Genomic DNA, 57671 nt, shown 5'->3' on the forward strand with positions numbered 1-57671 from the left:
CCCCATGTGAGAGTAGGTCATCGTCAGGTTTTATTCCAAAAGCCCTGATCGCTAACGCGGTCAGGGCTTTTTTCGTTGGGCGCATGCCTGTGCCACATTTCCATCACTATCCACAGTACTCTGTGCGATCCTGGATAACCTCAAAGCAACACAAAAGTTACCCACAAAACAACGGTACTAGAGCCGTCCTTTTACACCCCGCTAACGATTTCCCGGCACACTTCTAGCGACGCTTTTTTAATCGCTTTCCCAAACCCAGCAACCACGCCCGCCACAGACAATATCCCGGACTTATCCCCAGCTCTGTCCAGTGTTTCTGTGAGTAAGCCGCCTGTGGATAACGGTGGAAAAGCTCGGAAAATCAGTCTCTCGTACTAGTTACAAGTGGCCAAATGAAAAAATCCGAAGCGGGAAAGAAATTTTTATCCACTCGGTTTTAGAGTCTTGGCGTCGAACTTTATTGAGTCATTTTCGTCCACTTTAGTGAGGTGCAGTGATTACACGTTTAACTGCAAATACCCCAGTGTTATCCACAAGGCTATCCATAGCTTCTGTGGGTAAATCTGATAAATCCATCAGGAGCATTGTTCGCGTCCTACTTCTGGATTACAGCGCGAATTCAGTCTCCAGCTCGGCGAGGGCCAATTCAGAATCCATACTGATCCATAAAATCGATAAGTAATATCTAAATATCCCGTTTTCCCAATACTTGTGGCGGAGCTAAAATTCATCCATCAAAAAGGTTAGGAATAAGCGGTTTTATTGATATGTCGAACTTGAATAAGGAAACAGTGCTGGAAGTGCACCATTGGAATGAGACCCTGTTCAGCTTCAAGACCAGTCGCGACCCTGGCTTCCGCTTTGAGAATGGCCATTTCACCATGATTGGACTGCAACAGGACAATGGTCGCCCGCTATTGCGTGCGTACTCGATTGCCAGCGCCAATTACGAAGATGAACTGGAATTTTTCAGTATCAAAGTGCCGGATGGCCCTCTGACCTCACAACTTCAGAAAATTAAACCGGGCGACGAAATTTACGTCAGCCGCAAGCCGACGGGTACTTTGGTGGCGGATCACCTGCTGCCAGGAAAGCGCCTGTGGCTGCTGTCTACGGGCACAGGCCTCGCTCCATTTATGAGTATTATCAAGGATCCCGCCGTCTACGAACGTTTTGATCAGGTGATCCTCACGCACGGCGTGCGGTATAAGTCTGAGCTGGCTTATCAGGACTACATCGAAAAGGAGCTGCCAGAGCACGAATATTTCGGAGAAATGGTTCGCGAAGGGCTGCGCTATTACCCAACGGTAACCCGCGAGGCCTATCGCAATAATGGTCGTCTCACGGACTTGATGCTTTCCGGCAAGATCTTCAAGGATCTGGAGCTCCCCCAGCCAAACGTCGAGGAAGACCGGTTTATGTTGTGTGGCTCACCGGCGATGTTGAAAGATCTCACCAAGATTCTGGACGAGTGGGGCTTCAAGGAAACTCGCGCAGGTGTGCCCCGCGAATACGTCATCGAGCGGGCCTTCGTAGAAAAGTGAACGAAAGGTGCCTCAAGCGGCACTGCGCGCCTTCACTGCGTGCAGTGCCAATGGCTTGAAGAGGGAATAGCGGAGTCGGTACTTTGAAGATGTCTGTGCAAGGGATTGCGCAAGGATAGTGACGGATTCACGCGTTTTTGAAGTGTCGACCCCAGTATTCAATTAGTTCAATCAAGCTCCCCCCGAACTTCCCGCTATCGCCTATCGATTTGGGAAGATCCATCTGTATCCCGCCCGCTCACTCTCGAATTAAAGGCTTGGCTCCGTGCAGGTTACGTTCGGGCGTGTAGTGTCGGTTTCCGCCATATATGGATTTCGAGTGCGTATTTCTTCTGGCCACGGCGACACCCAAGGCCCCGATAATTCGTGCGATATATTTCGCCCCCGTCTTTCCATGGCCGCAACCGAGGCCGGATACCCGACCTTATATTGACTCCGTAGTAGGGGAGGCTGCCGCAATCAGTAAGAGTGACTGAATGTTCACTCTCAGTTTCGCAACTCCCCGGGTCTTGACATTAGTTTCACGTGCAACTAAATTCGTTGCACCTGAAACTAATAGTCCGACACCGCCGCGCGAGCGCGGCGCAACGAGAGAGATAACGGAGGACCACATGGCCGATTTATTTGAAAACCCGATGGGTCTGGATGGCTTTGAATTCGTAGAGTTCACTGCACCGGAGAAGGGTATTCTGGAGACTGTATTCGAGGCCATGGGCTTCACCAAGGTAGCCCGTCATCGCACCAAAGACGTTGAGCTGTGGCGTCAGGGTGACATCAACTTCATTACCAACTACGAGCCGGGCAGCCACGCCGACTACTACGCCCGCGAGCACGGCCCCTCCGCCTGTGGCCTGGCATTCCGCGTGAAAGACGCCACCCTGGCATACAACGAAGCGATCAAGAAGGGCGCGCAACCGGTAGAAGTCAAAACCGGCCCGATGGAACTGCGCCTGCCGGCGATCAAGGGCATTGGCGGCGCCACCCTGTACCTGATTGACCGTTACAAAGAAGGTGAAACCATCTACGACATCGACTTCCACTGGCTGGAAGGCGTCGACAAACACCCGGAAGGTTGCGGTTTCCATACCCTGGATCACCTGACCCACAACGTGTATCGCGGCCGCATGGACTACTGGGCCAAGTACTACGAAGACCTGTTCAATTTCCGCGAGATCCGCTACTTCGACATCAAGGGCGAGTACACCGGCCTGCTGTCCAAGGCGATGACCGCACCGGATGGCAAGATCCGTATCCCGCTGAACGAAGAGGCCGCCGGTGGCGGTGGCCAGATCGAAGAGTTCCTGATGAAGTACAACGGCGAGGGTATCCAGCACATCGCGTTTGCCTGTGACGACCTCGTTGCCTGCTGGGATCGCCTGAAAGCGCAGGGCATGCAGTTCATGACCCCGCCGCCCGAAACCTATTATGAAATGCTGGAAGAGCGCCTGCCGGGCCACGGCGAGCCTACCGCTGAGCTGAAGTCCCGCGGCATCCTGCTGGATGGCACCACCGAAGGCGGCCAGCCGCGCCTGCTGCTGCAGATTTTCTCTGCCAACATGCTGGGACCGGTGTTCTTCGAGTTCATCCAGCGCAAGCAAGACGAAGGCTTCGGTGAAGGCAACTTCAAGGCCCTGTTCGAGTCCATCGAGCGCGACCAGCTGCAGCGCGGTGTGATTGGCGGCAAAGGCAAAGAAGACGCGGCCTGATCGGCAGCACTCTGGAGGCCTGCAATGGCAATTCAACGTATTCACCACGTGGCCTATCGCTGCCGCGACGCCAAGGAGACCGTGGAGTTTTACCGCGACCTCCTCGGCATGGAGTTCCAGCTCGCCATCGCCGAAGACAAGGTGCCCTCTACCGGGGCACCGGATCCCTACATGCATGTATTTCTCGATGCAGGGCAGGGCAACGTACTGGCGTTTTTCGAGCTGCCCAACTCTCCGGATATGGGCCGTGATGAAAACACCCCGCAGTGGGTGCAGCACATAGCGCTGGAAGTGGAGAGCATGGACGAGCTGCTGGCGATGAAGCAGAAGCTTGAAGATGCAGGAATTGATGTGCTCGGCCCAACCGACCACACCATTTTCAAATCCATCTACTTCTTCGATCCCAATGGGCACCGCATCGAGCTGGCCGCGAACACGGCAAAGCCGGGCATGCACAAGGAACTCAAGCGAGTGGCCGAAGACATGCTGGAAGAGTGGGCGCGCACCAAGAAGGCACCGCGCCACGCGGCGTGGATGCACGGCGACCAAGAATTCAAACCCTTGGATCCCTGAGTCCTCAGCGGATCCTGAATTGAGTAAGAGGAAGGCACAGTGAAGTTAGCCAGCCTGAAATCCGGCCGCGATGGCCATCTTGTGGTGGTCAGCGATGACCTCACGCGCATGGCATCTGCGGCTGAAATCGCACCGACGCTGCAGAATGCATTGGACAACTGGGCGGAAAAGTCCGCCCAGCTGGAAGACCTGCACGCAAAACTCAACAGCGGTGAAATCGCGGGCGAAGCCTTCGATCAGACCCAATGTCACTCGCCGCTGCCGCGCGCCTACCACTGGGCGGACGGCAGTGCTTACGTCAACCATGTCGAGCTGGTGCGCAAGGCACGCAACGCGGAAATGCCGGAGAGCTTCTGGACCGATCCGCTGATGTACCAGGGTGGCTCTGACACCTTCCTGGCGCCCCGCGAGCCGGTAAAAATGCCCCAGAGCGAAGGCTTCGGGATCGACTTTGAAGCGGAAATCGCGGTAATTACCGACGACGTCCCCATGGGTGTTTCCGCCGAAGATGCGCTGCAGTACATCCGCCTGGTAATGCTGGTGAATGACGTTTCCTTGCGCGGCCTGATCCCGAACGAGCTGGCCAAGGGCTTCGGCTTCTACCAGTCCAAGCCGTCCAGCGCCTTCTCCCCGGTGTGCGTTACCCCGGAACAGCTGGGCGAGCACTGGCAGGCGGGCAAGCTGCACCTGCCGCTGGTATCCGAGTTGAATGGTGAGAAATTCGGTGAGCCGAATGCGGGCATCGACATGACCTTCCACTTCGGTCAGCTGATTGCCCACGCGGCCAAAACCCGCCCGCTGGGTGCCGGCACCATCATCGGTTCCGGAACCGTGTCCAACAAGCTCGACGGTGGCCCCGGCAAGCCGGTGGCGGAAGGTGGCGTTGGTTACAGTTGTATTGCCGAGATCCGCATGATCGAGACCATCCAGGACGGCAAGCCGAGCACGGCGTTCATGCAGTTTGGTGACAAGATTGCGATCGAGATGCTGGACGGCAATGGTCAGTCCATCTTCGGGCGCATCGAGCAGACTGTGGAACAGGCGTAATACCCGCTTCCACTGCCAGTAAAAAGGCCACCCATCGGGTGGCCTTTTTCATTTCAGCCTGCGCATGGATAGCAGCGGCATCGCCTGGCGTATCCTGGTGAGTTTGTCGCCTTCAAGTTCGGCGGTAATGACACCTTCCCCTTCGCCAGCTTCCGCAAGCACTTCCCCCCAGGGATCGATGATGGCGGAATGGCCCCAGGTACGCCTCTTGTCTGAGTGCTGCCCGCCCTGGTTTGCCGCTATAACATAGCAGCCATTCTCAATTGCGCGTGCCCGCAGCAGCGTCATCCAGTGCGCCTGCCCGGTGGTGTGGGTAAAGGCTGCGGGTACCATCAGTATCTCCGCGCCGTCTTGGGCCAGCTGCCGGTAGAGTTCCGGGAAACGCAGGTCAAAGCATATGCTGAGCCCGAGTTCTGCCCAGGGGGTCGCTGCAGTGAGCGGTTGCTCGCCGGGCTCGATACTCGCGGACTCCCGGTAGCGACCGGCCGCATCGGCGACGTCCACATCGAACAGGTGGATCTTGTCGTAGCGCGCTTGCAGGGAGCCGCGCTCATCGTACAGCAGGAACGCTGAGCGGCTGCGGCGATCCGACACCGCGGTACCGTCAGGCCTGTCCAGCAGTGGCACCGCGCCGGCAGCAAGCCAGATGCCCAGTTCTGCGGTCCAGGTCATCAGCGCGTGCTGGATCGGCTGTCGATCAGGTAGCGCTGTTGCATCGCCCGCAAAGGTCTCGGCCGCTGAATAGCTGCCGCGATCCGACAGGTGGGCAAAGTTTTCCGGCAGTAACACCAGCTGGGCACCGCTTTCGGCGGCTTGCCGTAACAGGCGGTGTGCGCTCGCCAGATTCTCGGTGACACTGTCACCGCTGACCATCTGTACCGCAGCAACGCAAATATTTTCCACCGGCATCCCCTTTTTTATTCCCCGGAATGTATTGCACAAGTAATGCCATTTGCCGGGGCCACAAGTCAATGCATGTGGTGCGACGGAGGGGTAATTAAATGCTTGTCCGAGTACAAAAAAAGCCGCCCTGTATGCGGCGGCCTTCTGCAAACCAGGGTGAGGCAAATTATTTTTTGCCGGTTCCCAACTGATAGACAAACTTCAGCCAGTAGTAGTCACCCTCAGTGGTGTTCTTGGTGTCGAGCTGCGGCAGCCAGCGAAATTCCACCACGATATTGTCTTTGCCCATTGGCAACAGGTAACCGATGGCCGGACCGATACCGGCGGTCTTGGTCTGGAAAGGCCCAACCAACCGACCCTGATTTTTGTCATCGCTGATCTGGTTACCCAAAAAGGCACTCACCCCAACCGTCATGAATCCACTACCGGCCTTTATCATCTGTTGCAGGCTGGCATCGAAATGCAACATGCGCCCGCTGCGATAGTCGGTATCGTCGTTCTCATCGTTGATGGTCAGCCCGCCGAAGAAGGTGGCGTTGAAACCGCTCTCCAAATTGGCATAAGAAATACCGAACGTCGGATCGACCGACCAGTAGTTGAGGCCGGGGTTCGCCAGGCGTCCGGTCTCGTATTCTCCAGTTGGCGCTCGGATCGGCAGTAGTGCGTTGTACTGCCAGTTACCATCCACCCAGGCAAGCATCACGGGCAATAGCGTGGTGTCGCCGAGGCCAGATTCCGATTCACTGCGGCTGATTGAGCCGAGCGGGCTGATCACTCTGCCGCGGACATCCACATCCGTCCAGGAAAGGTAAGCGCCCGCGGTATATTTTGCCCCGAGCACTGTATTCTCAAAGGTATACAGGGCACCGGGCACGAACGCATTAATCCTCACATCGATACCCGCCGTGACCAGGCCGGCAATGGGTACGTCTACCGTGGCGCTGAGGTCGCCGCTGTAATTCATATACATGGGTTCGAATACCCAGCCGGTCTGTACCGGCACGCGGTCAATGAGGGTGGCGGTGGTGCCGGGTACGTAGTAGCCGATGCCGCCCTCGGTGGCCTGTGTGGTCAGCGAGAATAGAGACGCCATCAGTGCGATGCCGCCCTTCCAGTACATTTTCCGCCACCATGCCCGTGAGAAACAATTCAAATACACGACGAAATCTCCTTGTCGCAGCCGCTTCCTGCATTAGCTTCGCCTTACAGTGTAGATCCGCAGAACAAAAGTTGTGTTGAGGATACGTATCGGGGAAAAACGAGCGAGGCAATATCGCTGTCGGGCAGTTTTTCCAACAAATTTTTTCCCAACACCTGGCGTGTCCAAACTACGCTTAGCCCGACAAAATTTACCTTCGGAGTGTGGTGATGGATTTGCAACTTGACGGAAAACTCGTGTTTGTCAGCGGTTCAACCAAAGGGATCGGACGCGCCATTGCCGAATCATTGTTAAAAGAAGGCGCAAGAGTAATCATCAATGGCCGCTCGGGCACCGATCAGGTTGCGAAAGACATGGCAAGCCTGGGTGATGTAATTGCGGTGGATGGTGATCTGTCCGCCGCCGAGGACAGCGAAAGAATATGTCGTGAAATTGAAAGCCATGGACAACTCGATGTATTGATCAACAACATGGGGATATTTAACCCAAAACCCTTTGCTGAAATCAGTGACGAAGAGTGGCGTCAATTTTTCGATGTGAATGTACTGAGCACCGTGCGCCTGAGCCGCTATTTTTTCCCGAAAATGCTCAAGCAGGATTTTGCGCGCATCATCAATATCGCCAGCGAGGCCGGTATGCGCGGCCTCGAGAGCATGGTGCACTACTCGATGACCAAAGGTGCGCAGATCGTGATTGGCCGCGGCATGGCCAATCTTACCAAGGGCACAGGAACCAATATCACAGTGAATTCAGTGCTGCCCGGGCCGACCCTCACTGAAGGTGTGAACCAGTGGCTGAAAGACAGTGCGGCCGGGCAGGGCAAAACAGAAGCGCAGTTTGTATCGGAGTTTTTCCAGGAGACTGAGCCGGATTCGCTGCTGCAGCGGTTTATCAAACCAGAGGAAATTGCCGCAGTGGTTGCGTTTATCGCCTCCCCACTGAGTGCCGCGATCAACGGTGCCAGCATCAAGGCCGAGGGCGGGCTGATCAAGAGTATTGTGTGATCGCGGCAGGCAAATTCTTCTGTACAGGATCTGCCTCTGATCTGGTCACTGCGCACAGGACTTTTGACTGTTGAGGGAGTCTCTCTCCCTATGGCGATCGGTCGTATTAACTTTGGGTTACCCTGGCGTCGCAAATTTACATCTCCGTGGTATGGTTGCCGGCAAAGCAAAAGAACCTCGGAGATTTCCCTCATGTCCGGCAGTACCCTGGCAAACCCGCTGCGGTTTATCCCCGTTATAGCGCTCCTGGCAACACTGTTTGCCCCATCAACCTGGGCCGCAACGGCCGCGGAGGCGCTGCAGCAGGTCATCGACGATCACTGGCAGTACAGCCTGCGTGAAGACCCCATCACTGCGGGACGCATGGGCGAGAAGGGCTTCAACGACCGCCTGCCCGGCGTCGCCCAGCAGGATCGTGCCCGCCGATTGAAAGCCGAGCAGGCCCTGCTTGCGCGCTTGCAGAAAATCGATGCATCGGCACTTACGCCAGCGCAGCGCGTCAACCACGAGCTGCTGAGCTGGGTGCTGGAAAACTCCATCGAGAGTAACGAACTGTTCCTCGAGCGGATCCCGATGAACACTTTCTACAGTTTCTGGAGTTCGGCGCTGGATGCGAGCAGTGGGCTGTCTATGCCCGGGATCTCGGACTACGAAGACTATATTGCCCGTATCAAGGATTTCAGCCGCTACTTCGACGAGAACCTCGCGAATATGCGCGTGGGCATAAGAGATGGCTTTGTGCTGCCGAAAATCGTGGTCGAGGGCATTGCGCCCACGGTGCGTGCGCAGGTTTACGATGACCCCACCAAGAGCAGCCTCTACGAGCCATTCAAAACGCTGCCGGATACCTTCTCCGCAGCGGATAAAGCACGTCTGCAGCAGCAGGGGCGGCAGGCAATCGAGGACTATGCAATCCCTGCCTTTGCTCGCGTGGCCACTTTTCTCGAAGGCGATTATCTAAGGGCGGCTACCGACACTCTCGAGGCGGAAGCACTGCCGGGCGGCGAGGCGTATTACCGCCACGCGATCCGCACCTATGTCACACTGGACATGGATCCGGACGAGATTCACAAAACGGGCCTCGCGGAAGTAAAACGTATCCGCGCGGAAATGGATGCGCTGATCAAGGAGTCCGGGTTTAACGGCAGCTTTGAAGAATTCACTGAATTCCTGCGTACTGACCCCCAGTTTTATGCAAAGACGCCAAAGGATCTGCTTAAGGAAGCTTCCTACGTTGCCAAGCGTATCGATTACCGCCTGCCGGAATTCTTCGGAAAACTGCCGCGCCTGCCTTACGGCGTGGTACCGGTGCCTGATGAAATCGCCCCCAACTATACAACGGCGTCCTATAACCACGCTGCAATCGGCGGTACCCGCGGCGGCGCCTACTGGGTGAACACTTATGCCCTTGACCAGCGTCCGCTGTACGAACTGGTGGCGCTGACCCTGCACGAGTCGGTTCCTGGCCACCACTTGCAAGTTGCGCTGTCACAAGAACTGGAAAATGTGCCCGATTTTCGTCGCAACCTGTATCTCAGTGCATATGGTGAAGGCTGGGGGCTCTACTCCGAACGACTCGGCGTTGAGATGGGGGTGTATGAAACTGCCTACCAGCAGTTTGGCCGCCTGAGTTATGAAATGTGGCGCGCCTGCCGCCTGGTGATTGATACCGGCATTCACTCCCAGGGCTGGAGCCGTCAGCAGGCGCTGGATTTCCTTGCCGACAATACCTCGCTCTCCATGGCCAATGTGCGCGCGGAAGTGGATCGCTACATCTCCTGGCCGGGCCAGGCACTGTCTTACAAGATGGGCGAAATCAAAATTCGCGAATTGCGCGCGAAAGCCGAGGAGGCACTGGGCGATCAATTCGATATCCGCAAATTCCATGATTCCCTGCTGGCAAACGGTGCCCTGCCGCTGTCGATGCTGGAGCAGCAAATGGATCGCTTTATCGCTGAAAACAAACCCTGAAGATCGCAAGCCCCGGCAGTCTGCCGGGGCTTTTTTTGCCGGTTAATTCGAGTTTGAGACGCCGGTGAGTGAAATTTGGGTGGTACACATTTTGCTTTACTAAGCCATGTCCCCATCGCCGAGAATCAAAGTGTTACCGGATTACCCCGCGACCGGGAAAAGACACCAGCCATACATACGGATTACTCAGTAATTCACACCGGGGGATTCATGATTAAAAAATTTCATCTGGCGCTCTGCATTGCGGGTGCACTGGTCGCGGGTTGCAGCCCGGAAGTCAAAGAGCCTGCAGAAGCAGCATCGGCCGGCGAGCGTGCCGCAGTCGAGAACGTGGTAGAGGAAGATGTAGAAACGCTGCACAGGCGCCTGCTGACCATGGATACCCACGTGGATCTGGATGTGGGTTATTTTACTGCGGAAAAAAACTACACCCAGAATCTGCCAACGCAGGTTGACCTGAACAAGCTGGAACAGGGTGGGTTGGATGCCGTCTGGTTCAGTATCTACACCGGGCAGGGCGAGCTGACTGAAGCCGGTTACGCCGCGGCGCTGGAAAATGCGCTTGCCAAGTTTGATGCGGTGCATCGCCTGGTCGAGGACATTGCCCCGGATCGCATTGGTCTCGCAACAACGCCAGAAGAAGTAGAGGCACTGATCGGCGAAGGCAAGCTCGCTGCCTTGATTGGGGTGGAGAATGCCTATCCACTCGGTACGGATCTGAGCCTGGTGCAGGACTTCTACAATCGCGGTGCGCGTTATATGTCGCTCTCGCACAATGGCCACAGCCAGTTTGCTGACTCCAATACCGGTGAAAGTGATGGCGTGTGGCTGCACGATGGCCTCAGCGACCTCGGCCGGCAGCTGGTCGCGGAAATGAACCGGGTGGGGATCATCATCGACCTGTCGCACCCGTCCAAAAAAGCCAACATGCAAACCCTGCAGCTGACCAAGGCACCAGTGATCGCCTCACACTCTTCGGCCAGGGCGATGAATGATGTCAGCCGCAATTTGGACGATGAAGAGCTGCTGGCGATCAAGGAGAACGGTGGTGTGGTACAGACGGTGGCATTTGCTTCCTACCTGAATACCGGCAAGTACGAAACCTGGAAAGAAAAGGCATTCGCGGTCATGGCCCGGGAAGGGCAGAAGACCGGGTTCCAGATGATGGAGAGGGATCAGGTGCGAGCACTCGATCACGCTGCCCAGGATGCGTATTACGCGGAATTCATGCAGCTGCGTGCAGAAGTTGCGCCCCTTGTGAAACGGGAAGTGGATCCGCTGGTGCCGCCGGTGAATGTGCAGGACTTTGTCGATCACATTGATTACCTGGTGCAGAAAATCGGCATCGACCACGTGGGCATCAGTTCCGACTTCGATGGTGGCGGCGGTGTCTCCGGCTGGAACGACGCCTCGGAAACGGCCGCGGTTACCCGCGAGCTGCTGAAGCGTAACTACACCGAGGAGCAGATCAGCAAGCTCTGGAGTGGCAACCTGATGCGGGTTATGGCGGAAGTGCAGGCCGTCGCCGGATCATTGCAGAGCGCGGAAGGCTAAGCATTCCATCCGCCGTTGATCGGTCAGCCCCTCCACGTGTGGCGGGGCTGGCCGGTCGCAGTCCTGTTATCGAACGATTTATCCCAATAAATTCGATTTTTCCCTTCTCATACCCTTCGTATAGTAGCGCCATCCAATCCAAAGCGAGGACGGCAACATGCTCTATCTACGGCGCGCCGACGAACGCGGCAAGGCAGATTTCGGCTGGCTCGATTCCCGCCATACGTTTTCTTTCGGGCACTACTACGACCCCAAGCACATGGGCATTTCCGCGCTGCGGGTGATCAACGACGATACCGTGGCGCCGGGAGCGGGCTTCGGCACCCATGGCCATCGGGATATGGAAATCATCTCCTACGTGCTTGCGGGAGCCATCGCCCACAAAGACAGCATGGGCAATGAATTCGTGGTGCCGGCCGGGGAGGTGCAGCGCATGACCGCCGGTACCGGCGTCACCCACTCAGAGTACAACCACTCAAAAACCGAGCCGCTGAAGTTTCTGCAGATCTGGGTCATCCCGAACCAGCGCAACCTGCCACCAGGTTACGAGCAGAAAGCGATCCCGCAGGTGGGCAGCCTTACGCCGCTGGTGACCGCCGACGGGCGCGATGGATCGCTGACCGTGCATCAGGATACAAGCCTGTACCGGCTGCAGCTGCACGCCGGTGAAACCGAAACCCTGAACACTACCGACGGTGTTGGCTACCTGCACATCATCGAAGGCGGGCTTGAGGCCAATGGGCAGGCACTGGGCGGCGGCGACGGCCTCGGTGCACTGGACGAGCCGCTGACAGTGCGTGCAGGGGCGGGCGGGGTGACCGCGCTGTGGTTCGACCTGCCGCGTCAGGTGGAACAGCGCGGCTAGCGCGGCCCGGCTATGGATGTTCCGAGCCACAGCCCCCTGTTCTGGACGCTCGCCATACTCGGCGTGCTCCTGACCGGTATCTCGAAATCCGGCTTTGCCGGCGGTGCCGGGGTGGTCGCGGTGCCATTGCTGGCGCTGGTCATTCCAGTGGAGGCGGCGGTGGCACTGATGCTGCCGATCCTGCTGGTGATGGATCTGCGCACCATCGCCTACTACTGGCAGCACCGCGATCCCGCGGAATTGCGCCGGCTGCTGCCCGCCGCCATGGTGGGCATCGCGCTCGGCGGCTGGCTGCTCAGCTGGGTGTCCCCGCTGGTGCTGACCCTTTCCCTCGGGCTGTTAAGCCTGCTGTTCGCCTTCTGGCAAAAGCTTGCCCCGCTTGCGGCCCGCCTGCCCGGCAGCGCCTGGCTGTGGGGTGCCACCTCCGGTGCCACCAGCACCCTGATTCACGCCGGTGGCCCGCCGCTCAATATGTACCTGATCGGCCGCGGCCTGCCCAAGCTGTCCTGGCTGGCCACCGCCGGGGTGGTATTCGGGGTGATGAACCTGGCCAAGCTGGTGCCCTATACCCTGGCGGATATGTGGAGCCGCGAGCTGCTGTTGACGGCACTGGTGCTGTCGCCGGTGGCCTATCTTGGTGTCTTTCTCGGCTACCGCCTCCAGCACTATCTCGACGAGCGCGTGTTCCTGCTGGCCTGCCGACTTCTGCTGGCACTTTCCGGCATGGCACTGCTGGTAAAAGCCGGTTTTTGATAATGGCTGTTGGCATTGTTTCGCAAAACGGTGCTTTGGCTAGATCCGTGTGAATCACTATAGTGTGCAGCCTCGAACCACAGCCCAGAATAAACCATGCAAAAACATCGTACCGTTTGGCGCACACAAAAAGCCGGGGCCATCAGTAACCTGAAGCGGGTCGAAGAGCCGCTCGCCGCACTGGCCCTGGAAAAAATCCGCATTGAGGTGAAGTCCGTGGGGCTTAATTTCGCGGACATCTTTGCGCTGACCGGGCTGTATTCCGCAACGCCCGAGGGCAGCTTTGTGCCCGGGCTCGAATTCTCGGGTGTGGTGGTGGAACTCGGCGCGGCGGCCGACACTGATCTCAAGGTGGGCAACCGCGTCTACGGTTGTACCCGTTTCGGTGGCTATGCCACCAGCGTGGATGTGCTGCCGCAGCACTGCCGGACAATTCCGGATGGCTGGAGTTTTGCCGAGGCCGCAGCCTTTCCCGCGCAGAGCCTCACCGCCTATTACGCATTGACGGAACTGGGCGCACTCAAACCGGGACAGCTGGTGCTGATCCAGAGCGCTGCCGGCGGTGTCGGCCTGCAGGCCATGCGCATGGTGAAAAAACTGGGCGGGGTGCCCATCGGCACCGTCGGTTCGGAAGGTAAAAAGCAGTTCCTCGCCGAGCAGGGCTTTGCTGAGGTGATTGTGCGCGGCCAGGATTTTGCTGCGCAGTTACAGGCACAGCTCGCCGGGCGGCCACTGCACCTGGTACTGGATGGGATTGGGGGTGAAATCCAGAAGTACTCGTTCGCGGCGCTGGCGCCAACCGGGCGCCTGGTCGTGTTTGGCGCGGCGGAATTTACCCCGGGCGACAGGCCGAACTGGCTGAAAGCGGCGTGGCTGTACCTGAAGCGCCCGCGCTACGATGCGATGGATATGATCAGCAGTAACAAATCCGTGCTGGCGTTCAACCTGATCTGGCTGTGGCAGGAGCAGGCTTTATTTGATGCACTGTTGACCAGCTGTGCAAGTCTCAATTTGCCGGCGCCACACGTCGGTCATGTTTTCCCATTTTCCTCCGCACTTGAGGCGATCGAGTGCCTGCGCAGCGGCCGTTCAATGGGAAAGGTAACCCTTTTTCTCGAGTAAATCCGCTGTAAGTGGGAGGGTTGGTAAAACTACATCCTTCGAATATCAATAAAGTGATTAATCGCTGCTCTCGCGACATCTGAACAGATGAGGCTATTATGGTCTACGTCTTCCAATTCTATTATGGCGTGCAAGTTGGAAATATTTCCCAAGCTTTCGTATGAATGCTTGTTGGGGATCACGGAGTCTCGCTTCGCAATCAAGGCGAGAACCTCGGATTCTATCAATTTTGTTGAATCATACAGCGAGAATTTGTGCCTTACGAAAATGCCGGGGACAAAAAATTTTTCTTTGGCAATCTTCTCCAGGCTATGTAGAGGACTGGACAAGATTATTTTTTCGGGTCTTCTCTGTTTTGCCAAATGCCCGGCGATGGCGCTGCCCAGGCTATGCCCCATTACAATGATGTTTGAAGCTGGAAATTGTGCATCGATCCAATCATAGATTTCCAGTGCATCACTGTATAAAAGTTTTTCTCTTGGTGAGCCGCTACTCAACCCATAGCCTCGATAATTAAAGGTGGTGATTAAATCAAAGTCGAGATTTCGAAGTAAGCAAAGCGCTGCGCTCGCCTCCTGCGCATTCCCACCGAAATATAGCAAATGAAGAGGTCGTTCGTTTTGGGGGCTGTTCGAGTGGATAGTCCAGCCTTGGAGGGTGGCTCCATCAATGGCCTGAAGTTTTTGAGAATATTGTTCAATTTTCCGGTAGTTAAGAAGATCCACTTTGGCGGGAAAAAATATCAGATTATCTTGGTATCGGTACAGGCCTAAAATGTAAAAAATATAGGCTCCGAGTAAGGAGCCTATCGTGATAATCGCTATGGATAAAAACATAGCTTATGGGCAGTTTACTTGTTTGATGTCTGCTTCTGCTGAAGCCACCGGAACGATGCAGATGCAAATATCATTTTCGACAATGCCGAGAACGGCATAACCTCCGATGGTGGTATCTCCTATTTCAGGCTTGGGTACAATTATTTTTAGGCTTTTCCCTTGGATCAGATCATCGGTATTTTGAATTGTTCCGGTGATAACGGTTGGTTCAGGAAGGTTTGACGCGAAAGAGGGTGATTTTTTAAAGCCGAAAAACCCTGAACCCTGTGGTTTAATATCTTCGACCTTGATCAGAATTCTGTCTTCAACTGCCCTGTCAGCAGGCCATTCCCATTTTAATTCTATATCTGCAGACACAGCGCATCCTCCGATAAGTGATAGCACAAATACGGCTATGAAGTTCGTTGTAAATGAAATTTTGCTATCCACCCCAAGTCCATATCTGTGTCTGCCAGTGTGATTTTCACCAATGTGGCCGCTGTTCATATTTTTCCCGGTACTATTCAGCGAAATTGAGGGGCCATCCTTCCGCGAAAATATCGAATTTTTAAAGTTTGATTCGGATGAGCCGCTCGACGCATCGCCGATATTTGTTTCCATGAAGCGAAAAATTCTAGGATACTTGTTAAGTGGGCTCCAGAATTAAAAAATAGTGTCAGGTTCGAATGGCGAATTATTAGCTGGCGCATACTTTAGTTGTACGCGTACGTCTTCCGTTCTCGAATGCGCAGGCGACTGAGCAAAATTGACAATGCTCAGGCTGAAAGAATGTAAGCGTTCGGTATCTGCGGTCGCGGCTAACCTTTCCACCAGCGCAAGAATGCCTGTCCAATGGCCACCTGCGGCAAAGAATGCCCTTCACCCTCAATCCCCTGTTCCTTTTCCATTTCGGAAACCCGGCTGTTGGCCGTCTCGAACCAGTGAGTAGGATCCGCGGTGCTGTCGCTTAACGCATCACCGTACAGCGCCGCGCTGAACCAGGTGCGCTCGGAATCGTCGCCGCAGCCGAATGAGGTGCGGTCGGGGGCGGCGGAGGTGAACACGGCGCGTTCGGGTGATGAGAGGGCTTCTATCCACTGCCCGGAATAACACGCAGAAACCACAACCCACTGGTGCCGCGCACGCAGCCCATCCAGCCACTGTTTGCCATCCGCCGGGGAAAGGTCATTCAGGGGCAGCTGCTGGTCGGCGAAATATAAATTGCCATCGCTGTCGCCGTGGCTGACAAAGTGCACCAGTAACAGATCCTCTTCCGGATCCATGATCGCATCCAGGGCCTGCAGGCTTTTGTGCACGCTGGTGCGGGTGGCGAGGGGCTGCCGGTCATTGCCGTTGCTGAGGTGGATCTGGTGCTGCGCCAGGTCGAATACGGAGCCGAGGCGTTCCGCGACCCACGCCACTTCCTTGGCAAATACACTCTCGGTGCCGTCACCGCCCACCGCCAGCAGGTACACATCGCGTACACCGGGGCGTTGCGGTGCGAGTGCGTCGAGCGCCGACTGCAGGCGTTCGGCCTCGCTGTAGAGGCGCGCTTCCACCGCGGCCAACTGGTGTTGCTCTGCGTCCTGCCAGGCCGCCTTACTGGCAAAGTAGCGCCCGCCGACAAAATAGCCTGGTTCTTCCAGGTCTTCGCCGCTTGCGCTTTTCGTGATGCGCACGCCGTCACCGCTGGGCTCTCCATACTCGAAGTGCGCGCGAATGCCAGTGCCGTCCGCGTAGGTCAGCTGTCCCTGGCCCTGGGCAACGAGGTCCTGGATCTCGCCCTCGTAAGTGCCGAACTCCTGCCAGAATATGGTGCCGCGGTTCAGGTCGCCCTGTTCAAACTGTCCCTCCCAGTAGGTGTCGTCGCACTGGTAGCGGCCAAAGCCGTGCAGCTCTCCCCGCGCAAATGCGCCCTCGTAGGTGCAGCCATCGGCAAAGGCCAGGCGGCCCTTGCCGCTCATCATGCCGCGGTGAAAACTGCCCTCGTAGTGGCGGCCATCGGGCCAGTGCAGGGTGCCGATACCTTCGAACAGGCCTTTCTCCATTTCGCCGGTATAGGTCGAGCCATCCGGCAGGGTGACATTGCTATCGGCGATGACCGGCAAGCCGGTGGCGAGCAGGATCAGCGCGGGGAGGGCAAGGCGAACAGGGTGGCGAAGAGCGGGCTTCATGTGGGCTACCATTTTTTTGGTTGTCAGGTTGAGACTACCAAAATGCGTATCCGGGGGCTGCCCTCGCGGGGCGGAATTTGCCAGATACCCTACCTGATGCGGTAGGGCACGACGCCCTGAATGTTGCCCCCGGGGGCGTAATTGCAGGTCACGATCGTTTTGTAGCGGCCGCCGTTGCAATGGGATACCCCACAGCCCACCGCACGCGGTACTTTTTTCCCGTTCTCGATGGTGTCGATGGTGTTCCAGATCAGCTGGCTGTAGTGGCCGGTCTTCATCACCTTGAACGGCTGGTAGCGGTAGTCGCCGGCTTCCGCAGCCCAGGCGGCAACCGCCTGGGCCAGTGCCTCGGTATTCGGCAGTACCTGAGAGGTGAAGTAAATATTTTCCCCCACCCAGGGGTGGGCCGGGTTGCCGCCGTTGGCAATGAAGTGTTCTCGCCGCTGGCTGTTGTGTCCCCGCCGCGCACTGCAGAGTGCGGACGACCAGTTGTAGGCGGTGCGGGCCAGTGCCTGGTCGTATACCAGCATGGCCACTGGCGGGTTGGGCTTGGGGCTGTTGGGGAGGCGGCCGGCGTTCAGCTCCTTGCGCAACTGATTGTGCAACTCCAGTGCCCGGCAGTGATCTGGTGCGCCGCACTCGACGGGGGCCGCTGTGAGCCCGCCAGGCACAGCCGCCGCCAGTGTCGTCCACAGGGTCATTCGAATCAGGCCGTTCTTATGCACAGGAGTCTCCCGCCGCGGGTACCGGCTCATTCTATTGCCGTTCGCCGCAGGATCCACGCGCAGGCGGTTTACAGGGATTTGAGATAGCCGGTGCCGCCCAGTTGCTTTACCTGCTGGTTGATCGCGGCTGCGCGGCTTTGTACATAGTCAGATGGGCGGCGCGCCGACATGCGCCTGGGGCTCGGCAGCACGGCGGCGAGCAACCCGGCCTGCCAGCGGCTGAGGCGCTGGGCGCTGGTGCCGAAACTGTACTTTGCCGCGGCCTCCGCACCGTAAACCCCTTCGCCGAACTCGGCAATATTCAGGTACACCTCCAGGATCCGCTCCTTCGACCACAGCAGCTCGATCAGCAGCGTGAACCAGGCTTCCAGCCCCTTGCGCAGGTAGCTGCGCCCGTTCCACAGGAACAGGTTCTTCGCGGTCTGCTGGCTGATGGTGCTGGCGCCGCGGGTGCGTTTACGCGATTCCTTCAGTGCTTTCTGCAGGGAGGCAAAATCAAACCCGTGGTGGTGGGGAAACTTCTGATCTTCCGCCGCGATCACTGCCATCTGCAGGTTGGGGGAAATCTTGGTCAGCGGTTTCCAGGTGTGCTGCGCCACGCGTCCACTGTCGCGCTGCCACTGCTGGATCACCATGGAAGAGGGCGGGTCTATCCAGCGCAGCGCCAGTACCGGCACTGCGGTCACCAGCAGGAAGGTGACCGCGAGCCACATCACAGGTTTTAGCAGTCGCTTCGCTCGGCGGGTCATTGTGGGCCTTTCAACGATCGATTTTGGGTGTCGGTGTACTGTGATACGTTCGGGGCACGGGGGTTCCATGCCTGGGCGGATCAACAGGGGCGGCCATTCTGCCAGCGCGGCGCAATGGATGTTCGCAGTCCTGTCACAACTTTTCCCTAGGCTGGGCGGTCAAGCGATAACAACAGGGGAATTCCAGCGTGACCCAATTTAGCCGACGCCATTTCATCAAGGCAGCACTGGCCGCATCCGGCGGCATCGCCGTCTCCACACCACTGCAGGCCATGACCCGGCCCCAGCTGCCCTCCGAGGTGGCGTTTGCGCACGGCGTGGCCAGTGGTGACCCGCTGCAGGACGCGGTGATTCTCTGGACCCGCGCCACGCCGGCGGCGGGCATCCAGCCAAGCGGGCCGACCCGGGTGACCTGGGAGCTGGCCAGCGATCCTGAATTCAACAAGATAGTACGCCGCGGCGGCGTGGAAACGGATCTCGCGCGGGACTACACGGTAAAGGTCGATGTGCTGGGCCTGCAGCCGAACACCGCCTATTACTACCGGTTTATCGGCGCCAGCGAGCAGAGTCCGGTCGGCCGTACCAAAACCCTGCCACAGGAAGGCGTCGAGCAAGTAAAGCTGGCGATATTTTCCTGTGCTAATTATCCCGCGGGCTATTTCAACGCCTACCAGCTGGCCGCCGACCGCGGCGACTGGGACGCGGTGCTGCATCTCGGTGATTACATCTACGAATACGGTGCCGGAGGCTACGCGACCGCGCGCGCGGCGGAAATCGGCCGCGCGCTGCCGGAAGACAACAGCGGCGAACTCTATACGCTCACCGACTACCGCAAGCGCTATGCGCTGTACCACACCGATGCCGGCCTGCAGGCACTGCACGCCGCCGCGCCGTTTATCGCGGTGTGGGATGACCACGAGATCAGCAACGACACCTGGAAAGCCGGGGCGCAGAACCACAGCGAAGAGGAGGGCGACTTCTTCGCCCGCCGCGCCGCCGCGGTGCAGGCCTATTACGAGTGGCTGCCGATCCGCCCGCCCATGGGCGAGCGCAATCCACAGATCTATCGCAGCTTCCGTTTCGGCGACCTGCTGGATCTGCATATGCTGGATACGCGGGTGATCGGCCGCGACCAGCAGCTGGATTTCCAGGATTACATGGACAGCGATGGCAACTTTGACGGCCGCGCGTTCCGCGCCGCAGTACAGGATCCCGCGCGCACTCTGCTGGGCAAGCCGCAGCTGCAGTGGCTGCAGGAAGCGCTCGCCGCATCCAGCGGCCGCTGGCAGCTGCTGGGCCAGCAGGTGCTGATGGGCAAGATGCTGCTGCCGGCGGAAATGATGACCAGTTTCTACCGCGGCGGCAGCCCGGATCTCACCGCCGAACTGATCGGGCTGAAGGCCGCGAGTCTGCAGGGCAAACCCATTAGCGACAGCCAGCGCGCGCGCCTGGCGCAGGTGGTGCCCTACAACCTCGATGCGTGGGATGGCTATGCGGTAGAGCGCGAAGCCCTGTACGAACAGGTAAAGGGCCTGGGCAAAAACCTGGTGGTGGTAGCGGGCGATACCCACAACGCCTGGTACAGCCATCTGAAAGACATCAAGGGAGAAATGGTGGGGGTGGAATTTGCCACGCCCAGCGTCACCTCACCGGGGATGGAAACCTACCTGAAGATGGATGAAAAAGCTGCGCGCGAACTGGCCGCGGGTATGCCGGTACTGGTGGACGATCTGCAGTACTGCAACCTGCACCAGCGCGGCTATATGGCGCTGACCTTGCGCCGCGACGGGGTGGAGGCGGAGTGGAACTTTGTGGATAACATCGACAGCCCCGAGTTTGTCGCTGTGGATAGCCACCGCATCGTGTATCGCGCGCTGTGAATGGATCGCGTGACTCGGGATGTGCATGGCGAGTGACGCAATTTCGACCGCGGCCGTGAGAGGGCCGCGGCCACTGGGCTGCGCGGGGATATCCAGCAGATATACACAGGTCTGTCCCGAGAAGCTGTGGGCAAATAAATTGTGGATAAACCTTTTTTGCCCGCTCGGTTTTGGCGGCCTGTGAATAAGTAAGCCAGCGCAGGAACGCGCTGGCTTACTGTTACCGGGACTGCTCTAAAGAAAAATCAGAACGCTCCGAAGCGCTTGCTGAACTCCACACTCACTGTGCGTGGCGCACCCTGGATATAGGTAGGGTAGCCGAACGAAGCACCGGTATTGCCGGCGTCCATGATGTACTCCTCATCCAGCAGGTTGCTGGCGGCCAGCGTCAGTGCCCAGCTACGGTCGCTGGCGGCAATGCCGGCGCGCAGGTTGAGCAGGTCCACCGCATCCTCTTCAAACTGGTTGGCTATATCGAAGTACACCGAAGAGCGGTAACTCCAGCTGCCACTGCTGGTGAACAGCAGGCTGCTGCTGATCGGCAATTCATAGAGATAGCTGAGGGCACCGGTCAGTTCCGGCTGCAGGCGGAACTGGTTGCCGGCGTAGCTACCGTTACTGGAATCGTCGTCGATCCCGGCATCGATGTAGGCCATGTTCGCCAGCAGTTGCAGGCTGTCGGTGGCACTCCAGCGCAGTTCCGCTTCGAGCCCCGTGTTGGTGGCGGAGCCCGCGTTTTCCGTGCGGGTCTGGCCGCTGTCCTGATCCACCACATTCACCTGGAAATTGTCGTAGTTCTGGTAGAAAGCCGCAACGGCGTAGTCCAGTGGCGTACCCGCAAGGCGGCCCTTGATACCCAGCTCGTAATTGTCGATTTCCTCCGCCGGGATCAGGTTCTCGATCCCGGACGACATGTCGATCACTTCCGCGCGCTCACCCCTGGAGATGGTGCCGTACAGGTTCACGTTGTCATTCAGGGCATACAGCAGGTTGAAGCGCGGCAGCACCGCAGAGTTGTCGGCATCCCCGCGGATCACATCACCTTCGGTATTGGGGGCCAGGCCAAAAAACAGGTCGGTCATCAGGCCTTGGGAGGCCAGAATCTGCGAAACCGGCAGGTTACTGGTGTAGCTGGATTCGCGCTCCTCGCGTATCACGCGGGCACCGACGGTGGCTTCAAGTTGCGGGGTAACCTGGTAGGAAACGTCTGCAAACAGGTTGAGGCTGCTGTTGTCAGCGCCGTTCGCATAATGGCTTTCGTAGGGCAGTGCCGCGAGCATACCGCCGGTGAGCAGCGCGGTGCTGCCCGCGTTACAACCGGCAATGCCGAGGCCGGCCAGTGCGCCGGCGCAACTGAGGAAAGTGCCTTCCTCGCTGGCGAAGCCGACATACTGCTCCGCGTCTTCCGCGAAATAACTCGCACCCACAAAACCATTGATGCGCTCACCGCTGAAGTTCAGGCGCAGCTCGTGGCTTGACTGGTCGCCGGTGGCCAGCTCGGAAAAGTTCAGCATCTCGAAGCCGGTGCCATCTGCATCGAACGCCTCAAGGGAATCATGCTCACGCTGGGCAAAGATATAGGTAACGGACAGACCGTCGTTAATGTCCAGGCTCACGGTGGTATTGAAGTCCTTCACCGTGCGCTCGACACCGATATCGTTCATGCCCAACACGTTGTTGTCCGGCACGCTCAGAGCGGCGTTGTCGGTGAACAGAACGGACTGATTCACAAACGCCGTGCCCGGGTCGGTAGCCTTGTCGTAGTTGTAAACGAAATCAATGGTGAGGTCGTCGCTGGGGGTGATGCGCAGGCTGGGGCGGATCGCCTCGCGCTCGTAGCCGTTCAGGTCGGCCTCACCGCTAGTGTTTTCCACATAGCCTGCACGCTCGCGGGTGACGAACGCCACTCGGCCCTGCACGGTGTCATTGCCGCCGGTCACCATGCCTTCCAGCTTGCGCATATCGTAATCGCCAGCGCCCACAGTGAGGGCTGAGGCAAAGTCTTCCTGCGGCTTGGCAGTGATAAAGCTCATCGCGCCGATGGAAGCGGCGGTACCGAACAGGGTCGCCTGCGGACCCTTCACCACCTCGATACGCTCCATGTCGTACACCTCGAAGTAGGAAGTGCGCGAGCGGGAAACATCGGTGCCGTTGAGGTAAACGGATACCCGCGCCGCACCCGGCGCGCTGCCGTCGTCGGAGGTGATACCGCGGATCACATAGCCGTTGTTGTTCACGCTCTGCTGCTGCACCACAAGGCCCGGTACCAGGTCAGAGAGGCTGTCGAAGCGGTCGATACCAAGTTCATTCAGGGTATCGCCGTCCAGGCTGCTGATGGTCAGCGGTACATCCTGGATCACCTGAGTGCGCTTCTGCGCGGTGACGATCACTTCCTCCAGCTGCGCGTCCTGCTGAGCATGGGTGTGAGTGGCAGTAGTCGAGATGACACAGGCCAGGGTGGCGAGGGGGAAATTCCGTTTCTTGGTCCGGTTCATAAAAGCTCCAGCGTTGATCCTGAGAAGATTTACGCGCTGGATGCTAGTGGGGGATTGATACGGGGCCGTTACGGATTCGTGACAGTATTGCGCGAGGTTTATTGCCTTGCGCAATAGGACTTAAATACGGCGAACTTCTGGCGTCTAACTGCACTGCTATTTTGCGTAATTTCCCATGAGAGCAGTGGGAGGTGTTATATAAAGGCGGGTGGTAGCAAAAAATAAAAGGAAGCGGATCATGACTGGAAGCAACTCAAATCCCGCCGGCCAGTGCCCGGTACTCCACGGCGGCATGACGGAAAGCAGCATGTCGGTTATGCAGTGGTGGCCCAAGGCGCTGAACCTCGATATTTTGCACCAGCACGATCGCAAGACGAATCCGATGGGCGCCGACTTCAACTACCGGGAACTGGTGAAAAGCCTCGACTTCGCGGCGCTCAAGAAAGACCTGCACGCACTGATGACCGACAGCCAGGATTGGTGGCCGGCAGACTGGGGCCACTACGGCGGCTTGATGATCCGCATGACCTGGCACGCCGCCGGCTCCTACCGTGTTGCCGATGGCCGCGGTGGCGCGAGCACCGGCAACCAGCGCTTTGCCCCGCTGAATTCCTGGCCTGACAACGTCAACCTCGACAAGGCGCGCCGGCTGCTGTGGCCGATCAAGAAAAAGTACGGCAACAAACTGAGCTGGGCCGACCTGATCGCCTACGCGGGCACCATCGCCTACGAATCCATGGGGCTGAAAACCTTCGGCTTCGGCTTTGGGCGCGAGGATATCTGGCATCCGGAGATCGATACCTACTGGGGCTCGGAGAAAGAGTGGCTGGCCCCCACCGGCAGCGAGGGCAGTCGCTACTCCGGCGAACGTGACCTAGAGAACCCGCTCGCGGCGGTGATGATGGGGCTGATTTACGTGAACCCGGAAGGGGTGGATGGCAACCCGGATCCGATCAAGACCGCCCACGATGTGCGCGTCACCTTTGCGCGTATGGCCATGAACGATGAGGAAACCGTGGCGCTGACCGCTGGCGGTCATACCGTGGGTAAAACCCATGGCAACGGCGATGCCGAATTGCTGGGGCCGGAGCCGGAAGCGGCGGAACTTGAAGACCAGGGCCTTGGCTGGCTGAACAAGACCAGGCGGGGCATTGGCCGTGACGCCGTGACCAGTGGCCTCGAAGGTGCCTGGACTACGCATCCGACCCGCTGGGATAACGGCTATTTCGAGATGCTGCTCAACCACGAGTGGGAGCCGAGAAAAAGCCCGGCCGGGGCCTGGCAGTGGGAGCCGGTCGACATCAGGGAAGAAGACAAACCCGTCGATGTGGAAGATCCCTCGATCCGCACCACCCCGATCATGACCGACGCCGATATGGCGATGAAGATGGATCCGGAATACCGCAAGATTTCCGAGCGCTTCTACAAAGACCCGGCGGCCCTCGCCGATGCATTCGCGCGGGCCTGGTTCAAGCTCACCCATCGCGACATGGGGCCGCGCGCCCGCTATATCGGCCCGGATGTGCCGCAGGAAGACCTGATCTGGCAAGACCCGGTACCTGCCGGCAGCACCAGTTATGACGTTGACGCGGCGAAGGCCAGGATCGCCGCCAGCGGGCTGAGCATTGCCGAGATGGCCGCCACGGCCTGGGACAGCGCGCGCACCTTCCGCGGGTCTGACATGCGCGGCGGCGCCAACGGCGCGCGCATACGCCTGGCCCCCCAGAAAGACTGGGCGGGCAATGAGCCTGAGCGCCTGGCCAAGGTGCTGGCGGTACTGGAACCCATCGCCACGGAAAGCGGCGCAAGCGTGGCCGATGTCATTGTGCTTGCCGGTAATGTCGCGGTTGAGCAGGCGGCCAAGGCGGCGGGAGTTGATGTCAGTGTGCCGTTTGCACCGGGGCGTGGCGACGCCACCGCTGAAATGACCGATGCCGAGGCATTTGACGTGCTTGAACCGATCCACGATGGCTACCGCAACTGGCTCAAGCAGGACTACGCAGTAACCCCGGAAGAGCTGATGCTCGACCGCACCCAGCTGATGGGCCTGACCGCACCGGAAATGACCGTGCTGGTCGGCGGCATGCGCGTGCTCGGCACCAACCACGGCGGCACCGGGCACGGTGTATTGACCAATCGCGAAGGGCAACTGACCAACGACTTCTTCGTCAACCTGACCGACATGGCCAATACCTGGCACCCGACGGGCACAAACCTGTATGAGATCCGCGATCGCAACACCGGCCAGGTGAAATGGACGGCAACGCGGGTGGATCTGGTGTTCGGTTCCAACTCTATTCTGCGCGCCTATGCAGAGCTGTATGCACAGGACGACAGCAGGGATAAATTTGTGCAGGACTTTGTCGCCGCCTGGGCCAAGGTCATGAATGCGGATCGATTCGATCTGGCGTGATACAGCCCTGCCGATGTTGACAGTATGAATGCTGTACATATACTTGCGGAGTCAACTATCTGTGCAGTTTTTCAATTATGTCCGATTCCAGCTCCAGTCTTATCATCCAGAATGCCCTTCTCGCCGCCAAGCTCGCGCGCAAGGCCGGTAATCGTCTCAGCGTGCACGGCATCAGCCTGAGCGAGTACCTGGCTATGGACTACCTGAGCCAGTGTGCCCAGGAAGTGCCGCGCATTGAACTGGCCGAGTACCTCGGTATGAGCGCCTCTGGGGTCACGCGCCTGCTGCTGCCCATGGAAAAAAATGGCGTGGTGGAAAAAGTCCAGAACCCCCGCGACGCCCGCCAGAGCCTGGTTCGGCTCTCGAAAACCGGGCAATCGCTCTATGGCGATGCCGCTACCAGCTTTGCGCATATTGCCGAGGATCTGACGTCGGTGTTGAGTGAAGCGCAAAAAAGCAAAGCGATCGAGTTGCTTGCCCGGCTGGTTTAATAGCGGGAAAAACGGGTGAAAACGGCCTTCGCGTTACTTGCTGAATCACGCCCAAACTTGCCTTATCGCGCCACGGTCGCTATAACCTGCAACCAGCGGCAGGTAGATCCAAGGCGCACAGGGCAAGCAGTGATTGCCCCGCGCATAAAGGCAAAAGGTAACCGATGGAAGAGTTCTCGCGAGCCTCGTCACTGGCACTGTTTGACGAGTACTGCATGACATGCGGGCTCGATCCGCAGGCGATGCTCACGGACGCCGGCCTTCCCGCCGATACCCTGTCTCACCCGGAAAGCCTGATTTCCTACCAGCGCATGGCGTTACTGCTGGAGAACTGCGCGATCGAGTCCGGCAATCCACTGTTCGGGCTGGAGTTCGGGTTGCACCAGGGCACTGCGGTATTCGGCCAGTTGCTGTACCTGGTCAAGAATGCCCAGACCGTGGGCGAGTCGCTCAAGGAACTGGCCCACTACTACCACCTGCACTCCAGCAGTGGCGCGGTGAAAGTGTCCGTGCACAACAAGCTGGCGATCCTCGAATACAGCCCGATGCTGCGCAAAGGCATACCCGCGCGGCAGGCGATTGAGCTGGCGATGGCGGTGGGCAAGCGCCTGCTGAAAATGCTGCTGGGCAACCAGTGGCAGCCACAGGCCGTGCACTTCCAGACCGCGGCGGGCGCCTCTCCGCAATCCTATGTCCGCCTGCTGGGTACCACGCCCCATTTCAATAGCGCCCACAATGCCTGGGTGTTCGACGCCGCATTGCTGGATGCGCCCCTCAGCAATGCCGACGCGACCCTGCACGAGCTGATGCGCGCGCATATCGAGCAGCTGGATGAGCTGGCACCCAAGGAGCTGCCGGCCTACGTATGCCATCTGCTGCGCAACTTTCTGCCCAACGGCAAGGTGACCATCGATTTCATCGCGGATTACATGATGGTGAGTGCGCGCTCACTGCAGCGCATGCTTATGGAGGAGGGCACGAGCTTTCAGGCCCTGCTCAATGAGACGCGCCAGGCGGTGGCAACACGCTATCTGAAAGAATCGCAGATGAGCCTGACCCAACTCGCGGGGCTGCTTGGCTACGCCGACCTGGCAAGTTTTTCCAAGGCCTTTCAGCGCTGGTTCGGAATGAGCCCGCGGCGGTGGCGGGAGGAAAACGGGAACAGGAAAACGGCCCAGCGCCTGGCCCGGCAGCAGAGGACCCCGGGTTGGCTGCGCCGCTAGGATAAGGCAGCGGGCCGGCGCCACAGTGACGCCGGCGCTGCCTGACAGCCGGTTATTGCTGGCGGTAGTTCGGGTCGATGCACATCAGTACACCGGTGAACTCTTCCAGCGCCTGTACCGGAATCGGGTTGTTGGACATGCACACCAGGCCATCGTCGGTGAACGATACATCCCTGGTGTAAGTGCCGCGCAGCGGTGCAGGGTAAGCGATAAAACGCTCTTCCGCCGGCACGAACCGGTACACGTGATCGGTCATGGTTTCGTTCACCCAGACATCACCGGTATCCGGGGAGATGTTCAGGGAGTAGGGGCCCGGACGCGCGTCCTTGGCGAACTCCGGCATGTCATACACCTTCACATCCATGGTCTTGGTATCGATGCGCGCGATCTGGCCGTGGGCGTAGCCGGTCTGCCACAGGATGCCATCGGGCGCGAAACGCAGGCGGCGGGGGCCAAATACCGGCGACTCGATCTCGGTGACTTCCAGCGTCTTGGCATCGATACGGCCGATCTTGTTGCCCCACAGGCGGCTGTACCAGATTGAGCCGTCGTGACTGCTCACCGCCATGCCGTAAGTCAGTACCGCGGGGGTGATCGCAACTGGCGTTGGTGCCGGCAGGTCGATCAGGGTGACCTTGCCGGATTTTGGCTCCAGGCGCCCGACCTGCTCGGTACCCACAATGCTGAACCACAGGACACCCTCGGCGTCGACGCGGATGGTGTGCGGGTAAATCGCAATACCCGGCAGCGGTACCGACGCTTCCCATTTCTGGGTGGCGGGGTCAAATATCCCGATTGAGCCGGAGAAGGAGTTGGTCACGTACAGCTTGCCGTCCTGGCCTTCCGCCAGTGAGTGCGGGCCGTGGCGCACATTGATCTTGTTCATGGCCGGGGGCACGCCCAGTTTTGTGAACTTGCCGCCGAGAGGCATGCCTTCCTCCGGCTGCGGCACAAAGCGGGTCTGGGCCGTCTTCAGGTCGGTGACGTACATGCCGTCGGCGAACTGATCCACGGTGTACACCAGCCCATCCCGCGAATGCACGTGTGCATCGTGGGGCACACCGGATGCCGGCAGCTGGTATTCGTAAATCTTGGTGTGCGCGAGCGCGTCGTCGGCCGGGAACTGGGGACGCAGTTCGGTAGGCTTGCCGTCAAAGCCTTCGGCAAAAATTTCTGCGCGACGGCGGTCTTTTTCCGTCACATTCACCGCGCCCATGTAGGCATGCATGCGGCGCACCGACTGTTCCCAGGAGTCGGCCGGGCGCACGATGCGGGTAAACGGGTTGCCCAGCTGGTGGCAGGAAAGGCACTCGAGCTGGAACTTGTCGCGGGTAAACGGTGCGTCTTCTTCGGTATCAAATGGCAGGGTATTGAAGTGGTACGAGGCCGCCAGGCTGTCTGAAATCGCCTGGTCGGTTTTCAGTGCTTCCAGTGCCACGGAATGGGCAAGGCGATCCGAATCCCCCTTGATCTGCACCATTTTCTGGTTGTCGGCAAAGTAGTGCCCACGCACCCGCAGGCGCAGCTCACCAGTGAGGCTGGTATCCAGCACATAGTGGCCGTCGCGGTCTGTGTAGACGGACTCTGAACGCCCGGCCTGCACATCGGACAGGCGCACGATGGCGCCGGGCACCGGTTTGCCCTTGCCGTCGGTTACCTTGCCTGAGATGGTCGCGGCGCCGGCGGGCAGTGCGAGCGCAACCGCTATCGCCAGGGTGCCAAGTCGAGAAATCGCAAACTTCTCTCTCATCATTTTTTGCTCCGTCTTATTGTTATCGGGCCTGTGTATTCGGGGTTCGAGCCGGACTGCTGGCGCTGGTTCTCGCCGGTGCGGCCTGGCCTGGGGTTAACCACACAGCGCATTCATCAGCGAACAGGCGGCTCCCGGTCGTGACTGATGGTAATTCGATGCCGGGCAAAAGCTTGTCTGAACCCGAGCCTGACTTGTCAATTCGCGCCAGAGAGCGGCGGCGCACCCGTGTCAACGGTGAATGGAAACCAACGTCTTGGCGCCAATTGCAAAGTTTTGTGCGCAATTGGGCAAGTTTGGGGTGGGGGTAAGGGGGGATACTCGGGGACTTCGGAGACCATGTAATGATCCCGGGCGGCGTTGAGCCGCGGTCAAAAAATAATAACGGAGCAAAACCATGATGTTAGAGAATAAAAAAGCGATTATTACCGGCGCGGCATCCGGTATCGGCGAACAGATTGCGCGCCTGTTCCACGCACAGGGCGCGGCGGTGGTCATTGCCGATATCAATCAGGAAGCCGGCAACCAGCTGGCACAGGAGCTCGGCGAGCGCGCCCATTGCGTGTCCGTGGATCTCAGCCAGCCTGAAGACATCGAGCGCATGATCACTGAGTCCGTGGAAGCCCTCGGCGGGCTGGACATCCTTATTAACAATGCCGGCTTCGGCACCTACGGACGCACGCACCTGGTGGATCCGGCGGTGTGGAGCAAGATCATCGATGTCAATTTGAATGCCCTGTTCCACACGTGCCGTCACGCGTTGCCGCACCTGATGAAACGCGGCGGCAGTATTATCAATACCGCATCCATTTCCGGCGCGGTGGCCGATTACGGCTTCCACGCCTACGCCGCAGCGAAAGGTGGTGTGATCAACTACACGCGCAACCTGGCGCTGGACTACGCGCTGGACAATATCCGTGTGAACAGCGTCAGCCCCGGCCTGATCGAGACCCCGCTGACCAATGTACTCACCAGCAATCCCGATGTGATTGGTGTCTTCGAGCAAAACATTCCCATGAGCCGGCCCGGCAAACCCCACGAAGTGGCCAATGTATTCCTGTTCCTCGCTTCGGACATGGCCAGCTACGTGACCGGACAGAATATTGTTGTCGATGGGGGCATCACCGCCTGGAACGGCCAGCCCAGATACACCCAGATGTTTGGTGATATCACCATTCCCTGATTTCTTATGCAGCAGTAAAGCAAAGAGCGTTCTATGACTTATAAAGCGATCCAACTGACCAAGCGCCCGAGTGGTGACATTACGGCGGATATCTTCGAAACCGTCGAACTGGAAACCCCGGTGTTGGAAGAGGGCCAGTTTCTGGTCAAACAGACCTACATGTCCCTCGACCCGGCAATGCGTACCTGGCTGAACCCACGTGAAGACAGCTACCTGCCTCCGGTTCAGATCGGCGAAGTGATGCGCTCCTACGGCGTTGGTGAGGTGGTTGAGTCCCGCAACGCCAACTACCCGGTCGGTGCGCGGGTGATCGGCACCACCGGCTGGGCGGAATACGTGCTCGGCAACGAGGAAATGCAGGTGGTTGATGCTTCGCTCGACCCGGAAGCCCTGCTCTCCGTATTCTTTGTCACTGGCCTTACGGCCTATGTGGGTCTGATAAAAATCGGCCGCCCGCAAGCTGGCGAGACCATTCTGATCAGCGGTGCGGCCGGTTCCGTGGGCTCCCTGGTAGGCCAGATTGCCAAGGCCGAAGGCCTGCGCGTTGTCGGCACTGCCGGCAGCGATGAGAAATGCCGCTGGCTGGAAGACGAGCTCGGCTTCGACAAGGCGATCAACTACAAGTCTGATGACCTTGCTGCGCAGCTGGATGCGGCCTGCCCGAACGGCATCGACCTGTTTTTCGAAAATACCGGTGGCCCGATCCAGCAGCTGGCCTACGAGCGCATGAATCGTTTTGGGCGCATTGTCGTGTGCGGCATGATTTCCGAGTACAGCCTGGAAAAACCGGCACCGGGTCCGAACTGGATGGACATCAACCTGAAGGGGCTGCGCGTGGAAGGTTTTGTCGTGCCGGATCACTACGACAAAGCCGAGGAGGCCACGGCCGCGCTGGCAAACCTGGTGCAGAGTGGCCAGATCCGCTTCCGCACCCATGTCATCGAGGGCCTGGAAAGCGCGAAGGAAGGCGTCAGCCTGCTGTTCAGCGGTGAAAACCAGGGCAAGTTGCTGGTAAAACTCTAAGCGTTAAGAACACTCACGCGTGAAACGAAAAAGCCTCACCTATCCGGTGGGGCTTTTTTATTGGCTGTTTGGCGTAAATAAACACACACAGGTATATCTTTGCTGCGGATAAGCCTAAATATCAAGCGCCTATATATCCGAGCTTTAACCTAATCCATTGATTTTATTGCGAAGGGAAATGCGCTCGTAAGCCTTGCGCGTGCACTGCCGATGACTGGCTCGGGCTTACTAACTTTGGCGGAAAATCTAATGTTCTGGGTAACCTAATATATTTACAATGGATTTTTATCAAGGTTTGGGTGGTCGCCAGGTAAATAGCGGAAAAAGAGATATAAAGCGATAGGACTTTGAATAAACTGTTAGGGCTATGGGTAATGGCCAATGCATTGCGTACAGTTTTAGCCCGCTCACAAAAGGCTAAGTATCCAGAATACAAGGAAATATATGATGCCAAGGGTCAGCTCTGACAAGCGCATGTTGTCGGACTGGTTTTCCACTGCGATCCAAACCAGTCCGAAATACGAGCGTTAGATTTTTATGAGTACTGAAACTGAAAATATTTTCCATGACGGAAAACTCTTTCTATGGGATCAAAGTGATTATCGTGAAGCTCAACGTAAAGTTGAACCGAGCACAGTTCATTCATTGAGAGTCGGTGCCAAATACTACAGTTGCGTCGGCCTGGAAAAGTTGATTTCAGAACTGGCAATTTACAAGAATATATCTGAGATTGAGTTGGCAGATGATCGTATCCACGATCATGACATGGATCATGTGAAAAGTCAGATTTTGCAGGAATTCCCTTCAGCGAGCTTTAAATGGAGTTATGACTTGTTGGCGGGAGGTAAGCACGGGCGGTAGCGCGGAAATTTTGATAAGGGTAGGCAGTTTGTTCCTGGTCTTCAGCCCTCCACGAGACAGCTTACATTGTGCATGGGTCGCGCCCTCCCATTTGTTAAAACGTGCTCTAGATCAGCAGGCTGTGAACGCGGAATTAGTTCTTCCCGTTGGAGTAAATTTTGATTACGGACATTGATGAGTATTTTGTAAATGGTTGCGGGCGCTGTGAGCGCTATACCACGCCAGACTGTGTTACAAGACGCTGGGAATCCGGGTTGAAAAAATTGCGGCAGATTTGTCGTGACCTGAAACTGGTCGAGAAGGTCAAATGGGCGCATCCCTGTTACATGCATGGGGATCGAAATATTGTGCTTATAGGTGCGGTTCGAAATGACTTTCGACTCATCTTTTTTAACGCTGCTCTTATGAATGACCAGGAAGGTATTCTGGAAAGGCAGGGGCCCAATACCCAACACCCCGACATGATCCGCTTTACCGAAAATGGCCAGGTTGGCGAGATGGAAGTGGTCATTACCTGCTATATAAGGGAAGCTATGGGTTATGCGGAAGCTGGTATCAAGCCAAAACAAGCGCAGAGTGAACTCGATCTTCCCGATGAGCTCATTGAGGCGTTGGATGCAGATACTGAGTTGGCGGAGGCATCTCATAAGCTCACGCCGGGACGTAAGAGAAGCTATGTAATAAACCTCAGTTCAGCAAAGAAACCTGAGACTCGAATCGCGCGGATTGCCAAATTTCGCAGCAAAATTCTCTTGGGCAAAGGTGCAAACGAAAAATGAAGCCCGCCGCTATTTCAATCAGCGTACGGGCGATCTCAACATAAAAGGCTACTCATCCCAATTTTTATCGCAAGTCATCATTTTTATCTCTCCGAAAGTTGCTTTTCGAGCTTCTCCTCCGCTTCCCGCTGTCTCCGAACATTCTTTCCATCAATGCCGCCAATTCTCTGCGCCAGACTTTCAAGGATGGGTGTTACGCATTGTTACAAAGCCAGCAAAGCGCTTGTGACCTGCTGCAATGTATTGCCGGTAGCCAATTGCAACACTAGGTGGGTATGCAATCAGGCTAGGCAGGCAAAGTCGCCGGCCCCGATAAAAAAATAACGAGAGCATTTGCCAAATTCCGGTGGTGGCCAGCGGTCATTGGCCGTCAATCCGGGGCCCCCTGCAAGGCGATCGATGAAAACAATAAATCGAAAATGACGGGTATAAAAAAATGAAGAAATTTCCAAGAGGTCGCCACCTGGCTGCGGCCATTTTTACTCTTTCCGGCGGGCTGTCGGCGACCCATGCTCTTGCGCAAGAGTTACCACAGGAGGTCGCCGCCGGTGAGCGGACGTTTACGCTGATTACCGGCGATAAAGTTTCCGCAGTAGTAAAAAACGACGGCGCGCTTGCCGGGATCCGGCTATTGGGTGAAGACGGCGGCGAAGTGATTACCAGTATTTACAAGTACGGTAATGACACCTACGTCGTGCCGCCAAAAGCGCAGGCGCTGGTGGATGCGAAAGCTGTGGACATGGAGCTGTTCAATATCAGCAAACTGTATCAGGCGGGCTACGACGACGAGTCCACCAGCAAACTGCCGGTGATCGTGGAATACATTGACGGCACGCTGGCAGGCGCTGCGGTTCCCCAGGCCCTCGACGGCATGTCGCTGACTGGTGAAATCGAAGTTATCGACAGTGCGGCATTCGGCATCGACAAGGCGCAGGCCGCGGAACTGTGGACACAGTTGACCGCAGACAGCAGCGTGGAAGGGGTGTGGCTGGATGCGTTTGTGCACGCACACAAAGTGTCTTCGGCCGAGAGCCTGACGCCCACAGTACCCCTGACCGGTGCGCGCGGCGAACACGCGGCAGGTTTCGACGGTGCAGGCGTGACGGTGGCGGTGCTGGATACCGGTTACGATACCGAACACGCGGATCTCAATGGCCGCGTAGTGGCTTCCCGCGACTTTACCTATTCCCGCAATGGCGTCGATGACCTGAATGGCCACGGTACCCATGTGGCCACCACCATTGCCGGCACTGGAGCTGAATCCAGCGGCCTGTGGGCGGGTATGGCGCCGGGCGCTGACCTGGTGATCGGCAAGGTGCTCGGCAACACCGGTGGCGGTTCCACCTACGGCATTATGAACGGCATGATCTGGGCGGTAGAGCAGGGTGCAGACATCGTCAGCATGTCCCTGGGTGGCACCGCCACTTCCTGTGATGGCCCGCTGGTGGATCTGGTGGAAGCACTGAGTGATGAAGCCCTGTTTGTCATTTCTGCGGGTAACAGCTTTACCCGTGAGACGGTCGGCTCACCCGGCTGTGCGCCCAGCGCGCTGACCGTTGGCGCCATCGACCGCAACAACCAAACGGCGGACTTCTCTTCCCGCGGCCCGTCCCCGGATGGGCACTCTTCCAAGCCGGATATTGCCTCCCAGGGTGTTGCCGTGGTCGCAGCTGCGTCCGGTGGCTTTGGCGAAACCGGTTATACCGCACTTTCCGGCACTTCGATGGCCGCCCCCCACGTTTCCGGTGGTGCGGCACTGCTCAAGCAGGCGAGGCCGGAGCTGTCCCCACGCGAGCTGAAAAAAGTACTCACTTCCTCGGTCACGCCCAGCGATGCACACGTGCTCGAACAGGGCGCCGGCCCGATGGACGTCAACCAGGCGATGATTCAGGACGTGGTCGCTGCGCCGAATCCGGAGCTGGGCTTTTTCACTGGCGGACACTACGAGTACACCAAAACCTCGGTGACGCTGGAAAACCTTTCCGGTGAAGACAAAACCTTCAAACTGAAGCTGGATCTCGTCGGTGAAGATGATTCCGTGGAGGTGCCGGCGACGCTGGCCGGCCTCGGAATCAAATCCGTCACTGTGCCGGCCCACGGCAGTGTGGACGTTCCGGTATGGATCGACCCGACAGTTGGCCTGAACAGTGGCGCCTACGGTGCGATTACCGGTCGTATAGAAGGCACCGTTGTCGGCAACAACGATGAGCGGCTCACCGTGCCGGTGTCATTCTGGATCGACCAGCCGAAAGTCACCCTGAGCTTTACGGTGACTGACCACCGCGGCCAGCCGGCGCAGTCTCCGTCGAAACTCTATCTGATGAATGATGAGGATGACTGGGGCCAGTACCTGTCGGTGCGCAACGGATTCGCCACCGCTGACGTGCCCGCGGGCAACTACAGCGTTGTCGCCAACATCATGACCTACGATAACGACAATATCTTTGGCGGCCTGGTGGAAACGGCCGCGCAGATGGCCGTGCTGCGTCGCAAGGTATCCAGTGACTCCCATATCGAATTCGATTCCCGCAATGCAGAGAAAGTGGAGTTTAAGGCAGACAAGCCACTGGCGCCGCAGGGCTATTCTTTTGGCTTTACCTACGCGCTGGACGACGCCAAGTCTGCGAAGCTGGCCGCGATCGAGCTGGCACCGGATTACGTCAAGAATTTCTACGCGTGGTCACAGGGGCAAGACGATCGCTTCCGCTCTTTTGTTACCACCCGGGCAGTAGCGCCGGAAGCGGTAGTGACCCAGGAAAACGGCGAAGTGCTGGATTACACGAACCAGGGCCTGGCGCTCAGCTTCCACGGCGAAGGCAGCGCGGAAATGGTCGCCGTGGGCGATGCCGGTTACAGCACCGACTGGACGCAGTTCGACCTGGACGGCAAGATCGCGCTGATTGCCAACCCCTACTACCTGACCTCTTACATGGTTGGCAATGCCATGAAGCACGGAGCCATCGGCGTGATTGCCTATCGCCCGGGCACCAGCGGCCGCTACAAGGGCATCATTAACGGCACGCCCAAAATTCCGGTGGTGGCGCTGAGTGGCGAGCAGGGCGCGCGCGTCGCCGCTGAGGTCGAGGCGGGTAATAACCGCGTCAGCTGGTCCGGCATAGCGGCGGAGCGCAGCCCCTATGCATACTCCATCAACCACATTACCGACGGCCATATCAATGCCGGCCTGGTGCAAGTGCACGAAAAGAACATGCACAAAATCTCCGCCTCCTACCACGCACAGGACGACGACCGCCCGGCCTGGACCGATGTGATGGCCATGACCAACAGCACCGGTGAATTCTACTCCACCGGCAGCCCGCAGATGGTGATGACGCCGGTAGAGCGGGAAGAGTATTACACCGCGACCAGCAAGAACGCCTGGACCAATATCGTGATGCCCGACCACCAGCTGCGCAGCAACGGCGGCTACTTCGATGGTGCGCGCCTGATGACGGCGGGCGCCGAAGAGGAAACCTCCTGGTTCAAGGGGCCTCGCGGCGGCACCCTGCTGTCCAACGGATCTGCCATCGCCTACCGCGATACCAATGTGTTGCATTTCCGCACACCTTCATTCGGTGATGCGGCTGGCCACGATGGTATTGGGGGCTATAACGGTCGTGCGGCCTATGGCATCAGCGTTGATGGCCAGTCGCAGTACCTGGACAGCGGTATGCTGACCATGCCCGACGGCAACAGTGAGATCACCCTGGAGATTCGCTACTACCCCCGCGGTGTGGGTGAGCGCTCACCGGTTAACGATCATCTGGGTTCCTTCTATCAGGGGCTTTACACCTTCAACAGCAGCGCAGCGCAGCAGGGCGCACAGCCGGTACTCGTACCGGTGATCGATCTGCCCGTCAGCATCGTCAACACCGCGCCCGCGGGTGAGCCGATGCAGGTGAAGTTGTCCGGTGTCATGGATGGTTTGGGTGAAGTGGATCTGTCTTCCGTATCCCTGCAGTACGGCTACGGCCAGGAATGCGTGGTGGATAACGTACCGGCCTTTGTGTACTGCCCGGTTAACGACAAATTCTCCGAGAGCAACTGGGTGGATGCTGAAGTGCAACAGGTGGATGGCGAGTGGATCGCGAATATCCCCAATGCCGCACCGGCTGGTGAGTATGTGCATCTGCGTGTTGAAATGACCGGCCCGCAGGGCAGCCATACCCAGCAGATCACTCTGCGGAATTACATGCTGCTCTAACGCCTCATTGTTAACTTGATTCTCTCTATTGGCCGCTGGTGTGTATGCATCAGCGGCTTTTTTACGACCAAGATGGGCCGCGCTATTTCAGCAGAGTGGCGGTTGCCCGATATTGCTCAAATGGGTGGTTGTTCGAGCGGAATGTATTGCTCTCGGGCAATATCCGCAGCTTTTCAAATTTAGCCAACGCACTGTGTCCTAACACGGTCAGTTCGTAGGTTATTGCTACGGGATGCCCACAAATCACATTTCTAGCCGCCATGTTTCGGAGCTCCAGTTCCTTGAAGATGCACTGTCTATCGAGCTCGAGTGCCTGGGGCCAGTTTCTGGGCACGGTGACGAAGGTATCGTTTCTGGCGAGCCTGCATTAGGGTCGTACTTAGAACCAGTCCCTTGCGCACAGCTACAACTGTCGATGCCGCTGTTTGTCAGGATCCATGTTGCAATAGACTGTGAACGTGCCGAGCTTGCTTTGTCTGCGCTCGGGTACGCACGCCGCTCAGCTAGTACTGCAGTTTCTTAGGCAGGTCGTCGTCGAAGCCGATTAGGTCATCGGTGGTGGTGTTGAGAATCCAGGCAATAAACCGTATAGAGCTAAATGCCCTACCGTTTGTTGGGGCTTTTTTTACTGAAAATGTGCTGTGTTATGCTTTTTTATTTACTCAAGGTATTCTGCTCAGGATGCTTGATCAATCTGCCCAACTTCGGATTTTTGTGCTGCGAGCAAGGAATAAATTCGGCTTAACGCCTTACCCTTTGCGTTCCAGCTAAACTCATTCGCTCTCGTTCGTGCCTGTTCGGAAAGGCGTTGCCTAGCTTCTGGATCATCACGTAAATGGGTGATCGCCTTTGCGAGAGCATTGATAACATGCTTCCTTCCCAACGGCGCAATCTTGATACCATCCTTTTCCGTAACATATTCCCCGATTCCGCCATTATCAACAACGATACACGGGCTGCCGCAGGCCATTGCTTCCATAACCACGGCGCCGCCAAACTCCCTGATTGAAGGGAAGCAGAATAGATCGCTTTGGGATAACTGCTTGGCTACTTCCTGATGCGGAATGTTGCCGGTAAACGTAATAATGTCTTCTAGATCGAGATCTTTACTGGTTTTCTGGAGTTCAGCGCGCTGGGATCCATCTCCTACAACAGTGAGTCGTAGCCTGTGTGCATGGGGGCTTTCCTGCACAATTTTATGGATAGCTTCTAGTAACATATCGCAACCTTTATATGGTTCCAGCCTGCCAACAAAAAGCAGTCTAATGTCATTCTGGAAATCTGATCTTTCACCGTTAACTTCTTGAAGGTCGCTGTAAAAATCGTCTGGAACGCCATTTTCATACATTAGGTTCAATTTGGCTTTTGATACGCCGAGGTTTTTTTCGATCCAGTCTTTGGTATAGGTGGAGCCGGCAAGTATCAAGTCCGCTCGCTTGTATGTGGCATGATATCCGGGGATAAGCCAGCGCCCGATAGATCTGAGAAAATATAACGCGCTAAATTCTTTTCGCCCTGTTTTTTTAAATGCATCCGGAAAAGGTACCCCGCCGTTAACAGGGCCCATTAAAAAAGGGACGTCGTGGCAGTATTTTGAAATACTGTAAGGATACCTTGGCATCATGGGCGTCATGGCATGCACAAGGTCAAATTCTCCATTTTTGATTCTATTGCGGAAAAGTGAAGCAACGGCTTTATCGAAGAAATGATAGATTGGAAACTGTAATGCATGCCTCAAAGGCCAGATTACCTGACCTCTCAAAGTGCTGAGCTTTACTATCACGCGGTAATAGAAGCTCTCGAATGCACCCGGTGTTATATAGACCACCTCTCTCGATCCCCGTACTTTCTCCAGCGCCTCTCGATTCCGGCAGTGGGTTACAAGGGTCACATCACAGAATTTGCTGACCTGTTCGTAAAATTGGTAGCCGACCAATGGAACGGAGCTGAACTCCGGGTTGCAGCTTTCTATAACGAGAAGAGCTTTCATAGCGTGGACAGTCCATTCCTTTGTTTCTAGATTTGTCCGGCATAAGAAACATGTGAGGTTTCCGAAGCGTAGGTGGCCGGATAAATTGCTCGTTTTTAGTTTCAGCGGAGGTGAAGTTTTTTTCCAAGAATACCAGAACAACTTCAGCGTAGATATGACGGTTTACAAAAGGTGGCACATATTTGCAAGCTCTATTTTAGAGCGTATTCGCAAAAAATCAAAGAGATGTGTTAAGGGCGCAGGTAAATGGCGGGGCTCTTCGGGGGGGCTTTAAATAAGAAGCCGGACATTTGCTATGCCCGGCTTCTTAACATTATAGATTAACGGGCGGGGGAAAGTGGAATAGATAGCTCATTGGGAACGGCTGTTACACAGCTTGCTGATGCTGCGTAGATTCGAGATTCGTCATTGAGGCCATCATTAACTTCTCCGGGGTTATAACCACAAGTTGGATTTTTGGGGTTGAACTGAGAGCCTCTTTCGACAACATCCACACCACCCATTTTCAATTGAAACGCGCCGGTGTCTACGTCGTCAAGGAGAAATGAATTGTTGAAAATACCAGAATAAAAGTGCGCGTTGTTTGCTACCATCGCAGCTGAGGCATGGCCGGGATCCTGTGATGTATCGTTAAATATGTTGTCGAATACAAAAACATAGTGAGGGGCCCAGTGTGTAGTTGCGTCCCTAGGACGGATATGGCCGCCCGACTCGAAATCTTCAGCATTGCGATCATTTAATATTATGCTGAAATTAGCAGGCCTGAGTGTTAGGCGGCTCTTTGGTCCGTTCCCGCCAATATGATTACCCCGGAGCCAGCTATTGGAAACCACCAGCCCCCATGTGCCCATGAATCTAATATTGTGTTCATCAGCAGTTTTGGTTTCTACACCGGCAATGCCACTATTAATAAAGTTACATTCGTTAAAGCAACCGATGTTTACCTTGGGCAAATTGTTGGCATTGCTCTTAACTACTGAGTCTGTCAGGAAAATACCATACGGCAGGGGGACAACGCTACAGTCAAGTTCGTCGGGATTATTATTGCAAAAGGAAGTGGCGCTACCAAAATAGAATGAACCATTGTGGGTGGAATCTTTAGACCAATCCAAATCAAGATCATGATAAGTTTGAAGTGTACCGGACATGCCTACGGTGGCTCTACCTACACGCAGCCCCGTCACCGTAATATTGTAGGTCCAGCCTTGGCTAATATAGCCGTTGCTATCACGACCAAGCATTTCCAGTGAATTTGCCGTCGATGTAACTGGCGCAATATCGTTACAACCAGTATCGACACCAGTAACGATGAGAGGAACTATAGGGCGTGAGCCCGCACCGTAGCGATCTACCGTGACGTTCTTTTCGGCATACCCGATGCAAATATCGCCATGTGTCTCACCGGCATGCAGAAGAACCCGTTTCCCACTAAACCCGCCAACGTCAGGCATTCGAGCTCTCTGCTGGGCTCCAGCAGGACAACCGTCATAGTTCCCACTTGGGGAGACGCATAACGTGTTAGCTGGCGTGTAATAGTCCTCCTGGCTTCTGATAGTAACCGTGACAAATTCGTCATTAAAAATGCCATCAGGGTTCTGAACCCTTACGCCAACACGATAGGTACAACGACCATTCTCATAGCGGCTGCTTTCTGGGGTACAGGTAAAAGTATGTATGGCTCTGGGCGCAGGTCCTACCTGGGAATTGCGACTATTGCCGGTCGTTGCGAATTCTCCTGAATCCGGATCGTCAAAATCAAAGTGATAGCTTAGCCATTGTCCTGTGGCGCAGGCTGTTGCGTCATTGCCGCCCTGAAAATCCTTGCAGTTAACGTCGGTTGAGTCTTGAGCCGAAAAGTAAACGGTTTCCGGCGATACGCCTTCCACTCGTGTAAGAACGCGTAGGCTGGCAGCGATATCATCAGACTGAACATCGGAGTTGCTCACATGTACCGTTCGAACAACGGATGCGGTTTCGCCATCGTTATTCGCTACGGAGTAGGTCAGGGGGTAGCTGCCCGCGGTGGAGGTGTCGACGGAGCCGTCTACCTGTATCTGATCGGATACATCCTGGTCACCATCTTTGGCGGTTGCCCCTGGGTCTGCAAATGATTCGCCTATAGGGATAACCAGTGTACGGCTGCCATTCAGCTTAATGACCAGACCCACTGATTCTGGCTCCGTGATTGTCAGCGTGCGGCTTTTCTGTGCGGCAGACTTGCCTTGTCCATCGCTCACGTTATAGCTGATTTGGATTGTGCCAGCGCTCGATGTATCTATGTTCGCGGGCGTGCGAACAACACTGGATGTGAGGTCACCATCTTCTGCGTCATCCGCGGAATAACCTGGATCAACAAAGGCTTCTCCAGTGGTAATCTCGATACTGGTTGACCCTTTAAGGGTAATGACCGGTGCTGTATTGGTAGAGCCCGAGCCGCTACTTGACCCGCCCCCTGACCCGCTACTGCCACCGGGATCTGGCCGCAGGTCGCCTTTATCAGTGCCGCCACCACCGCCACATGCGGCGATGAAGGTGCAGGTTAGTAAGATCAAGGTTTTTCTGAACATCGGTACATCCCCGAGAATTTTGTAGCATGATAAGCACGCCAAGATATGGATACTGTGACTAGTAGCCCAGTTGCTAGAAGCCTATATAGCGAAACGGAATAAATCAGTGAGCCAAATTTATATTTGGCAAGTAACTTTCAAAATTTGGTGACTGAGAATCACCAGCAGTTATTGAGTGATGAAAAATTCTCATGACCATTTACGAAGTTTCTGATTACAGGTATTTGCAACGACTGGTGCCACCCGGATGGTTTTGAAAGCCAAATGAAGGTTCTTGCGCCATTCAGGTCTGAGTAGCAGAAGAATCTTTTAGTTCCATATGATCAGCATGTGCTGGTCTTCAGACTCAGCTAACTTGAGCTGCATGGCTGCGGGGTGGATACAAGCCGATTAGTTGCTACATCAGTATTGATGGTGGTAGTGATTTGACCCCCATTAAAATGATGAAAATCACCTTAGGTTAGGCTGAATGAGAACTCCCTCACAGGGGGAAGAAGGGTTTGGTGAGACTGTGATTGGCCTGCCTTGTGTGGATCCTGTGGCGGCATTGATAGCTACATTACCGGGATTTCCCTGAGTCAATCTTGACGTTTCCATGACGTATTGGGTGGCCATTTGATTGGTGGCGTGCATCGTGCTTACAAAGCAGGTGGCTGATCCAATTAGCTCCGTTTTGTTAGGCGTGAAAAGAATGAAATGGGTATGAGGGTTCGTTCAAAATGAAGGCTTGCAGTACCAAATAACCTCGGTGAAAATTAAGTTGGAATATACTCCCAAAAAAGTTGTCAGGAAAAGGAAGTTCGATATGGCGGGAATTGCTCTCCGGAGAGACCCAGTGTTTATTATAGGTTACAAACGCTCTGGTACCACATTACTGCGCCTGATTCTTAATAGAAGCTCAGGAATTTTCATCCCTGAGGAATCCTCCTATATTCAGCGAATCCCCGTAGTTCTGAAAAAGAATTACTCAAACGTGAAATGCCTCGAAGAGCTTGCGTCGTCTATTCCTGGTAGCTTATACCACCCATACATCGACTGGGAGCTATACAAGTCGACGCTTTCACAAAATCTGCCAGCTACTCATGACAAGATCATTGGAGCTTTATATCAAACTTACGCAGCACTTAGCGGCAAGGAGAACGCCCGATGGGGTGACAAAAAACCCCAGCACTGGCAGTTTATTTATAGGTTGCGCGAATGGTACCCCGATTCACAGTATATCCATATCGTGCGTAATCCCAATGATACTGTAGCCTCTATCATTCAATATACCGCGAATAACGATACCAAACTGACTCAGCATGAGTTTGTTTACAAAATTCCCGGGGTGCCACCTCATATAATACTCGCCTGGCATATCAGCCACGCATATAAAACTTCCTGTACTCAGGGTGAAACCTTGGGGTCTAAACGCTACTTGCAAGTCCGCTACGAAGATCTCGCTCAGGCTCCAAGAGAGGAAATGCTGCAGGTTTGTCGATTCCTAAATGTCGATACAAATGAGATTGACTATATGCTTGGGTTTCAGGAAGACGCAGCAAATTCCCGGATCATGGGTTCCGGCGATGCTAACAGTGCACATATGAAGGAAACACGGAAGGCTGTTAATAGCAGTCGCGTAGGCCGTCACAAAACTTTGCTCACTGCCGATCAAGCAGGAGAGGTTGAATTTATTTGCCGACGCTTATACCGAGAGATGCGATACGAGGCAACTAGCGCTACTCCATCTTTATTGGCAAAGCTTAAGTGCCGGATTATTTGCAATCTGCTGGATATCGTATGGGTGGGGGTGCGTGTATCCCGCCGTTTAAGGGGGAGCTTGTGATAGCTTTTATTTGATCGATTGTCGCCACTGTTGGATTTCTTTGATAGAGAGGGGCAGGGCGCCCTATCTGCAATGATAAATCCTCGTCGCGAGGATTTAAATATTAATATAGAAGTTATTGATTCTTTCTGCTATGAGATGAAGGCTCAGCGAAATGCTTCCGCTAATTTAAAAATTAGAAAACTCTATTTAGGTCGTCAAATAATAAGAATAAGCATAGAAAAAATGGCATCGTAAATACAATTGAGTCAAGCAGAAATATTTTCTTTGTGAAATATTTTCGCGCTGAAAAAGCAGAAAAAATTCCGAATAGTAGCTGGGAATACGATACGCCAAGAATTAGTCCGCTCACTCCAAATAAGCTATAGCCGATAATTATACCTATGCCCATTAAAATTGATTGAATTATTCGTATTCTAAACAGAGCTCTTGAGTTTGCGTGTGCTTTAAAAATTGGCAGATAACAATTGGCAACAATGAGTCCTATCGATCCAGCAGAGATTGTGGCAAGGATCGGGCCAATCGATGCGTATTCGTCCTCGTATACCAGATTGACGATTGTGTCAGAGCCTATACATAAAATCGCAATACCAATCCCCGATCCCGTAAGAATAATTGACCTTATTTTAAGTGCGATAATATCTATATTCTCGTTTTTGCGATACTTCGCGTATACGGGGAAAAGCCACTTATCACTTAGGTTTTGTGCAATCCCACAAAAGACTAAACCGATATTTGATGCGACGGAGAAGAATCCTAATGTTGTCGTTGTAAGAATAAAGGACAATGTCAGCTTGTTGCCTTCCCTGGTAAGCCAGGTAATGCCAGTTGTTGGTAAAATCCATTTTCCATAATTGAAGACCTGTTTGAATGAATTTATGTCGAGATGAATCCGATTGCGCGTTCCATGACGAATCCTGTGCGAGAGGATGGCAAAACAGAATGTGGCGATCAAGTCTGCAAAAATAATCGAACTTGCTGATGGCCATGAGTAACACAGCAATATTGCTAAAGACAGCCCGAAAACTCTTTTTCCCACTATAAATAGACATGGGATTGTCATATCGAGCTGCTTTTCTAGTTGGAATATTTTGGTGGAGTGAAATCCGGAAGCTAATGCAACAACAGCTGAAATTTGTAGGTAAAAAGATAAATTTTGAACGTTGGGATAAATTTTTTCGCCGAAATAAGAGGTTAGAAGCAGCACAGCGGCAATAACGATGTGTTGGATAATATACAGTGTCCAGATCGTATTTATGTACTCTGGATCCGAGTCACCGCGATTGCTATTGATGATGCTGCCCCTGAGGCCAATTTCAGAAAATAATACAATGGCGCTCGAAATGGTGGTGACAATAAGTATTTCACCGAAGGCTGAAGGGGAAAGCAGCCGGGTGAGGATAATTGTGGATACCAGGCGCAGAAAAATCTCTATGCCTCTTGTTCCAATCACCAACATGGCACTCGAGAGTTCGGGCTTTTGGACAAACTGCCGAATACTCTGGTATCGAGTTGAGGAAATAAAGGTATTCATCCGTGAACTTTATTCTAAAAAAGGTTGGTATTGACTGGCCTTCAAAGCATGCAACTTATTCCATAAAGTTGGTCATGTTTGCTCCCTGAAGGGCCTTCCATTTAGATTTGCAATATCCGTTCCCCACAGCATATGGTGGCGTATGGTTTTGCGCAAGGGGACAAACCGGCGCTGGTGCTTTAGAGCGGTTGTTAGAGTTCGGCAGGTTTAGCGCGATATGCGAACTGCAAGCACCCGAGAGGATTAGCTCCCTGTGGTCGCTGGTTTCGGGCGCTTTGCGCCTGCGGCTCGAACCTGGGCGTTGGGCAAAGCCCTGGGGCTTGGGACGATATACAAAAAAGGCCACCCGATGGGTGGCCTTTTTTTGTATATGGCCCGCCCGAGAGGATTCGAACCTCTGACCTTTGCCTCCGGAGGGCAACGCTCTATCCAGCTGAGCTACGGGCGGTTTGTGCGCTGGCGGTGTGGCTGGCGCGGAGGCGGATTATACAGAAGCACCCGGATGGGGCAAAGCACGGATTTGGTTTTTCGCGCCGGCTAGCGATAGTTCGGGGCATTTGGCCCGGGTACCGCAGGGGGATGGTTGGCGTGCCCTGCACCAGGTAGTGCGACACAACCGTGCACTTTGTCGGCTCGGTTGCTTGCCGGGCACGGTTTTGGTGCTGTTCTGGCGTCCGCGGTGGCACAGAGGGCCGGCCTGCCCCCCCTGCCTTGTTTCCCGGGCTTTCCTGTTGTCGCTATTAGTTGAAAAAATCCTTAAATATCAATGAGTTGTTGGTTATCGGCGGTTTCCTCATCAACTCGGGGCTATTTGCGTTGCAAGTGGCATGTTCGTTGCTCTCCTGAGAGTGCGCCTGCAGCGCTTGCCCGCTGCGGGCGATGCACGCAAAGAGAACAAAATAAGAGAACCGACGGCTTCCGGACTGAAGGTCACGGGCCCGCTCAAAGGATACTGACCAGATGACCAAGGCTATTACCCCGACTCTCCTCGCCAGCGCTATTGCCGCGTCCCTGCCGATGGCTGCCTTCAGTGCGGAAGGTTCTGATGCCGGTATTACGCAACGCAAGTCCGCGGTGCTTGAAGAAGTGACGGTTACCGCGCAGAAGCGCGCGGAAGGCCTGCAGGAAGTGCCAATCTCGGTCGCGGCGCTGTCCGGTGAACGGTTCGACAGTATTTTCTCGGCTGGCGACGACATTCTTGCGCTGGCGGCGCGGGTACCTAACCTGTATGCGGAGTCCTCCAACGGCCGCGCGGCGCCGCGTTTCTATATCCGCGGTCTCGGCAACGCCGACTTTGACCTTGCCGCCTCGCAGCCGGTATCCATCATCTTCGACGATGTGGTGCAGGAGAGCGTGGTACTGAAAAGCTTCCCGATCTTTGACGTGGAGCAGGTGGAAGTGGTGCGCGGCCCGCAGGGCACTCTGTTCGGACGCAACACCACCGCCGGTATCGTCAAGTTCGACAGCCGTAAACCCACCATGGATAACGATGGCTATGTGAAAGTGGGTGCCGGTGAACTGGGTACCGCCAATGTGGAGGGTGCCTTCGGCGGTGCCCTGATCGACGACAAGCTCGCGGGCCGGGTTTCCATCCTGCGCCAGGAGCGCGGCGACTGGATTGATAACACCTATACCGGCGAGCAGGACGCGATGGGAGGATTTACTGAACTGGCGGTGCGCGGGCAGTTGCTGTGGACCCCCAGCGACGATTTCTCGGCATTGCTGAATGTGCACCAGCGCGATCTCGACGGCACTGCCAGCGTGTTCCGCGCAAATATTTATGAACAGGGCGAACAGGGCCAACTGAACCAGACGTTTGACCGCGATGCGGTCTACTACGATGACGGCGACAATAACCCGCAGAAGTACGAGAGCGCCGGGGCTTCCCTGAAACTGGAGTGGGATCTGGACGGCATGCTGCTGAGCAGCATTTCCGCCTATGAAAGCGCCGACGGTTCCAGCAAGGGTGATATCGACGGCGGTGTCGCCGGCGATGGCCCCGGCTTTATTCCTTTCGGTGCGGTGACCGAAGACCAGGCGGATGTGTCCCAGTTGACCCAGGAAATCCGTCTCGCCAGTAATACGCCAGATCCGCTGCAGTGGCAGCTGGGCGGTTTCTATTACGATTCGGATCTGGACGTGACCAGTATCGATGGCTTCTTCGGCGCCACCACCGTGAGCCACGCCAACACTTCCTGGGCGCTGTTCGGCCAGACCTCCTATGACTTCACCGAAGCCCTGACCGGCACCGTGGGCCTGCGTTACACCTACGACGAAAAATCCCTGGTGGTGGGTGAGCAGAACGTGGATGGCTTCGCGTTGGTGATCGGCGCTGCCAGTGTCCAGGACTACGCGCCGGTCAAGATCGACGATGACCAGCTGAGCTGGGAAACCAGCCTGAACTACGCACTGAGTGATTCCGCCAGCGTGTATGTGCGCCTCGCCGAAGGCTTCCGCGCGCAGTCCATCCAGGCCCGCGACGTGGCCTTCGAGGGCAGCCCGTCAGTGGCGGACTCGGAAACCATCACGTCGTTCGAGGTGGGCTACAAGGCCGACCTGCTGGAAAACACCCTGCGCCTCAACACCGCGCTGTTCTACTACCAGATCGACGATATCCAGCTTACCGCCGTCGGCGGTGGTGGTAACTTCAACCGCCTGCTGAATGCTGACAAAGGTGTGGGCGCGGGCTTTGAGGTGGATCTGGAGTGGGTGGTCAACGAGAACCTGCTGGTGACGGCCGGTGCCGGCTTTGCCGATACCGAAATCCAGGATGCAGATCTGAGCACCGCACCCTGTGGCTCCGGTCAGTGCACGGTCACTAACCCCTTGACCGCCGATGGCCTCGCCATGATCGACGGCAACCCCTTCCAGTCCGCGCCGGAAAGCGTATTCAACTTCACCCTGCGCTACAGCCTGCCGGTGGGCAATGACGGTGAAGCCTTCTTCTACACCGACTGGGCCTACCAGGGCGAGACCCATCTGGCGCTGTACACCGCCGAGGAATACACCATCGACAACCAGTTCGAGGGTGGCCTGCGCGCCGGTTATACCAGCTTCTCTGGTGACTATGAGGTGGCTTTCTTCGGCCGCAACATTACCGACGAGGAAAACATCAAGGGCCAGATCGACTTCAACAACCTGACCGGCTTCGTTAATGACCCGCGTATTCTGGGGGTGGAGTTCCGCAAGAACTTCTGATCACCGCCGAAGGTCCGCACCCGCTGGCGCCGTGCAGGCGGGGTGCGCTCGTCTGTACGGGTGATCATCTGCCTGCCACATTAACCCGGTAGCGTCTTTCTGAAGAAGTGCTCACCGGGTTTATTCTATTTACTGCTGCCGGAGTCTGATCTTGTCTGTTTCCATGCGATCCCCACTTGCCGTTTTTCGTGTCCTGGGTCTCTGTGCGAGCCTGCTGGCGGGTATCGCGAGCCCGACCGCCGCTGCCGTCGAATCCTGGTTTGAGGAATTCAAGTCGTCCGCTGACGATCGCGACCTCTACCGATTCCTCTATGCGCTGCCCAAGGGTGGCGACCTGCACAATCATCTCACCGGGTCGAACTTCAGTGAGTGGTGGTATCAGCTTGCCACCAGCAAAAAGCTGAACGGCGGCTACGAGTATTACACCCGGGTGCGCATCAATAACTGCGTGGGTTACGGGCAGGACATGTTCGGCTTCGCGCCATATTTGATGTATTTCCGCAACCTGCAGGGATCGAGCTATGCGGCGCTTTCCGACTGTGAAAAGCGCGAGTACAAAAAGATCGACGCGCTGGATGCACGGGAAAAAGCCGCGTGGATGAACAGCCTGCGGCTGGATAAAAAACATGAAGGCCGCGAGGAATTTTTCCAGACCCACTGGCAGCGCCTCAATGACCTCGGCCGCAATCCCTACATCAATGCCGAGATGCTGGTGAAGAACATGCAGGCGTTTGCCCGCGAGGGACTCACCTATCTGGAAACCATGGAGGGCACGCGCTTCTATACACGCCCCGATGGCAGCGTGTTTGCGCCGGACGAAGTCGCGGATATTTTCCGCAAGCGTCTGGCGGAGCCGGATGCGGTGGCGACCGGAGTCACCGCGCGCATGCAGTATTACCTGTTGCGGTTTATCGGCAATGCCGAGGATGACCTGGAGTGGATCTACCGTTTCGTCGACCAGAACCGCGACCTGTTCGTGGGCATTAACATGGTCGGGCGCGAGGACAATGACAAGGGCCACCCGCTGCGCTTCCTGCCCACCCTGCGCAAACTGCGCCGGGATATCCCCGGCATACCGCTGTCCATTCACGCCGGCGAAGTGGATGAACCCAACCACCATGTGCGCGACACGCTGTTACTCGGCGCTACCCGCATCGGCCACGGCGTCAACCTGATCAGCGACCCGGATACCATGCTGTTGATGCGCAACAGCAATTATCTGGTGGAGATCAACCTGATCAGTAATCTGCTGCTGGAGTACGTCAACGACTACAGCCAGCACCCGTTTCCGGAATACCTGCGCATGGGCATTCCGGTGGCGCTGTCCACTGATGACCGCGGCATGTGGGATTCCAATATGACCGACGAATACTTTGTCGCGGTGAAGGAATTCAACCTGTCGTGGGGGGAACTGACCGCGCTCGCGCGCAATTCCCTGCAGCACAGTTTTGTCGGCGACGAGACCAGGCAGCAACTGTTGCGGGATTACGAAAACCGTCTCGAAAAATTCAAGCTGCGCTTCCAGCGCCGGGGTATGGCGGCACTGGGAGATGTGGTGCCGCGCAGTCACGGTTTTACCTGCACGCATTACAACCTGTGCGAATTCTCCACGCCGGCACTGGCAGCGAACTGAAAATAAAATCGAAAAACCAAGAGAAACATGATGTTGAAAAAAACTCTCTATCGCCGTGTGGTTTCCTCTGTTCTTCTGTCCCTTGTGGTGCTGGCCGGATGTGACAACAAGACTGCAACACCTCAGGAAAATCTGGGCCCGCACACTGCTTCCCCCATTCCGGTGAAAGTGGTGGTGGTGAACATGTTTGAGATCGGTGAGGACGAGGGCGATACCGCCGGCGAATTCCAGCTTTGGAAAGAGCGTCAGCAACTCAGCCAGCGTTTCCCGTTTCCGCAATCCCACCACGACCTGTTCCTGAACCCGGAAACCGGCGTGCTGGGGATGGTGACGGGCATGGGCACCAACAAGTCCGCGTCGGCGGTGATGGCGCTGGGGCTGGATCCGCGCTTTGACCTGAGCAAGGCGTATTGGCTCGTCGCCGGCATTTCCGGTTTTGATCCCGCCGATGCCTCTATCGGTTCCGCGGCCTGGGCTGAGTGGCTGGTGGACGGCGACCTGATGCACGAGATCGACAGTCGCGAGCTGCCGGAGGACTGGTCCACCGGAATCTTCCCGCTGTTCAGCAAGGGCCCCTATCCGGAGCAGCGCCCGCCGAACCAGGGTGAGGTATTCCGCATCAACGGCGAGCTCACCGAGTGGGCCTACCAGCTGACCAGGGACATCGATCTGGGGGATGACGACACCATTGCCGAGAACCGCAAGGCGTTCACCGGGTTTCCCAACGCGCAGCGCAAGCCGTTTGTACTGAAGGGGGACAACCTTGCCGGCATGACCTTCTGGCACGGCGACCACCTTAATCGCTGGGCGAACGAATGGGTGGATTACTGGAGCGAGGAACGGGGCAGCTTTGTTTCCTCCGCGATGGAAGACACCGGCACCGCGCAATCCCTGCTGTACCTGGATCGCGCCGGCAAGGCGGACTACGAGCGCCTGATGGTGTTGCGCACCGCCAGCAACTTTACCGTGCCGCACCCGGGGATGACCGCGGCGGAGAGCCTGCTGAGCGAGGGGGAGGATTACGCGGGGCTGGCGCTGTCACTGGAGAGCGCCTACCGGGTCGGCAGCCGCGTGGTAGACACCCTGGTAAATGACTGGGATACCTATCGGGATCAGATGCCCTACGCGGTAAGGGACAGGTAACGGAAACGTGCTGTGTGCGGCCACAAAAAGTGTGGCCGCCGGATGGGGACTCAGCGGGCGCTTTTCGCTATGCGATGATCCTTCGCCGGTGCCTGGTAACTTTCCATCAGCCCCAGCAGTTGCGCCGGTTCCTCGGCCTGCAGCAGCATTTGCCGGTACTGCGGAGCTACGAGTGCCTCCGCCACCGTGTGGTCGAGAAACTCGATCAGGCGATCGTAGTAGCCGGCCACGTTCAGCACACCACAGGGTTTGCGGTGGAAGCCCAGTTGTGACCAGGTGAGGATCTCGAACAGCTCCTCAAGCGTGCCGAGTCCGCCCGGCAGGGCGATGAATCCGTCCGAGATGTCTTCCATCAGCGCCTTGCGCTCGTGCATCGAGTCAACCATGCGCAGTTCGCTCAGGCCGCTGTGGACGACCTCCCGGTTGGCGAGAACGTGGGGAATAATGCCGGTGACGTGGCCACCCCGCGCCACCATGGCATCGGCCATTGCGCCCATGATGCCAATGCCGGCCCCACCGTACACCAGGCCGATATTCCGGCTGACCAGCTCATCGGCCAGTGCCTGGGTGGCGGCCAGGTATTCGGGCCGGCGCCCTGGGCTGGAGCCGCAATAAACGCAGATTTTTTTCATGCAGGGGTTTCCATACGCTCGTTCAGACACTGCAGTCTAACTGTTATTTTTGCGCGAATCCCGAGGGGGTATGCCCGGTTGGGGCCAGCGGAATTCGGGTTAAATGCGCACTATTTGTACGCGGGCCTTCGCAGGGCCCGGCGCTATGCTTATAATGCGCGGCTGACTGGTAGAGGTAAGTGGCAACACGCCTGAATCTACGGGCCACAGGGCCTTTAGGGGGAATGGATGAAAGCTGTATTGAATTTCGTAGCGGCCCTGGCCGTGGTAGCGGGCGCGGCAGTAGCTGTGGCCCAGTCTGTGGATGAGCAGATCGCTGAGCGCATCGCGCCGGCGGGCAAGACCTGCATGAAGGGCGACGAGTGCGCGGCGGCAGCGCCGGCGGCGAGCGCCTCTTCCGGTGGCGCGCGCAGCGGTTCTGATGTGTACTCCGGCCACTGCGCGGCCTGTCACAGTACTGGCGCGGCTGGTGCACCCAAGTTCGGCGACGCCGGCGCCTGGGCTCCACGCATCGCGCAGGGCATGGACACGCTCTACACCCACGCCATCAACGGCTTCAACGCGATGCCGGCCAAGGGCCTGTGTATGACCTGCTCCGACGATGAAGTAAAGGCCGCTGTTGACCATATGGTTGAGAACAGCAAGTAAGCGACCGCTTACTATCGCCGATAAAAAAGGCCGCTCAGTGAGCGGCCTTTTTTGTGCCTGGATCCTGGCTCCAGGCCGGGATGACGTGATGTTCTAGTCAAACATGCTCAGCAGCGAGCCCAGCGTCTCTTCGCCCTTGGCCTGATTCTGTTCCGGGGTCGCCTTACCGAAGCCCTCGAATACGCAGTCTTCCTGCGGCAGCTCGTCGAGGAAGCGGCTGGGGGTGGTGTCCTGGTTTTCGCCGAACATCTTGCGCTTGCCGGCCAGTGTCATGGTCAGGGTTTTCTGCGCGCGGGTAATGCCGACGTAGGTCAGGCGCCGCTCCTCCTCGATATTGTCGTCCTCGATGCTGTTGCGATGCGGCAGCAGGTTTTCCTCCATGCCGATCATGAATACGTGCGGGTACTCGAGGCCCTTGGACGCATGCAGGGTCATCAGGCTCACCTTGTCAGTGGCTTCTTCCTCTTCCTGGCGGTCGAGCATGTCGCGCAGGATCAGCTTGGAAATGGCCTGCTCCAGGCGCACGTCCTGCTCCAGCTCGTCGTCGGTGCCCTCCATGGTTTTCATCAGGCTGTCCAGCAGCCAGTAGACGTTTTCCATGCGCTTCTCGGCCACCTTCTCGCTACTGGCGTTCTGGCTCAGCCAGCCGGCGTAGTCGATGTCGTCGAGCATCTCGCGCAGGGCGGTTTCCGGGCTGTTGTCGCGGCAGTTGCGGGCCACGCCTTCGAGCCAGTGGGCGAAGCGGTTCAGGCGCTCGTAGCCCTGCTCGGTGATGTGCTCCTTGAAGCCGATCTCGGAGCAGGCGCGCAGCATCGAGATCTCGCGGCCCTTGGCATAGTTACCCAGCGCCTCCAGGCTGCTGGTACCGATCTGGCGGCGCGGGGTGTTGATGATGCGCAGGAAGGCGTTGTCGTCATCCGGGTTAACTAATAGACGCAGGTAGGCCATCACGTCCTTGATCTCCGCGCGGGCAAAGAAGCTGGTGCCGCCGGACATCTGGTACGGAATCTGGTTTTCCTGCAGCTTCATCTCGATGAGACGCGCCTGGTGGTTGCCGCGGTAGAGCACCGCGAAATCCATAAACCGGGCGCCGCGGCGGGCCTTCTGCAGGAAGATTTCGTTGGCGACCCGCTCGGCCTCCTCGTTCTCGTTGGCGACCTTGAGCACGCGGATCTCGTCGCCGAGGCCTTTGTCGGACCACAGTGCCTTGTCGAATTCGTGCGGGTTGTGCGCGATCAGGTGGTTGGCCACCTTGAGGATGCGGCTGGTGGAGCGGTAGTTCTGCTCCAGCTTGATCAGGCGCAGGTTGGGGTAGTCCTGCTTCAGCTGGCTCATGTTTTCCGGGCGCGCGCCGCGCCAGGCGTAGATTGACTGGTCGTCGTCGCCCACCACGGTGAGGCCGCCGCGGCCGCCCACCAGCAGTTTCACCAGCAGGTACTGGGAGCTGTTGGTGTCCTGGTATTCGTCCACCAGCAGGTAGCGGATCTTCTTGCGCCAGCGCTGCAGCAGCTCTGGGTCCGAATCGAACAGCTGCACCGGGATCATGATCAGGTCGTCGAAATCGACGGAGTTATACGCCTTGAGGGCATCGCAGTAGCGCCCGTAGGCCACCGCCATCGCCTGCTCACCCGGGCTCTGGGCCAGTTCCAGCGCCTTGCGCGGGCTGAGCATGTCGTTCTTCCAGTTGGAGATCTGGTTCTGCACCCGATCCAGCAGGTCGGTGTCCAGGTCGCCGTCGCGCAGCATCAGCTCCTTGATCAGGCCGCGGGCATCCTCGGCGTCGAAGATCGAAAAGCCCGGTTTGAAGCCGGCCGCACGGTACTCCTTGCGCAGGATATTCAGGCCCAGGTTGTGGAAGGTGGACACAGTGAGGCCGTGAGCGGCCTTGGACTTCTTGCCATCCGGGCCCACCACCAGCTTGCCGACGCGCTCCTTCATTTCCCGCGCGGCCTTGTTGGTAAAGGTCAGGGCGGCGATGTTGCGCGCCTGGTAGCCACACTCCTCGATCAGGTAGGCGATCTTGCGGGTGATCACGCTGGTCTTGCCGGAGCCTGCGCCAGCGAGCACCAGGCAGGGGCCGTCGATGTACTTTACCGCTTCCGCCTGGCGGGGATTGAGTTTGGTCATGGGTACAACTGGATCCGGAGAACGGGTTCAACAAGGGGTTAACTGGGCCGCGATTCTATCAGCCGCGGGTGTGCTTGGCTGCGGTTGCGCCCGGTCAAATAGTGACCAGCAGGACTGACTGTGCGCGCCGGCTTTTACCTGGCCGGGCAAATTGTCTATAAAGGCCTGACAATTGAGGTGCCCGTTCTATGTTGCAGCCCATTACCGGCTTCCATCGCGATGAAGACAGTCACTGGGTGGCGCAACTGGCCTGTGGTCACAACCAGCATGTGCGCCACGATCCGCCCTGGCAAAACCGACCCTGGGTGACGACACTGGAAGGCCGCGCCCGCATGCTGGGTGTTACCCTTGCGTGCAAAAAATGCGATCAGGGCGCGCCGCCTGACCAGCAACCGCAAGATAATGTTCAAGAGTAACCGCTGATGTCCCGTATCTGGGTCGATGCCGACGCCTGTCCCGTTGTCATCAAGGAAATCCTGTTTCGCGCCGCCGAACGCACCGAGATTGAAATGACGCTGGTGGCCAACCAGTATATCCGCGTGCCCCCGTCCCGCTTTATCCGCGCGGTGCAGGTCACGGCCGGCTACGATGTGGCGGACAACGAAATTGTGCAGCGCTGCAGCGCGGACGACCTGGTCATCACCGCCGATATCCCGCTCGCCGCTGAAGTGATTGAAAAGGGCGCGAGTGCGCTGAACCCCCGCGGCGAGCGTTACACCAAGGCCAATGTGCGCGCGCGCCTGAATATGCGTGACTTCATGGAAACCATGCGTTCCAGCGGTGTGCACACCGGTGGCCCGCCGCCGCTGGGGCAGCAGGAGCGCAAGGCCTTTGCCGACCAGCTGGATCGCTGGCTGCAGCAGGCCAGGCGCAAAAAATAACGGAAACGGATGATGGAGACCCAGCGACTGACTCTTGCGCCCTGTACGGAACAACACATTGCCGAGCTGATGGGGTGGTTCCTCTCGGCAACCGAGTGCCGGCAGTGGGGTGGGCCGCCGTTCCGCTACCCATTTGATACACGGAGTTTTGCCGAGGACAGTCAGTGGAGTAATCACCCCAGCTTTGTGCTGCTGGATGCGGGCGGCGCGATGCAGGCGTTCGGGCAATACTACAACCGCCTCGACCACTGCCACCTGAGCCGGCTGGTGGTTGCCCCGAGTGCCCGCCGCCGCGGGGTGGGGGAGCAGCTGATCCGGAACCTGGTTGCCCACGGCTGCGACGCCTTGAAGGTCGAGAGGATCTCGCTGTTTGTGCTGCAAAGCAATCCGGCGGCGCGCGCCCTGTATGAAAAAATGGGCTTTCGCCTCGCCGATTACCCGGAACCCGGCGACTGGCTCGCGGGCTGTGATTACCTGACGGTGCCGGCGCGCAAAATACTGTACGGGAACCGACATCCAACAAGGGAACTGGAACGCTGATATGCGAGGGATACTCCGCGGGGGCAGCCTGCTGGCCCTGTTACTGGGCGCTTATGCCGTCTCCGCCGTTGCGCAGCCACCGGCGCCGCTGCCGCAGTTGCAGGCCTACGAAGTGGATGCGTCCTGGCGCACGCCGGTGGCGCCGCTGCAGATTGCCGATCACACCTGGCAGATTGGTACCCGCGGCCTGAGTGCGCTGCTGATCAAAACCGATGCCGGCGCTGTGTTGATTGATGGCGGCATGCCGCAGGTCGCCGATCACCTGCTGGCAAATATGCGCAAGCTGGGGGTGGCACCGGGTCAGTTGCAATGGATCCTTCACAGTCACGCCCACGCCGATCACGCCGGCCCGCTCGCCGCAGTGAAGCGCGCAACCGGTGCCAGAGTTGCGAGCAATGCCGAATCCTCGCACCTGCTGGCCAACGGCGGTGCCGGCGACATCCACTTTGGCGATGGCCTGCTGTTCCCGCCTGTGTCGGTGGATCGCTATCTGCTGGACGGTGAAGTGGTGGAACTGGGGCCAATTCAACTCCAGGTACATTTCATACCGGGCCATACCCCGGGCAGTATGGCCTGGACCTGGCGCGACATGCGCGATGGCCGGGAAGTGGTCATCGCCTACGTAGACAGTCTCACGGCACCGGGCTACACACTGCTGGAAAACCCGCGCTACCCGAAAATCCTGCACGACTTCCGTCTCTCCTTCGCCAAGGTACGCGACCTTCCCTGTGACCTGTTGCTGACACCGCACCCGGGCGCCAGTGGCTGGGAATATGCAGCCAGTGCCGTCCAGGGCAAAAAAATGGATTGCGCCGATTATTCGGCCAACGCGCAGATCCAGCTGGAAAAGCAGATCGAAAAGCAGCGCAGGCACTGATTCATGCCGCGTTTGATCGAGCCGGGCACAACCCGTCTGCAGCTGCGCCAGTGGCGTGACAGCGACCGCGCCCCCTTTGCGCGGATGAATGCCGATCCGCAGGTGATGGAATTTTTTCCGGCGTTACTCAGCCGGGAAGAAAGTGATGCGGGCATCGACCGGCAGATCGCGCATATTGAACAATACGGCTGGGGATTCTGGGCGGTGGAGCGGCTGGATGACCGGCAATTTATCGGGTTTGTGGGCATCAAGCATGTCACCGCCGATATGCCGTTTGCGCCCGCGGTGGAAATTGGCTGGCGGCTGGCAACCGATGCCTGGGGCCAGGGCTTTGCCAGCGAGGCGGCGCGCGCTGCACTGCAGGTCGGCTTCGAGCAGCTGGGGCTGCCGGAAATAGTCTCATTCACTGTTCCCGGAAATTTCCGTTCGCGCGGCGTAATGGAAAAACTCGGTATGCAGCAGGGCGAAAATTTCCTGCACCCGGCGTTGCCGCCCGCGCACCCAATGCAGGAGCACGTGCTCTATCGCCTGGCGAATCCCATGTAAGCGCAGGTTAAGCGGAGACGACCGGCTTTCTGTCCAGGTTGCGATACGCCAGCGCCTCCGCAACCTGCGCCGTGCCGATACGCTGCTCCCCGCACAGATCCGCCAGCGTGCGTGCGACGCGCAACACGCGGTGATAGCTGCGCGCTGACAGGCCGAGTTTTTCCACTGACGCGCGCAGCAGGCTGCTTTCCGCTGCGCCCAGCGCGCAGTGGCGATCGAGCTCGGTGCCCTTTAATTCCGCATTGATTTTCCCCTGCCGGTCCAGCTGGCGTGCGCGCGCCTGCGCCACCCGTTCGCGCACGCTGGCCGACCCTTCTCCGGGTGGTGCCTCCTGCAACTGCGCCGCGCTCATGCTCGCCACTTCCACCTGCATGTCGATGCGATCCAGCAGTGGTCCAGAGAGCTTGTTGCGGTAGCGGTCGATCTGGTCCGGGGTGCAGCGGCAGCGGGATTCACCGAGATAGCCGCAGGGGCAGGGGTTCATTGCGGCTACCAGCTGGAAGTCTGCGGGGAATGTCACCTGCGCGCGGGCGCGGGAAATGCGCACTTCGCCGCTTTCCAGGG

Annotated in this window: 44 protein-coding genes and 1 tRNA gene (1 of these 45 running past the window's edge); 29 read left to right on the forward strand and 16 right to left on the reverse strand. The window is 57.1% G+C overall.

Annotation, left to right across the window (positions count from 1 at the left end; genetic code table 11):
• Positions 1–767 precede the first annotated feature (767 nt).
• The 4 genes from ACNKU7_RS16485 to ACNKU7_RS16500 all read left to right on the forward strand — a co-directional run bounded on the left by ACNKU7_RS16485 (position 768) and on the right by ACNKU7_RS16500 (position 4870).
• Positions 768–1544, forward strand: coding sequence for a ferredoxin--NADP reductase (locus ACNKU7_RS16485; RefSeq protein WP_418298103.1), 777 nt, complete (start codon positions 768–770; stop codon positions 1542–1544).
• 611 nt (positions 1545–2155) lie between these two features.
• Positions 2156–3250 (forward strand): 4-hydroxyphenylpyruvate dioxygenase, encoded by a 1095-nt coding sequence (gene hppD, locus ACNKU7_RS16490; protein WP_418298104.1) that lies wholly within the window; start codon positions 2156–2158, stop codon positions 3248–3250.
• 24 nt (positions 3251–3274) lie between these two features.
• Complete coding sequence (locus ACNKU7_RS16495; RefSeq protein WP_418298105.1) at positions 3275–3823, forward strand: VOC family protein; 549 nt, start codon at positions 3275–3277, stop codon at positions 3821–3823.
• Positions 3824–3862: 39 nt separating this feature from the next.
• The gene (locus ACNKU7_RS16500) at positions 3863–4870 is read left to right on the forward strand and encodes a fumarylacetoacetate hydrolase family protein (RefSeq protein ID WP_418298106.1); all 1008 of its coding nucleotides are present in this window, start codon (positions 3863–3865) and stop codon (positions 4868–4870) included.
• Between the two features lie 48 nt (positions 4871–4918).
• Here the strand turns inward: ACNKU7_RS16500 and ACNKU7_RS16505 are convergent, their stop codons facing one another.
• Both ACNKU7_RS16505 and ACNKU7_RS16510 read right to left on the reverse strand, forming a co-directional pair.
• Positions 4919–5773: a carbon-nitrogen hydrolase family protein gene (locus ACNKU7_RS16505; protein ID WP_418298107.1), complete on the reverse strand. Its 855-nt coding sequence runs from the start codon at positions 5771–5773 to the stop codon at positions 4919–4921.
• 166 nt (positions 5774–5939) lie between these two features.
• Complete coding sequence (locus ACNKU7_RS16510; RefSeq protein WP_418298108.1) at positions 5940–6893, reverse strand: SphA family protein; 954 nt, start codon at positions 6891–6893, stop codon at positions 5940–5942.
• 248 nt (positions 6894–7141) lie between these two features.
• On the opposite strand from ACNKU7_RS16510, the gene ACNKU7_RS16515 reads away from it, so the two are divergent.
• From ACNKU7_RS16515 to ACNKU7_RS16540, 6 genes are all read left to right on the forward strand, one after another.
• Positions 7142–7936: an SDR family NAD(P)-dependent oxidoreductase gene (locus tag ACNKU7_RS16515; protein ID WP_418298109.1), complete on the forward strand. Its 795-nt coding sequence runs from the start codon at positions 7142–7144 to the stop codon at positions 7934–7936.
• A 192-nt stretch (positions 7937–8128) separates the two neighbouring features.
• On the forward strand, positions 8129–9907 hold the full coding sequence (locus tag ACNKU7_RS16520) for a DUF885 domain-containing protein (RefSeq protein ID WP_418298110.1): 1779 nt from the start codon (positions 8129–8131) through the stop codon (positions 9905–9907).
• 210 nt (positions 9908–10117) lie between these two features.
• Positions 10118–11461: a dipeptidase gene (locus ACNKU7_RS16525; protein ID WP_418298111.1), complete on the forward strand. Its 1344-nt coding sequence runs from the start codon at positions 10118–10120 to the stop codon at positions 11459–11461.
• A gap of 157 nt (positions 11462–11618) precedes the next feature.
• Positions 11619–12326 carry a pirin family protein gene (locus ACNKU7_RS16530; RefSeq protein ID WP_418298112.1) on the forward strand — a complete coding sequence of 236 codons (708 nt, stop codon included), beginning with the start codon at positions 11619–11621 and terminating at the stop codon, positions 12324–12326.
• Between the two features lie 12 nt (positions 12327–12338).
• Positions 12339–13079 (forward strand): sulfite exporter TauE/SafE family protein, encoded by a 741-nt coding sequence (locus ACNKU7_RS16535; protein WP_418298113.1) that lies wholly within the window; start codon positions 12339–12341, stop codon positions 13077–13079.
• A 96-nt stretch (positions 13080–13175) separates the two neighbouring features.
• Positions 13176–14201: a zinc-binding dehydrogenase gene (locus ACNKU7_RS16540; RefSeq protein WP_418298114.1), complete on the forward strand. Its 1026-nt coding sequence runs from the start codon at positions 13176–13178 to the stop codon at positions 14199–14201.
• 29 nt (positions 14202–14230) lie between these two features.
• Here ACNKU7_RS16540 and ACNKU7_RS16545 read toward each other — a convergent pair whose 3' ends face one another.
• The 5 genes from ACNKU7_RS16545 to mtgA form a co-directional block, all read right to left on the reverse strand.
• Positions 14231–15037 carry an alpha/beta hydrolase gene (locus ACNKU7_RS16545; RefSeq protein WP_418298115.1) on the reverse strand — a complete coding sequence of 269 codons (807 nt, stop codon included), beginning with the start codon at positions 15035–15037 and terminating at the stop codon, positions 14231–14233.
• Between the two features lie 3 nt (positions 15038–15040).
• Positions 15041–15637: a hypothetical protein gene (locus ACNKU7_RS16550; RefSeq protein ID WP_418298116.1), complete on the reverse strand. Its 597-nt coding sequence runs from the start codon at positions 15635–15637 to the stop codon at positions 15041–15043.
• Positions 15638–15834: 197 nt separating this feature from the next.
• A complete protein-coding gene (locus tag ACNKU7_RS16555; protein WP_418298117.1) occupies positions 15835–17190 on the reverse strand; it encodes a C13 family peptidase in 1356 nt (451 codons plus the stop codon).
• 89 nt (positions 17191–17279) lie between these two features.
• Positions 17280–17915: a CAP domain-containing protein gene (locus tag ACNKU7_RS16560; protein WP_418298118.1), complete on the reverse strand. Its 636-nt coding sequence runs from the start codon at positions 17913–17915 to the stop codon at positions 17280–17282.
• Between the two features lie 68 nt (positions 17916–17983).
• Positions 17984–18664, reverse strand: coding sequence for a monofunctional biosynthetic peptidoglycan transglycosylase (gene mtgA, locus ACNKU7_RS16565; RefSeq protein WP_418298119.1), 681 nt, complete (start codon positions 18662–18664; stop codon positions 17984–17986).
• Positions 18665–18852: 188 nt separating this feature from the next.
• Here mtgA and ACNKU7_RS16570 point away from each other — a divergent pair, with 188 nt between their 5' ends.
• Complete coding sequence (locus ACNKU7_RS16570; protein WP_418298120.1) at positions 18853–20544, forward strand: alkaline phosphatase D family protein; 1692 nt, start codon at positions 18853–18855, stop codon at positions 20542–20544.
• Positions 20545–20789: 245 nt separating this feature from the next.
• Here the strand turns inward: ACNKU7_RS16570 and ACNKU7_RS16575 are convergent, their stop codons facing one another.
• Positions 20790–23039: a TonB-dependent receptor gene (locus ACNKU7_RS16575; RefSeq protein WP_418298121.1), complete on the reverse strand. Its 2250-nt coding sequence runs from the start codon at positions 23037–23039 to the stop codon at positions 20790–20792.
• A 238-nt stretch (positions 23040–23277) separates the two neighbouring features.
• Between ACNKU7_RS16575 and katG the strand changes: the two genes are divergently transcribed.
• The 3 genes from katG to ACNKU7_RS16590 all read left to right on the forward strand — a co-directional run bounded on the left by katG (position 23278) and on the right by ACNKU7_RS16590 (position 27166).
• Positions 23278–25452 (forward strand): catalase/peroxidase HPI, encoded by a 2175-nt coding sequence (gene katG / locus ACNKU7_RS16580; protein WP_418298122.1) that lies wholly within the window; start codon positions 23278–23280, stop codon positions 25450–25452.
• Positions 25453–25529: 77 nt separating this feature from the next.
• Positions 25530–25943 (forward strand): MarR family winged helix-turn-helix transcriptional regulator, encoded by a 414-nt coding sequence (locus ACNKU7_RS16585; protein ID WP_418298123.1) that lies wholly within the window; start codon positions 25530–25532, stop codon positions 25941–25943.
• A 164-nt stretch (positions 25944–26107) separates the two neighbouring features.
• Positions 26108–27166 carry an AraC family transcriptional regulator gene (locus ACNKU7_RS16590; RefSeq protein ID WP_418298124.1) on the forward strand — a complete coding sequence of 353 codons (1059 nt, stop codon included), beginning with the start codon at positions 26108–26110 and terminating at the stop codon, positions 27164–27166.
• A 52-nt stretch (positions 27167–27218) separates the two neighbouring features.
• Here the strand turns inward: ACNKU7_RS16590 and ACNKU7_RS16595 are convergent, their stop codons facing one another.
• Positions 27219–28919: a virginiamycin B lyase family protein gene (locus ACNKU7_RS16595; RefSeq protein WP_418298125.1), complete on the reverse strand. Its 1701-nt coding sequence runs from the start codon at positions 28917–28919 to the stop codon at positions 27219–27221.
• A 394-nt stretch (positions 28920–29313) separates the two neighbouring features.
• On the opposite strand from ACNKU7_RS16595, the gene budC reads away from it, so the two are divergent.
• The 5 genes from budC (at position 29314) to ACNKU7_RS16620 (ending at position 36966) form a co-directional block, all read left to right on the forward strand.
• The gene (gene budC / locus ACNKU7_RS16600) at positions 29314–30099 is read left to right on the forward strand and encodes a meso-2,3-butanediol dehydrogenase (protein ID WP_418298126.1); all 786 of its coding nucleotides are present in this window, start codon (positions 29314–29316) and stop codon (positions 30097–30099) included.
• Positions 30100–30132: 33 nt separating this feature from the next.
• Positions 30133–31122 carry an NADP-dependent oxidoreductase gene (locus tag ACNKU7_RS16605; protein WP_418298127.1) on the forward strand — a complete coding sequence of 330 codons (990 nt, stop codon included), beginning with the start codon at positions 30133–30135 and terminating at the stop codon, positions 31120–31122.
• Positions 31123–31659: 537 nt separating this feature from the next.
• The gene (locus ACNKU7_RS16610) at positions 31660–31983 is read left to right on the forward strand and encodes a hypothetical protein (RefSeq protein ID WP_418298128.1); all 324 of its coding nucleotides are present in this window, start codon (positions 31660–31662) and stop codon (positions 31981–31983) included.
• Between the two features lie 158 nt (positions 31984–32141).
• On the forward strand, positions 32142–32762 hold the full coding sequence (locus ACNKU7_RS16615; RefSeq protein WP_418298129.1) for a YdeI/OmpD-associated family protein: 621 nt from the start codon (positions 32142–32144) through the stop codon (positions 32760–32762).
• A gap of 436 nt (positions 32763–33198) precedes the next feature.
• Entirely contained in the window at positions 33199–36966 is a 3768-nt protein-coding gene (locus ACNKU7_RS16620) for a S8 family serine peptidase (RefSeq protein ID WP_418298130.1), read from the forward strand.
• Positions 36967–37642: 676 nt separating this feature from the next.
• Here the strand turns inward: ACNKU7_RS16620 and ACNKU7_RS16625 are convergent.
• Both ACNKU7_RS16625 and ACNKU7_RS16630 read right to left on the reverse strand, forming a co-directional pair.
• Complete coding sequence (locus ACNKU7_RS16625; protein WP_418298131.1) at positions 37643–38956, reverse strand: glycosyltransferase family 4 protein; 1314 nt, start codon at positions 38954–38956, stop codon at positions 37643–37645.
• Between the two features lie 320 nt (positions 38957–39276).
• Entirely contained in the window at positions 39277–41523 is a 2247-nt protein-coding gene (locus ACNKU7_RS16630) for a DUF5011 domain-containing protein (RefSeq protein ID WP_418298132.1), read from the reverse strand.
• An 835-nt stretch (positions 41524–42358) separates the two neighbouring features.
• On the opposite strand from ACNKU7_RS16630, the gene ACNKU7_RS16635 reads away from it, so the two are divergent.
• On the forward strand, positions 42359–43348 hold the full coding sequence (locus ACNKU7_RS16635) for a sulfotransferase family protein (protein WP_418298133.1): 990 nt from the start codon (positions 42359–42361) through the stop codon (positions 43346–43348).
• 175 nt (positions 43349–43523) lie between these two features.
• Here ACNKU7_RS16635 and ACNKU7_RS16640 read toward each other — a convergent pair whose 3' ends face one another.
• Both ACNKU7_RS16640 and ACNKU7_RS16645 read right to left on the reverse strand, forming a co-directional pair.
• Positions 43524–44882: an oligosaccharide flippase family protein gene (locus ACNKU7_RS16640; RefSeq protein ID WP_418298134.1), complete on the reverse strand. Its 1359-nt coding sequence runs from the start codon at positions 44880–44882 to the stop codon at positions 43524–43526.
• Between the two features lie 371 nt (positions 44883–45253).
• Positions 45254–45330 (reverse strand) — tRNA-Arg (locus ACNKU7_RS16645).
• Between the two features lie 512 nt (positions 45331–45842).
• Here ACNKU7_RS16645 and ACNKU7_RS16650 point away from each other — a divergent pair.
• From ACNKU7_RS16650 to ACNKU7_RS16660, 3 genes are all read left to right on the forward strand, one after another.
• Positions 45843–48080, forward strand: a complete 2238-nt coding sequence (locus ACNKU7_RS16650; protein ID WP_418298135.1) for a TonB-dependent receptor — start codon at positions 45843–45845, stop codon at positions 48078–48080.
• A gap of 151 nt (positions 48081–48231) precedes the next feature.
• Positions 48232–49713 carry an adenosine deaminase family protein gene (locus tag ACNKU7_RS16655; protein ID WP_418298136.1) on the forward strand — a complete coding sequence of 494 codons (1482 nt, stop codon included), beginning with the start codon at positions 48232–48234 and terminating at the stop codon, positions 49711–49713.
• A 27-nt stretch (positions 49714–49740) separates the two neighbouring features.
• Positions 49741–50856, forward strand: coding sequence for a purine nucleoside permease (locus ACNKU7_RS16660; protein WP_418298137.1), 1116 nt, complete (start codon positions 49741–49743; stop codon positions 50854–50856).
• A gap of 50 nt (positions 50857–50906) precedes the next feature.
• Here the strand turns inward: ACNKU7_RS16660 and ACNKU7_RS16665 are convergent, their stop codons facing one another.
• Positions 50907–51488, reverse strand: coding sequence for an LOG family protein (locus tag ACNKU7_RS16665; RefSeq protein ID WP_418298138.1), 582 nt, complete (start codon positions 51486–51488; stop codon positions 50907–50909).
• A 228-nt stretch (positions 51489–51716) separates the two neighbouring features.
• On the opposite strand from ACNKU7_RS16665, the gene ACNKU7_RS16670 reads away from it, so the two are divergent.
• Complete coding sequence (locus ACNKU7_RS16670; protein WP_418298139.1) at positions 51717–52136, forward strand: c-type cytochrome; 420 nt, start codon at positions 51717–51719, stop codon at positions 52134–52136.
• Positions 52137–52229: 93 nt separating this feature from the next.
• Here ACNKU7_RS16670 and rep read toward each other — a convergent pair whose 3' ends face one another.
• The gene (rep, locus tag ACNKU7_RS16675) at positions 52230–54263 is read right to left on the reverse strand and encodes a DNA helicase Rep (protein ID WP_418298140.1); all 2034 of its coding nucleotides are present in this window, start codon (positions 54261–54263) and stop codon (positions 52230–52232) included.
• A gap of 188 nt (positions 54264–54451) precedes the next feature.
• On the opposite strand from rep, the gene ACNKU7_RS16680 reads away from it, so the two are divergent.
• From ACNKU7_RS16680 to ACNKU7_RS16700, 5 genes are read left to right on the forward strand one after another with little or no spacing between them, the layout of a single operon-like run.
• Positions 54452–54679: a DUF3565 domain-containing protein gene (locus ACNKU7_RS16680; protein WP_418298141.1), complete on the forward strand. Its 228-nt coding sequence runs from the start codon at positions 54452–54454 to the stop codon at positions 54677–54679.
• A 6-nt stretch (positions 54680–54685) separates the two neighbouring features.
• Positions 54686–55144 (forward strand): YaiI/YqxD family protein, encoded by a 459-nt coding sequence (locus tag ACNKU7_RS16685; protein ID WP_418298142.1) that lies wholly within the window; start codon positions 54686–54688, stop codon positions 55142–55144.
• A gap of 9 nt (positions 55145–55153) precedes the next feature.
• Positions 55154–55684, forward strand: coding sequence for a GNAT family N-acetyltransferase (locus ACNKU7_RS16690; protein ID WP_418298143.1), 531 nt, complete (start codon positions 55154–55156; stop codon positions 55682–55684).
• 1 nt (position 55685) lies between these two features.
• Complete coding sequence (gene bla / locus ACNKU7_RS16695; protein WP_418298144.1) at positions 55686–56561, forward strand: subclass B3 metallo-beta-lactamase; 876 nt, start codon at positions 55686–55688, stop codon at positions 56559–56561.
• 3 nt (positions 56562–56564) lie between these two features.
• Entirely contained in the window at positions 56565–57107 is a 543-nt protein-coding gene (locus tag ACNKU7_RS16700) for a GNAT family N-acetyltransferase (RefSeq protein ID WP_418298145.1), read from the forward strand.
• Positions 57108–57114: 7 nt separating this feature from the next.
• On the opposite strand, the gene ACNKU7_RS16705 is transcribed toward ACNKU7_RS16700, so the two are convergent.
• A protein-coding gene (locus tag ACNKU7_RS16705; protein WP_418298146.1) for a YifB family Mg chelatase-like AAA ATPase crosses the window boundary here: on the reverse strand, positions 57115–57671 show its 3' end. The gene runs 934 nt beyond the window's last position; only the last 557 of its 1491 coding nucleotides appear in the window; its start codon lies beyond the right edge, outside the window; the stop codon is at positions 57115–57117.

The sequence above is a fragment of the Microbulbifer weihaiensis genome, from assembly GCF_048323715.1.
Taxonomy (GTDB): domain Bacteria; phylum Pseudomonadota; class Gammaproteobacteria; order Pseudomonadales; family Cellvibrionaceae; genus Microbulbifer.

What these genes read in the sequence shown, in the direction of transcription:
- ACNKU7_RS16590 (WP_418298124.1), top strand. Translation starts at nt 26,108, where the DNA reads ATGGAAGAGTTCTCGCGAGCCTCGTCACTGGCACTGTTTGACGAGTAC.
- ACNKU7_RS16700 (WP_418298145.1), top strand. Translation starts at nt 56,565, where the DNA reads ATGCCGCGTTTGATCGAGCCGGGCACAACCCGTCTGCAGCTGCGCCAG.
- ACNKU7_RS16555 (WP_418298117.1), bottom strand. Translation starts at nt 17,190, where the DNA reads ATGAAGCCCGCTCTTCGCCACCCTGTTCGCCTTGCCCTCCCCGCGCTG.
- ACNKU7_RS16575 (WP_418298121.1), bottom strand. Translation starts at nt 23,039, where the DNA reads ATGAACCGGACCAAGAAACGGAATTTCCCCCTCGCCACCCTGGCCTGT.
- ACNKU7_RS16515 (WP_418298109.1), top strand. Translation starts at nt 7,142, where the DNA reads ATGGATTTGCAACTTGACGGAAAACTCGTGTTTGTCAGCGGTTCAACC.
- mtgA (WP_418298119.1), bottom strand. Translation starts at nt 18,664, where the DNA reads ATGACCCGCCGAGCGAAGCGACTGCTAAAACCTGTGATGTGGCTCGCG.
- ACNKU7_RS16510 (WP_418298108.1), bottom strand. Translation starts at nt 6,893, where the DNA reads ATGTACTGGAAGGGCGGCATCGCACTGATGGCGTCTCTATTCTCGCTG.
- ACNKU7_RS16670 (WP_418298139.1), top strand. Translation starts at nt 51,717, where the DNA reads ATGAAAGCTGTATTGAATTTCGTAGCGGCCCTGGCCGTGGTAGCGGGC.
- ACNKU7_RS16535 (WP_418298113.1), top strand. Translation starts at nt 12,339, where the DNA reads ATGGATGTTCCGAGCCACAGCCCCCTGTTCTGGACGCTCGCCATACTC.
- ACNKU7_RS16685 (WP_418298142.1), top strand. Translation starts at nt 54,686, where the DNA reads ATGTCCCGTATCTGGGTCGATGCCGACGCCTGTCCCGTTGTCATCAAG.
- ACNKU7_RS16605 (WP_418298127.1), top strand. Translation starts at nt 30,133, where the DNA reads ATGACTTATAAAGCGATCCAACTGACCAAGCGCCCGAGTGGTGACATT.
- budC (WP_418298126.1), top strand. Translation starts at nt 29,314, where the DNA reads ATGATGTTAGAGAATAAAAAAGCGATTATTACCGGCGCGGCATCCGGT.
- ACNKU7_RS16595 (WP_418298125.1), bottom strand. Translation starts at nt 28,919, where the DNA reads ATGATGAGAGAGAAGTTTGCGATTTCTCGACTTGGCACCCTGGCGATA.
- katG (WP_418298122.1), top strand. Translation starts at nt 23,278, where the DNA reads ATGACTGGAAGCAACTCAAATCCCGCCGGCCAGTGCCCGGTACTCCAC.
- ACNKU7_RS16640 (WP_418298134.1), bottom strand. Translation starts at nt 44,882, where the DNA reads ATGAATACCTTTATTTCCTCAACTCGATACCAGAGTATTCGGCAGTTT.
- ACNKU7_RS16610 (WP_418298128.1), top strand. Translation starts at nt 31,660, where the DNA reads ATGAGTACTGAAACTGAAAATATTTTCCATGACGGAAAACTCTTTCTA.
- ACNKU7_RS16660 (WP_418298137.1), top strand. Translation starts at nt 49,741, where the DNA reads ATGATGTTGAAAAAAACTCTCTATCGCCGTGTGGTTTCCTCTGTTCTT.
- ACNKU7_RS16620 (WP_418298130.1), top strand. Translation starts at nt 33,199, where the DNA reads ATGAAGAAATTTCCAAGAGGTCGCCACCTGGCTGCGGCCATTTTTACT.
- ACNKU7_RS16680 (WP_418298141.1), top strand. Translation starts at nt 54,452, where the DNA reads ATGTTGCAGCCCATTACCGGCTTCCATCGCGATGAAGACAGTCACTGG.
- ACNKU7_RS16525 (WP_418298111.1), top strand. Translation starts at nt 10,118, where the DNA reads ATGATTAAAAAATTTCATCTGGCGCTCTGCATTGCGGGTGCACTGGTC.
- rep (WP_418298140.1), bottom strand. Translation starts at nt 54,263, where the DNA reads ATGACCAAACTCAATCCCCGCCAGGCGGAAGCGGTAAAGTACATCGAC.
- ACNKU7_RS16495 (WP_418298105.1), top strand. Translation starts at nt 3,275, where the DNA reads ATGGCAATTCAACGTATTCACCACGTGGCCTATCGCTGCCGCGACGCC.
- ACNKU7_RS16540 (WP_418298114.1), top strand. Translation starts at nt 13,176, where the DNA reads ATGCAAAAACATCGTACCGTTTGGCGCACACAAAAAGCCGGGGCCATC.
- ACNKU7_RS16665 (WP_418298138.1), bottom strand. Translation starts at nt 51,488, where the DNA reads ATGAAAAAAATCTGCGTTTATTGCGGCTCCAGCCCAGGGCGCCGGCCC.
- ACNKU7_RS16550 (WP_418298116.1), bottom strand. Translation starts at nt 15,637, where the DNA reads ATGGAAACAAATATCGGCGATGCGTCGAGCGGCTCATCCGAATCAAAC.
- ACNKU7_RS16625 (WP_418298131.1), bottom strand. Translation starts at nt 38,956, where the DNA reads ATGAAAGCTCTTCTCGTTATAGAAAGCTGCAACCCGGAGTTCAGCTCC.
- ACNKU7_RS16520 (WP_418298110.1), top strand. Translation starts at nt 8,129, where the DNA reads ATGTCCGGCAGTACCCTGGCAAACCCGCTGCGGTTTATCCCCGTTATA.
- ACNKU7_RS16585 (WP_418298123.1), top strand. Translation starts at nt 25,530, where the DNA reads ATGTCCGATTCCAGCTCCAGTCTTATCATCCAGAATGCCCTTCTCGCC.
- ACNKU7_RS16690 (WP_418298143.1), top strand. Translation starts at nt 55,154, where the DNA reads ATGATGGAGACCCAGCGACTGACTCTTGCGCCCTGTACGGAACAACAC.
- ACNKU7_RS16650 (WP_418298135.1), top strand. Translation starts at nt 45,843, where the DNA reads ATGACCAAGGCTATTACCCCGACTCTCCTCGCCAGCGCTATTGCCGCG.
- bla (WP_418298144.1), top strand. Translation starts at nt 55,686, where the DNA reads ATGCGAGGGATACTCCGCGGGGGCAGCCTGCTGGCCCTGTTACTGGGC.
- ACNKU7_RS16530 (WP_418298112.1), top strand. Translation starts at nt 11,619, where the DNA reads ATGCTCTATCTACGGCGCGCCGACGAACGCGGCAAGGCAGATTTCGGC.
- ACNKU7_RS16630 (WP_418298132.1), bottom strand. Translation starts at nt 41,523, where the DNA reads ATGTTCAGAAAAACCTTGATCTTACTAACCTGCACCTTCATCGCCGCA.
- hppD (WP_418298104.1), top strand. Translation starts at nt 2,156, where the DNA reads ATGGCCGATTTATTTGAAAACCCGATGGGTCTGGATGGCTTTGAATTC.
- ACNKU7_RS16545 (WP_418298115.1), bottom strand. Translation starts at nt 15,037, where the DNA reads ATGTTTTTATCCATAGCGATTATCACGATAGGCTCCTTACTCGGAGCC.
- ACNKU7_RS16485 (WP_418298103.1), top strand. Translation starts at nt 768, where the DNA reads ATGTCGAACTTGAATAAGGAAACAGTGCTGGAAGTGCACCATTGGAAT.